Below are 42,360 nucleotides of genomic sequence, written 5' to 3' on the forward strand. Positions count from 1 at the left end.
TTCGTGTCGGGCAATGTTGCAGCCCGTATCCCGGCCATTACAGCCGGGCGTTCGCTTTCTCCGCGTTCCTTTACCCAGTCGGCCCTGAAGAATCCCGCAAAGCTAACCGTGACAAGGCATTGAGGGAAGAAACCAGTATCAGGAATTGCAGGGATGAGGCATATTGGCACACAGAATCCTGCAAATTCCGATGAGGTCTGAATGGGCCCAACGCCGATCACGCCGCAGACTGCTGAGTTGTTCAAGCAGCCCCTGGCTGAGCAAATCAACATGCGCCACCCCATGGTGCAATTGGCTGGGCTGATCGACTGGCAGGCCTTGGAGCAAGCGCTTTCGGAGAGCTTCACTTCGAAGCGCGGCCGCCCGGCGACACGGCCGCGGCTGATCGCCGGCTTGCTGTACCTGCAACACGCGTTCGACCTGTCTGATGAAGACGTGGTGTGGGGTTGGGTGGAGAATCCCTATTGGCAGCTCTTCACTGGCGAGACGTATTTGCAGACCGATCCGCCGATTGACCCGTCCAGTCTGTCACGCTGGCGTCGCCGGTTGGGTGAGGCAGGCGTTGAGGAATTGCTAGCGCATACCATCGATGCAGCCAGGCGCGCGGGTGCGGTCAGGGAGTCGAGCTTGCGACGCGTGATCGTCGACACCACCGTGAGGGAAAAAGCGGTGGCACATCCCACGGATTCTCGGTTGTTGGAACGCGGCCGAGTGCACCTTGTGAGGCAAGCGAAGCGGCTTGGTTTGAAGCTGCGGCAGAATTACAACCGCGAGGCACCGAGACTCGCCGCACAGATTGGGCGTTACGCCCATGCGAAGCAATACAAGCGAATGCGGCGCACCCTGCGGACCCTGCGTTCGCGCGTGGGACGGGTGTATCGGGACGTGGAGCGCCAGATTGGTGCCGTGCCCGAGCCGCAGCGCGATGCTCTGCACGAACTCCTGGCACGAGTGCGGCGACTGCTGACACAGCGTACCGATGACAAGAACAAGCTGTACGCCTTGCATGCGCCGGAGGTTGAGTGCATCAGCAAGGGCAAAGCCCGCAAGCCGTATGAGTTCGGCGTGAAGGTGTCGATCACGACCACGCTCAAGGAAGGGCTGGTGATCGGCTCTCGCTCCATGCCGGGCAATCCGTATGACGGCTACACGCTCCACGAGGCGCTCGAACAGGCCCAGATTCTCTCCAACGTTCGCCCGGAGATTGCCGTGGTGGATCGTGGCTATCGTGGCGTAGAGGTGGATGGCATCCGCATTCTGCGCTCAGGCCAAAAGCGAGGCGTCACCCGAGTCATCAAGGCAATGATTAAGGTTCTTCACCGATTTCCGGGGAAGGCCGCCCGGATCTTCAGGAAGAAGTAGTGGTCATCACGGAAGCCGTAGGCCATGCGTTTGATCACCTTGATCCGGTTGTTGATGCCTTCCACCAAATTGGTTCCTAGCGGCCAGCGGCTGTGGGCCAAGATGCCAGGCAGGTATGGCTTGAGCCGTTTGGCGAACAGGCATAGCGGGGCGATGCCGCTGGCCATGGCCCGCTCGTACCACTCTTGCCAGAAGCGTCGGGCGTAGCCGGGATGGCGATATGCCCAAAGCGTCTTGAGGTCGTCCTTGAGCACGTAGACGGTCATCAGCGCCTGGTTGGCAGCCAGTATTTCATCAAGCCGGACCTGATCGGCCTCCCGGGTGACGTTCTCTCGATTGCGCAGCAGCAACCAGCGAGAGGATTTCACCACCTTGCGGGCGGCCCGGTCGCCGCGCAGCCGATTGGCCTCATCCACCCTGACCCGGTCGATGACTTCACGGCCGTACTTTGCCACCACATGAAACAGGTCATAGACGACTTCCGCTTTCGGGCAGTGCATCCGCACTTCCAGGTCGTAGGCGGTATTCATGTCCATCACCGCGGCGCGCAGCCGGGCACAGCCTTCAGGGCCAAGCAGCTTGAAGAAGGGCCGGATCTCCTCTCGCGAGCGCCCGCGCCCAACCCACAGCACCCGCTTGCTCGACGGCTCGACGATGACCGTGGCATAGCGATGGCCCTTCTGGATCGCAAACTCGTCCATCGCGATCACCGTGACCCCACTCAGGTCAACCGGCCCCAGTTCCCGCTCCAGATGGCGCAAATCGATGCGCTTGACCGTGGTCCAGGCCAATCGGTAGAAGGAAGCGACATGGCGCAACGACATGACCTTGCACAGTAGCGCTACGCTGGCGGCTAGCCTCGTTGTAACCCGCGCATAGGGCGCGAGCCAGTCCAGGCGCTCCAGCTTCGGGCCACATTGCCGGCAAGCCAGACGAAGTCGCGGCACGACCAGCTCCACTGGAATGTCGAACACTGGCAGATCCCGCACGCGCCGCTCTACCCGGTCGTGGATACTGCTAACGCCTTGACCACAGCCATCGCAGCACCGCCTGCGGCGCGCCTTAGGTTCTAGCCGGATGATGCAAATACGCTGCCCATTACGGGTCTCTTCCCAGCTATCGCGCAGGCGATAGCCTTCCCAGCAGCCGAGCTGGGCCATACAATCGCGTGGGGCCAACCTCCACCTTCCTGATTCTTGTTGTGTCGCAACTCCAAGATAACAGTGGTGGGCGTGTTGGCCCTTTTTGTTTCTAAACGGTCACGCAGATCGGCGAAGAACCATGATTAAGCGGCGCAGTGCCATCGAGCCCGCCATTGGACACATGAAGGCCGATGGCAAGCTCGATCGCAATTGGCTGAAGGGCGCGCTGGGCGATGCCCTGCATGCAGTCCTGTGCGGCGCTGGCCACAACATCCGCTTGATCTTGCGGAAGCTGCGGCTTCTTTGTGCCTGGTTTCTGCGCTTCCTGAACCTCGATCAGCTCGCCATATCACGGCGCTGAAGTGTTCGGCGAGGCCTGCAGAACGAATTGTTCAGGGCCGACTACCCACCGTGCCAACAGCGTTCCTTGCGGTTCGCCTGCCGTCACCGGCAACATGATGGGCTTACCCTGTTCCGCATGAATCTCCGAGCGGGGCGGACCCTTCCTCTTCGCCGGCGGCTGGTTGTCCATGGTGGTCCAGTCTTCGAAGACCACTCCTCACCGCATACCGTTTTGGTTCAAGCCTGTCAGCACGTTTGGCTTGTCAAAGATCACGACGTTTATCAGAAGTTCACATATGTTGGTCGTACCCGCTCATCCCTTGCTCCTCTCCGCCTTCGTGCTGGCAGATTCCGCTTCGCCTCGCGGCTGGGCGTACCGGTTATCCGGCGGCTACGTTGTCCCCAGAGCTTCACACCGAGCTGTTACCGGCTCCGCATGTCTGGGTAGGGAACGGTTGATGGAACAATCGGTTTCGTCAGGCCATACGTTCTCCTGTGAAACAGAAATTCAGGCGACTTGCAGGTCGCACGAAGACGTTCTTCGCGATATCCAAGCCAATGGTCAGGGCGGGCATTGTTACTCTTCCAAGAGTTGACCCTTCAGTGTGGCCCCGGAGGGGGCGGGAGTCCATACCATCAGCCCTTTTGTGCAGGCCGCTCAGCCTGCTGGCCCATATGGAATTCGCTGGCGAGGTCCTCATCTGATCATCGAGCGTTGCTGCTCACATTCCCTATCGGGTTTTCCTCGCCCCGGTCCAACCTGTTAGCCATCATGCGATCAATGCTTGCGCTCCTTGAGAAGAAGTCAGTTCAGGCGGATTGTCGGGGAAAGACGGTGCCGCCGTTTTCCGTGATCACCTTGGTGGCTTCTTGTTCGAGCGAGTGTCCGAAAGCATAGTCCGGCGTGAGGAAGAACCAGGATTTTCCGCCTTGGGCCATGACGGCAGAGCTGACGGTATTTGCCAGGGCCGTGGTGTTGTAGTGGTATTGAACGGTATAGGGCGTGCAGGCGTCGTTGGTGAACTGCGTCGCTCCCGGGCCCACGAGCAGGAACACGAATTTCTTCTCGGCCACCAGGCTGTTGATGGCCAGCATGGCGGCGGAGTTGGCGCCGCCGACGATCATGTCGATGCCTTGGCGGAAGCGATGTCGGCCTTGTTCTGGTGATCGGCGGACAGCACTTCAATGGGTTTGCCGTTGACTTTGCCACCGAAGTCCGCCACCGCCATGCGGATGGCTTCCAGTCCACCTGGGCCATCGTTGTCGGCCAAGGGTCCGGAAAGATCGGTGATGGAGCCGATGCGAACAACATCTCCTGAGATTTGGGCGGTGGCGGCACATGCGGTAATCAGTGCCGTGGCACCGAGAGCAAGTCGAAAAGGCTGCAATGAAGAAGTCATGAGAATCTCCTGGTGGTCAATGGGATTCGAGTGAATCAAGCATCCGCGGGCAGCACCGTCCCGGTACAGGCACCAAAGCCGATGCGGTGGCCCGGGCCCTGAGCCCAGGCGGTCAGTTCCACCTCGTCGCCGTCTTCCAGATAGACGCGGGTGCCGCCTTGCTCGAGGTCGATGTGCTGTTGGCCGTTGCGCGTGGCTTCATACAGGCAGCCCTGCCCGCCGGGGCCGCTGGTGCTGACAGTCCCTGTGCCCAGCAGGTCTCCTGGCTGCAAGTTGCAGCCGGTACACGCATGGTGGGCGATCTGCTGGGCAAAGCTCCAGTACAGGTGCTTGAGATTGCTGCGGCAGACCACCGAGGCGGCATCGGCATCTTTCGGTTTGATGGATGCCTGCATGTGCACGTCAAAATTGCGCAGCCCCTGTTGATCCAGATAGGGAAGGGGTGGTGGCGATTGTTCAGGGCCCTCGATGCGGAATGGCTCCAGCGCGTCGAACGTTACGATCCAGGGCGAGATTGACGTGCGATGTCCCTTGGAGACGAAGACGCCAAGTGGCTGTGCTTCCCAGGCCTGGATGTCGCGCGTGCTCCAGTCGTTGAGCAGCACGACGCCGAAAGCATGTTTTTCGGTATTGTCGATCGCGATGGTGGTGCCGAGCGCGTTGCCAGCGCCGATAACAACGGCGGCCTCCAGCTCGAAGTCCAGCTTTTGGCTGGGCTGGTAGCGGGGCGCGCTCTCGCCCGGTGTCACCACTTGGCCCCAGGGGCGCTTGACGGGCGTTCCTCCCACCACAACCGAGCTGGCCCGGCCGTTGTAGGCCATGGGCAGATAGGTCCAGTTGGGCCAGAGCTTGCCGGCGCCGCTGCCGCCACCCAGGATGTCCACGCAGTTGAGCGAGTGCTCGCGCGAAAGCATGAAATCGCTGAACCCGCCCACGGCCACAGGCAGGTGCATGGTGGCCTCCGACATAGGAACAATGGCTTGCTGCCGCAGGGAGGTGTTGTCGCGCAAGACAGGATTGTTGTGTCGCAGCAGTTCGCTGACCTGCTGCCGAACCGCGGACGTTGTCGCCCGGCCCTGGCTGATGAAGGCATTCAAAGAGGACTGCTTGAACACGGCAGCATCTGCGGCGCAGATCAGGCCGGCCTCGGCCAGGATCTGCAGATCGACGATGCAGTCACCGATAGCCACGCCGGCGCGTGGTGCGCGGCTTTCCGTGCTGAAAATGCCGAAGGGGAGGTTCTGAATCGGGAAATGCGAGTCAGCGGCGACTGGCACGAACGAAGTCAATGCTGGGGCGTTGGGCGACGCCGGGCTATCGCCCGCGCGCGAGGGGAGGTGAGTGCTCATGGTGAAGCCAGGGGAGAGTTGGCGTGAAGGGGGTTGCGGTGCTCAGGCGGTTTTCACGTCGCCGGCACCACCGTAGGAGGTAAAGCCGCCGTCTACCGGAAGAATTGCGCCGGATACATACGAGGCAGCGTCGGACAGCAGGAACGCGGCGGCATTGGCGACCTCTTCGGGACGTCCCATGCGCGCCATGGGCGTGCGGCGTTCGATGCGATCCACATCGATCTTGTGGTCGTGCACGAGCTGGTCGATCATGGGCGTGGCGATATAGCCGGGCGCCAGCGCATTGACGCGCACGCCCTGGTGGCTCCACTCACAGGACAGATTTCGGGTCAGCATGGCCACACCGGCTTTCGCAGGACCGTAGGCATTGCGCCTCGGAATGCCATTGAGGCCATTGACCGATGCGATAGTCACGATGGAGCCGCTGCCGCGCTCCAGCATGGCGCCGCCTACCGTGCGGCACATGAGGAAAGAGCCGCGCAGGTTCACGTCGACGATGCGTTGCCAGATGTCGATGTCCATGTCGACTGCAGGCGTCACCTGGTCGCTGACACCAGCGCAGTGGAAGAGTCCGTCTAGCCCGCCCAGGCTCTGGCAGGCGCTGGCCACGGCTGTTTCGCAGGCCTGCTCGCTGGTGACATCGGCAACGGCAAAACCCTGGGCTCCCATGGCCCGGGCCTCGGCTGCAAGCGCATTTGCGTTCAGGTCGATCAAAAAGACCGACGCGCCCATTTCGATGAAGCGACGAGCGGACGCCAGGCCAATGCCGCTGGAGCCTCCAGTGACCAGAATGCGTTTACCAGCCAAGTCAATGCTGCGATTGTTGGTGATCTGAGTTTGAGGTGAGTGATTCATATATAGGGGCTGGGCTTACTTTTCTGCTTTGATATTCGCGTCGCGAATGACTTTTTCCAGACGGGTGCTTTCGGTGGCGACGAACTTGGCAAATCCAGCGCTGCCATTCAGTGACAACGGTGACAGGCCTTGTGCAGCCAGGCGCTTGGCGAGTTCCGAGTCTTCCAGGGCAGCCTTGGTGAAGCGGGAAAATGCTGCCACGATGTTTGGAGGGGTCCCGGGTGGCGCAAACAGCCCGGCCCAGGAGTCGGCAACCACGTCGAAGCCTTGCTCTTTGAGAGTGGGAATGTCCTTGGCACCGTCTGGGCGCTGCGTGGACAGCGTACCCAGCAGCACCACGTTGCTTCCCTGAGCCAGCGCGGCGTTCATCGGCACTACGGCGATATCCACCTGACCAGCCATTACGGCCTGCAAAGCGGGACCTCCACCTTGGTAGGGGACGCCCAGCATCTTGTCGATACCGGCACTAGCTTTGATCATTTCCATGGCAATTTGCCCATTGCTGCCTATGCCGTAGTGGGCATAAGTCATCTCGTGGGTGCGTGCAAATTGCAAAGCATCGCGAGCAGTTTTCTGCGCAAGGTTTTTGCGGCCGATCAGCATGACTGGTACGCGGGCGACGGCGTTGACGGGAATCATGGTCGCCACCGCCTTGGCGACCTGCGGATATAGGTGCTGATTGACAGCATGGGTGTCCGATGTTCCCAGCATCAGCGTGAGCCCGTCCGGCGAGGCGCCATGGACTGCGCGGGTTGCCAGGATTCCGTTGGCGCCGGGGCGGTTGTCCACGACGACCGCGAGTCCGGTTTGCTTGGTCACCGTATCCGCCAGCACGCGTGCTGCCGTGTCCGTGCCGCCACCGGGCGGGTAGGGCACGACGATCTTGATGGGGTGGCTTGGTTTCCAACCGTCTTGCGCCATCGCGGTGACAGGCAGACCGCAACTCAGTGCGCAGCCTGTGGCGGCGAGCAGCCATTGCAAACTCTTGCGCCGGGGTGCGGAAAAAGATGGCGTGACTTTCGGAATACCGCTTTGGGGAAGTGCAGAGTTCATTTGGCCAGCAGGTTTCTTCAGATAATTGATTGGTTGGACGACTAACCAAGTTTTGGCGAACTTTGCAGCAAGTATCAGTCAATGACTATTCACGTTAACGTGATAAGTATTAACCCTGATGTAATTGGTGGGCAGCTATTGGGTGCTGGCTTAAGTGCCGGCGATGGCTGCTGAGCCTAAAGGGCGGCGGCCTTGTTGATGATCGTGAAATCCTGCTGGAAAGACGCAGGCGGGGTGTCAACGGTCGCCAGGACGCCTGCCACCATGAAAGGCAGCAGATGGCTGCACGCATCGTCGCGATGGTCGGAGGAGCAGAGTCCACCAGACAACACCTCGATCCGGTTGTTTTCACTGAAAGTGTTGCACATGACACCGACCATGAAGTCGAAAGCCCATTGGATGCGTTTTTCCTCGCGACCGGGGAAGGTACGGCGTAACTCTTGCAGAAAAGCCTCCGCCAAGGGATTGAACAGCGTGCCTAGCAATCCCATCCAACGCTCGGTGGACATGATGCGAGCGGCCAGCTTGGCGTAGTTTTGCCATCCGGAGCCGCCGTGCATGCTCCAGTACAAGTAGGGCGAGAGATAGCAGCGCGCAATTTCCTCAACCGATAGTGGCTCATTGCCATGCAGGTGGCGGTAGTGGGCTAACAACTGCTGCCGGCTCTCGTTGACCACATTGGCCCTACGCGCAAGAACCTCGTGAAAGATGTGCTCCTTGGATTCGAAGTGGTAATGCGCCAGGGCCAGGCGGACCCCCGCCAGGTCGGTAATTTGCCGGATCGATGTTCCTTCGAAGCCTTGATCGGCAAAGAGTTGCTCTGCCGCGTCAAGGATTCGGACGGAGGTTTCGCGAGGGGGAAGAGTTTTCTCGGTTGAGGGCGTTTGCATTTATCCGCAGTGTGCTGAAGTTTGATAGGTTTGATTTGTGCTGAGAGCCTCTCAGGCTTCGCTGCAAGTATGCCATTCATGCAGCATGGGAGATCCGCTGTCTGCCTAGCTGGTAGCGGTGGGCGGTGCGCTATCGCGGTGGCGCCCTGGGGCACCCACTTGGCCGCGCGGCAAGCAACCTGCAGGTGCTATGGGCTCATGTCCTGAACCGTTTGCGGTAGCCTCCGGGGCTGGGGCCAAGCCGATTGCGGAAATGGCCGCGCAGTATGGCCGTGTCGCCAAACCCCACCTGCACCGCAATATCATCCACGTCGAGCAGGGTCTTGGCAGCAGCCAAGCGTTGCATCACCAGCCACTCGCCTGGCGGCATGCCCATCACATTGGTGACGTGCCGCTGAAAAGTGCGGGCGCTGGCGGAAACCTGCATGGCCATCCGGGCGATGGGCCAGTCTCCGCGCAGCTCGGCGCGCACGGCATCCAGGATGCGGAGCCAGCGAAGTGCTGGCGCGGCGGGAGACGGGCTCCTCGATGTACTGCGCCTGGCCGCCTTTGCGGTGAGGGGCATGACCAGGCGCCGGGCCACCTGATTGGCCACCCGCGAGCCGAGGTCTCGGCAGCGGGCCAAGCTGTTCAGGGTCGAACAAGGAAACCCAGCCCACGCCGAATCCTTCCGCGCGCGCAGCAAGCCAGAGGTTCTGGATGGCGCAGGCCACCGAAGCGAGATCCATGTCCGGCATGGTGCGCCGACCGAAGACATGCCGCTCACGTCCATCCATCAGCGCCGCCACCAGTACTTCCCCGTAGTCCAGGATGCCCTCCACCTTGAGTCGCATGAACTCGTCCTGGCGTTCGCCCCGGGCGACCGCAGTGCGCTGGCGTTCGGCACCAACCAGCGCGTGGACCTGCGTTCTCAAGCTACTGTCAGTGATGCGGAAGAAGCGCCAGGGTTGCATGAAGCCGACACTGGGGGCGAGATGCGCAGCGTGCAACAGGCGTTCCAGCAACGCAGGATCGAGCGGGTCCGGCCGAAAGTGGCGCATGTCGCGACGTTCCCGGATGACGCGATAGACGGCGGCAATTTCCCTGTCGGCGTAGCGAGATGGGTTCATGGTTTGAATAGCGGGGCGGTGGCGCTTGGGCGGGAGGGAAGGTCACAATGCAGGTAGCTTGCCACGATGGTGCCGTGACGATCGATGACTTTGCCCTGTGCGGTGTTGCGATGCGGGCTCATCCTAGGTCTTGCTGGTCCAACCGATGCGGTGCCGCTCTCGGGTGGCCTCATGCCGCGCATCCTCTTCGCTGTGCAGGTAGCCACTGGTGGTAGCGATCGAGGCATGGCCGAAGTTGTCGCGCACAAAACGCAGGTCGACTTGCTGGTCGGTCATGTGTGAGCCCGCGGTATGGCGCAGCCAGTGCGCCGAGGCGCTGGCCAGGACATCGGCCTGACCCTCCCACTCGGGCCCGCGCCCGCGCAGGCGCTCGGCCGCCATGGCGAACACTTCCTTCAGAATCAGATGCAGCGCGCCGCGCGACAGGGCCTTGTCGCGACCCGTCTCGCGGCCGATGACCGGCAGCACCAGCGGGCGCGTTTCCCCGGGCTGCGGGCTAGGCGGCAGTCCGTGGGCGCGGCGGTAGCGCGCCAGTTCGGCGATCAGCTCGTCCGAGGCCGGCACCAGCCGGGTCTTGTTGCCCTTGCCGGTCACCTCGAGCCACCAGCGCTCAGTGCCCTGGGCATCGCGCCGGCAGAAGAACGCCCCCATGGGAGTGCCTGTCACCTCGGCGGCCCGCAGCCCGCCCAGATACAACACCGTCAGCACCCAGCGGCAGCGCGCGGCGTGCAGGCGTTCTCGCGCGGTCTCGGTCGGCATGGCCGCGACGGTGTCCTTGACCGTCTCCCACAGGTCGTGGCTCAGGTAACGGGTGATGCGCGCTTGGGTGGGCGCGCGCCGGCGGCGGGCGAGGGCGAGCGGATTGCCGGCCAGGTAGCCCGCCTCGGTCAGCCAGGCGAACAGCGCGTTCAGGATAACCAGCGCCTGGCGCGCGCTGCGGGGCGACAGCGGCCCGGCAAACGGGCGCCAGTCGGGGTGGCCGCGCGCGAGTTTCTTCCTGCTGCCGGCCAGCACCCAGCGCGCGGCCGGTTGCGGGTCGGCGAGGAAACGCTCGTACGTGAGCAGATCCTCGTGCGTCAGCGAGGACAGTGGCTTGCCCAGCTGCAGCACGGCCCACAACAGCAGCCGCTCGGCTTCGCGCCGGTAGGTGGACAGCGTCGCTGCGCTGTCGGCATAGCGCGCCAGCCAGGCGGTGACGGCGGCCAGGTCGTCGGCCGCGGCGATGCGGGTGGCGTTGGCGGGGGCGCGGTTGCTGCCAGCCGCGCCGGACAGCGCCGGGGTCAGGCGCAAGTGCTCGAGCGGGGTGAGGGGTGGGGCGGGCGGGCCGTCCGAAGATTGGATCGGGAGCAGTTCCATGATGTATCGGCCGAATCGTCAGTGAAACTAATTTTGTTCCCGTCATGGACACGGAAAATAAGGGCAACCAGAGGGTTGAGTAACAAAATTAGTTTAAAAAGTTGAAAGACAAATTGTTCCTTCGGCCGACAGTTAAACTAATATTGTATCCTTGCCCACGTTCCGGCACATCCTTGCCTTGCAGGCTCCCGCGATAGCGCCCTATGGTTCATAGCGATTGGGCCATAGGCGATGGTGGCCATTTGTGCTGGAACCTCCATGGAAGTCCGCGACGCTGACGACAGCTGTCATTGCTCCCGCCGCACAATCGGCAGGAGAGCCATCGACACCTCGCTCTGGGCAAGCCCGGATGAAGGGGCGCTCGAAGGAGAACGGCGCGCGTTGTATTTTGCGAGAAAGCAGGCGGTCTCGCTGTACCTTTCTGGCGCGACGGCCGATACCATCAAGCGTCTCACCGCACTTGGCGCAAAACAGGCTTATCGACTGATCCGCGAACGTTGCCTCGAAACGCATCCGGACGGGCGACCCTACGGCTGGCGCGGGCTGGTTCCGTGGACCCGGATCAAGCACTACCGGCGCCATCGGAAGATCCATGTCAGTCAGTTCGGCGGCGGCGCCGTTGGTGCCCTGCAGGCGCTCCTTGATGCGCAGCTGGAGCTTCGCCAGGCATTCGAAGCGCGTATTCTCGCGGGCGCGTCAGGCAAGCGGCTGGTCGAAACCCGGCAGTCGAAAAGACGTCACTGCGGGTGGCTTCTCGACCAGCTCCGCGAGCTTGGATGTGAACAGCGAAACGAGTGGCCGTTCAACACGGCGACCCTGGGATACGTCTCGATTGGCCGGTATATCGACAGGGTGTTGTCGGCCAACCCACGAGCGCTGGCGGCGGCGAGCGGCGGTCCAGACCTGGTGTCAAAGCTGAAGACAGGGGACGGAACCGGACGGCCAGTTCAGAAGTTCATGCAGCGCGTCGAGATGGATGCGCACAAGCTGGACGGACGTTTCTGCGTGTCGCTTCCCCTGATGGGAGGCGGCTTTCGGGAGAAGATCGTTCATCGTCTCTGGGTTATCGTGATTCTTGAAGTGATGTCGCGCGCGGTGCTCGGCTACTACTTCAGCATGAGACGGGAAGTCTCGAAGGATGATGTCCTGCGCGCGCTGAAGCGGGCATTGGGAAAATGGTGGGCGCGCCCGGTAAGCTTCAGCGACAAGGCGTATCTGCCCGATGCCGGGCTTCTGTCGGTGCTGGGTGACAATTTCGTCGGACTGTGCTGGGATGAGACCAGCGTAGACGGTGCCCTTGCCGAGACCTGTCAGCACGTGCGCGACGCGTTGCGCGATACGGTTCGCGCGACGCTGCTTGAGCCGAAAACCTCGTTCTCGAAACGTCGAAGCAAGGACGACCGGCCCTTCATCGAGGCGTTTTTCCGCAATCTGGCGGGGAAGGGCTTTCAGCGTCTTTCCAACACCACCGGCGCCAAGCCTCAGGACCGTAAGGGCCGGAAGCCGGAAGACGTTGCGCTGGCAAGCCGATTCCAGTACGAATATGCGGAAGAGCTGCTGGACGTGCTCATCGCCAATTACAACGCAACACCGCACAGCGGGATTGGCAACCGCACGCCGCTTGCATACGCGAACTTCCTGTACCACCACGCCCAGCAGAGCTTCCGCCGAGTCGATCCCGCCGTTGTGGAAGCGCTATTCAGCATCCGCAAGCGCTGCATCGTCCGCGGCGGAGCAGCGAGTGGGCGCGCCCCGTACGTGGAGTTCTATTACGGCCGCTACACCAACGAGGTGCTGCACAATCGGCACGACCTGGTGGGATCCGAGATCTGGGTGGTCTGTCACAAGGAGGATGATTGCCGGGTAGCGCTCGCCTCCACGCTTGACGGCATCCCACTCGGTGTACTGCGGGCAGCGCCGCCCTGGAACATTTCACCACATAGTCTTGCCGTTCGCGCAGCAATCTCTCAGGCCTGCTCGCACGGACAACTGACTATCCCAGGGGGCGCAGACGCCATTGAAATCTTCATGCGCTTTGTAGAGAGTCAGGCACACAAACGCTTACCCGTCCATCCGGCCTACCTCGAAGCGCGACGCATTCTGGTTGCTGCAGCGGATCCGTCGATCGGCGCTGCCATGCTGGACGCTGCGATGGATCGTGCCAAACAGAAGGACAGCAGAGGTTCGCGCAACGGTGGCACCAGCAACAAGCCAGCGCGACCAAACGTGGCGATCAAAACTGAGCCCGCGACTCCGGGCTCCATGCTCCCGCCACGTCGAATGGCGCAATCGGGGTAGGTCATGCGATTCCCTCTGCCCGAGCGCATCGATCCGCGACACTGCATCGTGACGAAGCAGTACGCAGTATATACGCCGCCCATGCACGAGATGATTGAACAGCTCGGCGAATGGATCGACCAGCAGCGCCCCGGCGGCTATATCTATGGTGCATCACGGCTGGGCAAGTCTCGCTGCGTGCAATGGTACGTCGCTCAGGTGCTGCAGGAACGCCTTAACGCCGTGGTACCGCTGGTGGTGTGGAATCGCCGTCCGGACAGCCAGACAAGCGAAGCAGGATTCTGGCATCAGCTGTTACTCGCCTCGAACTTCGAATTCGCCAACCCGGCGAAACCACCGAAAAGAGCGGAAGGGATCCACCTGTGCAGGCAACGCTTCATCGCCATTGCGAACAACGCGCAGCGTAATTATGTCGTACTGGCCATCGACGAAGCGCAGGATCTGACGTTCCGGGAGTGGAAGTGGTTGCTCGGTCTTCAGAATGACCTTGATTACGAGGGCTACCTGCTGAGCGTGTTTTCCGTCGGCTCGCACCAGCTGAACTATCGTCACGAGTATATGGCGATCACCGGCAACGCTCACCTGGCAGCACGTTTTATGGCCGCGCATGCGCGATTTCATGGGCTGCGTTCGCCGGAAGAAATCGCATACGTGCTCAACGGCTACGATATCGACTCGGAATGGCCACCGGGCAGCGGCGTTTCATACCTGAAGTATTTCGCGCCGGTTCAATTCGCGGCCGGGCACCGCCTTGCAGACTGTGCCGCGCTGGTGTGGAAAGCGCTGGTGGAACTCTCGCCCGAATCTGCGCGCCGTCATCTCGAGTTCCCGATGCAGCATATCGCCAGGGCAACCGAGGCGATGCTTTTCCAGCTGGCGCATGGCGGAGACTGGGTTGACGTGACGTCTTACGAGAACTGGTTGCAGGAATTCGCAAAAGCGAACTTCCCGGACCACATGAGGATCATCTCGACGGGTAGTTGACATGGCGGCCTACCCATCGGTGAACTGGTGGCCGGGAAGCCTCCGTCCGTACGAGTCGCGGCTATCGTTCGTCGCCCGCTTCTGCGCACTGAATGGCATCAACGTCCGAAAATGCGCGAAGTTTTTGCGTGTGGAGCCCGATAGCAACACGCCGCTTCCGATCGACGAAATCAGACGCCTGGCGTCCGTGCTCGGTGAGACCGCGCCGCTTGTCGAAGACGTTTTCTCGCCTTCCATACGGTTCATCGATGTCGGCCGTTATGGCCCGCCTCCCGATAGTCGCGAGCGACGTGCCATCCGCTATTGCGAGACCTGTGTGCAGCACGGCTACCACAGCTACCTGCATCAGCTTGGGTGGCTTTCGCGGTGCCCATTTCACCTGAGCGCGCTGAAAACGACCTGGGCGCAGAAGCACACCGCCAGCCTCGTGTCGCAGCGCGTGGGCGCGTTGGAGTTCGTGATGCGGCAACGCTGCAGGACGTGGCCGCACGGCATTGATGCCGGCTTTCCGGCCCGAGAGCAGGGGCGTGTTGCGTCGCTCGCCGGCTGGGTCGCACGGGCGAGCGTCGCTGCCGCGCGCATGTCGCTCGGCGAGATCTGGTCGTCGGGCAACCATGGCATGCCGGGGGCTGTCTCCCTCGACCAAGCGTTCGGTCAGCTGCGCACGCTTGAGCCCCCGCCCGAGGACATCGAGCAGCTCCTTATCGAAGCCGGTGATCGGTGGACTCTGGAAAGCCACGCGTTTGCGCGGCAAGCGAAAATCCAGCTCGGCCGCCTCAGGTCGAGCCACCTCAGCTTTGCCGACGTACTTCACTTCTATATACGCATCAACGCCGCTTCGGCGAATCCGTCTTCGTTTGTCACGCGCCTGAATGCCATCCAGGACCGGCAGACTCGCCATGGCACCTGTCGCTGTCGGTGGAGGCTGACCAAGGAGGGACGGCTTTCGCGCTGGGTCAGCGTGCGTCCAGAGGAGGGGCCCCGCTGGGGCCTGATCTGCCCATACGAGATCGCGCTCAACGAACTTCAACTCGGCTGGGGCCGTTCGGACCTGGCGCTCTCCAATCGGCCGGCGGAGCAGGAACGGCGGCGCTTCTGCAGCGTTTCTCACGCGATGCGCGACTTGGGCCTCATCCGCTATACACGGGATGCAGCGGTAGCGCCGGCGGGTTACCTATATGCCGATCAGGACGTCTGGACCTGCTGCGAGTGGGTCTGGGAGTCGACGCTAACTGCAGTGCTCGATATGGCGGTCACGTGGGAAATCGAGCTGACGTTCGATGCGTTGACCACTTGGCTAGATGACATCGATCGGGGTGTCGATCCGCTTGAGCGCGACGATTCCAAATCTTGCGTCCGCCTGTGCGAAACCGACGACGGGCTGTTGCTGATCAGATGGACGCAGGCAGAAGGGTCCGCGTCGCAGACGACTCCGTTCTGAGCGCGACGTTGGGCACGAGCTCCGGCACGGAGACGGGCCGCCATGGGTAATCGGGCGCCGCACGAAAGGGGCGCCAAGGTAAGTCAAGACGATGGCAGCCCCGCGCTCAGCCAGATCGCCGCGAGGCTTTGCGCTGACCGAAAGCCTCGTTCTGACCAGCAGCCACTCGGTTTCGGTAAAGCCTCGTGCCGTATCCAGCGCCGGACGAAGGGCGGCGCCACGAACCTTGATGCCGGCAAAGGGGTTGGCCAACACGTACCGCTGCTGGTCCTGCACGCCGAATCGAGAATCGTTTGCAATTGACGGTCGAACGTAGCCGGCATCATCACGGCGGTCGAGAGCGACCGGCGATGTCTGCATCCAGGTGATGGGGGCGTGTGCGCGGTCATCATGGCTGACGCACATGGCGTCGGCCGGTGTGGTGCTTGGCTCGCTGTCGCTCGGTGGGCGCGGCAGCCACGACGATTTTGCTCCGGGGGGCCAGGAACAAAATTAGTTTAGAAATGGATACAAAGTTAGTTTAACCAACGGTCAGCGTGGGGAGGCGATTCGAACCCATATTATAGACATAAGCGCAGTTATGTCTAAAATAGTCCAAAAATACTTCGATATCCAACGTATTACGTAGTAATATTTATCATCACTTTTCTGGCTTTTTCTCCCCATGCCCGTTGCCGACCTGGATCTGACCGACGCCGCGCTGCAGGCCGCGATGGCCAACGACATTGCCGAGCTGCGCAGCCGCTTCCCCGAAACCCGCGCGCTCTACCGCGAGGTCTGCGGCCTGCTGTTCTTCCGCTACGGCGTCACCCCCACCGCCAACAAGCTCTACAGCCTGGTGCGCAAGGGCAGCATGGGCACGCCCGCCGAGGTGCTGCAGGCGTTCTGGCAGGAACTGCGCGGGCGCACGCGCGTCACCATCGACCATCCCGACCTGCCGGATGCGTTGAAGGACATCGCGGCCGGGGCGGTCCAGACCATCTGGCAGGCGGCCAACGAGGCCGCCACCGGCGAGCTGGCCACGCTGCGCGCCGAGGCCCGCCATGCGGCCAGCGTCGCCGAGGCCGAGCGCGACGCCGCCCGGACCGAGACCGCGGGCGCGCGGGAGGAGGCGGCCGCCCTCTCGGCGCAGCTGGCCGAGGCGCGCGAGGCGCACGACGCCGTGCAGGCGAACCTGGCCGCCGAGCGGCAGGCGCACGCCGCGACGCAGGCGCGGCTGGAAGCGGGGCGCGCGGAACTGGACGCCGCCGGGCGGCAACTGGCGGAACTGCGCACCCAATTCTCGACCGAGCTGGAACGCGCCCGCGAGCAGGTGACCCTCGCCCAGGAACGGGCCGAGGCCAGTGAGCGGCGGAGTCTGCGCGAACTGGGCGCGGAGCGTACCGCGCGCCAGCAGAGCGATCGCACGGCTGAAGCGTTGCGCGGCGAACTGGTGGCGGCGCGCAGCGAGGCCCGCGACGCGGCGGTGGCGCAGGCCGAGGTCCGCGCCCGGCTCGAAGCGCAGGCCTCCACGCTCGGCGATCGGCTCGCCAGCGCCGAGCAGGCGCAGCGCAAATCCGTCAACGACCTGGACGCGGTGCAGGCGGAGCTGGGCGCGACGCAGCGCCGGGCCGAACGGGCCGAGGCCGAAGCGGCGCTGGCGCGCCAGCTGCTGGCAGAATTGCGGATGGGGCCGCCCGAGCGAGATGGTGGTGGGCGGCGGCGCAAGGCCGGGAGCCCGGCGTCGACCGAGCAGGAGGCGCCAGGCCAAAAACTGGACGAACCGCAAGACGACAAGCAGGGCGCGCCGACGGCCACCTCCAACCCGGAAGACGGCAGAGACAGCAGTGACGACAGCAATGACAGCAAAAACTGAGCGGGCGGCGGCGATCCGCTGGATCCAGAATGAGATGGCCGACTATGGGCTGACCATGGAGGAGCTGGAAGCGGCGGGGTGCTTCGATCCGCCACCACCCCCGCCGCCCCCTCGGCCACCCGCACCCGCGCCAGCGCGAGCGCCCGTGGTCTGCTACCGCAACGCCGCTGGGCAGAGTTGGGACGGGCAGGGCGACATGCCCGACTGGCTGCGGCGGGCGGTCAATGCGGGGCAGTCGGTGGAGTTTTACCGGGTCGGGTAGCCCAGTTGGTTCTGCCAGCTCAACAGCAGACATCCGTCTGGAGCCGCCCCTCCTTGTGGCCGGATTCCCCTGCATGCTCCCTCTACGTGCCAGCGTTGTTTGCCGCCATTTATCTGTTGGCTAGCCCAACGTTGACGAATGCTCGGATCGGCCGAGGATCACTGGTGGCCGCAGAAGGTTAGAATGACTGCTGCCGCACACGTACCGGTCGACAGTAGAGGCGGCGACGAAAGAGAATCGGACATGACACGATCATAAATGGTCGTGATGTGCAAGACGACAGCTGGCCCAACACTACATTGCGATAGATCATTAAATGCTTAGCACCGTTACTATGACAGCATGTTTTCGGGAGGCAAAGTGAACATAGAGGCTTTGCCCAATCGAGAGATAGATGTGAAGAAGGCATTCGATGAGATCCAGCCTATTGTTGCGACTTTTCACAAATATCGAAATCGATATTGCGATCCAAGCTACTCCGAATCTGCGCTTCGCGATGACTTTATTCGTCCGCTCCTTTGGGCCTTGGGCTGGGATGTAGACCATCGACTGCAGCAAGACCCTCTGCAGCAGGAGGTTAAAGTCGAACAAAACGTACATCTTTTGAATATTGGCGAGGGTAAAAAGAAAGCCGATTACGCGTTTTTCACAGAGCCAAACTTCCGGCGCGGGGATGAACGGTTTTTTATGGAGGTCAAAAAGCCCTCGATTTCCCTAGCTCACCCAAAAAACTACTTCCAAGCCGTGCGATACGGTTGGAGTGTGCAGAACTCCGTCACTGTCTTAACAAACTTCGACGAGTTGCACATACTCGATTGTCGCTACCCCCCAAACATTGACACAATCCTCGAATGTCGCATTCCGGAATACGTCTTTCGATATACGGACTTGCAGGACGAAGAGGCATTTGCGCGCATATTCTACCTATTGTCACGGAGCGCTGTGGCCGCAGGCAGTCTGGAGCGCCTAGCAGGAGTTCTTCCGCCCCGCCGCGGAAAAGCTGTTCAACGGGGGCTATTCTCGGGTGCGTATCAGCGTGTCGATGAGACGTTCTTGGCTCAGCTGGAACTCTATCGCGCTAACTTGGCGACGTCACTCAAGAACAACAACCGTTGGCTAGATAGTGAGGCGTTGACTGAGATCACACAGCGTATTCTAGATAGACTGATCTTCTTGCGATTTCTCGAAGACAAAATGATCGAAACGCGATTTAAGGTGGGGGACTTTGGCAATAGTGGAACGGTATGGGGGGACTTTGTCGCTGCCTCACGTCGACTTGACAGCGTTTATAACGGTATCGTATTCAAGAGTCATGGCCTCATTGACACGGGCAAGCTCGTTGTCGATGAACGAATTTTTGGTGACATCTGCGAAGATCTATCGAGCGAGAACACGCCGTACGACTTCAACTCTATTCCAATCCACATCCTTGGTAGTATCTACGAATGCTTCTTGGGAAAGGTGATCGTAGCCAACGATACGACCGCCAAGCTCGAAGATAAGCCGGAAGTGCGTAAAGCTGGCGGTGTGTTTTACACGCCCGAATACGTCGTCCGCTATGTCGTCGATCATACGATAGGAAGCCTGGTGTCCGGAAAGACTCCGGCCCAAGTGAACGAGCTGCGCTTTGCCGACATTTCGTGCGGTAGCGGATCTTTCTTGTTGGGCATTTTCGATGCCCTAATTATGCATCAAACACGTTGGTACAACGACAATCCGACTAAAGCACCCCCGCAGGATGCGCTTGAGGAAGAGAACGGTAAGCTTCGCGTGTCGCTTAAGCGGAAGCGAGAGTTACTGGTTCAGTGCGTATATGGCGTGGACCTAGACCATCAAGCCGTCGAGGTAGCTCAGCTATCGCTCTACTTGAAGCTACTGGAAGATGAGAATACAAGTTCGGCACGTTATTTTCAGCGTGAATTACATGAGACGTTGCTTCCATCCTTAAATAGGAACATCGTGTCTGGGAATTCACTAGTGGCGCCGGATATTTTGAAGACTCGAACCTTTTCTGAGCAAGAGGAGCGAGCGCTTAACGCTATGAGCTTCCAAGATCGCTTCGCCTCGATCGTAAAAAAAGGCGGATTTCATGCGATCTTAGGTAACCCGCCTTGGGGTGCGACGATCAACCATCCGGAATATTTGAGTGAGCGCTACCAGCGTGTAATCACACGGATGCCGGACACTTACATCTACTTTATCGATCAAGCGATCCGGCTGCTGCGTCCAGGTGGTGTTATGGGCTATGTCGTTCCCGGTACGGTCTTGAATCAAGTGGATGCAACTGCAGTACGCCGGCTCATGTTTGATCACGGCATCCGGCAAGTGATTGCACTCGGCGAAAAAGTATTTGGCCCTAAAGTATTGAACACTACTGCCATACTCATCACCGGAAAATCTTCTAACACAGCTCCTGTAATTCTAGGTGACCTTTCGGCATGCGCCCCGGAAAAGCGTGCTCAACGCATTATTGAGCTCAGACCATCTTCTCGAAAAAAGTGGTCCGCATTAGTGGAAGCGGATGCCCACAGTACATTTTTCGCTTCCGCAGGCGGTGCAGAGTTGTTGCTTGCCCGGATGCGCAAGAAGCATCCTACGCTAGATGCTTGCTTGGTAGACGGCATCCAACGCGGTGTAACGCCAGACGTTGTTGCTGCTCACGTATTGACGAAGGAAGAACAAAAAGAGGCGCGAATCGAAAGCGGTCTACTATTTCCCAGTGTATCTGGTCCGCAGCTAAGGCGTTATAGCAATTGGGTCTCTGACCAATATATCATTTACACCACGCGGGATACTGTTATCGATAACTATCCGTCGACCAAATCACATTTATCAAAGTTTCGGTCGAAAATTAAATGCCCAGAAGTCCGCGATGGTAAGCATCCATGGTATAGCCTTCATCGTCCTCGGTCGCCGAAGATATTCCAGTCGCCGAAGTTCATTGGACTGACGACTAGCAAGTTGATTGAAGTAATCTACGATGAGGAAGATCATTTGGTCGTAACTGACGCTATGTATGTCTTCCAAACAAAGCCAGAGGTTGATCCTTGGGCTATCATGGCGGTGCTACACTCGTCGACCCTGCTTTATCTCTATAGGGTATCTAATCAGGGGGAGGCTCGCGTGATTCCACAGGTAAAGGCATCTAAACTTGGAACTCTGCCATTCCCAGATTTGAGAAAGAAAAAGACCTTGCAGGCGCGGGTCGCCGCAGATTGCAGAGCGCTTATTGAGATGAAGCAGAAAGCGGCTACTGCATCCTTGGAACGGCAGAAAGATTACTACGATCAACGCTGCGCTGAGCTTGATGCAAGCATTAATGCTCTCGTATATGAGCTTTACGAATTAAGTGACGAAGAAATTGCACTAGTGGAAAGCGTAGCGATGCCGGTGTAAATTGATTCAATTCGATTAAAGCGATTCGAATTACTCTCAACGAGAAGGGGCGATCCGCGGGGCGTTGTTGCATAAATCCGGGTGTCTAGCGGCGGCCTGACGTTTACGCGCAACGGTCGAGGCGGTGCCCCTGTTAACTCTGCGGGGAACTGCGTAGATTCTCGATTTTTTGCCCGAGAAGATGCGCAAGGACGAACACAAGACGCGTGAGCCCAAGGGGGCCTACCGCGTCAGGAACTGGGCAAAGTACAACGCGGGCTTGATCGCGAGAGGCGACGTGACGATGTGGATCGACGAAAGCGTACTGCAAGCGTCGCTCGAGGCGGGGGCGCCAAAGCGTGGTCGGCCGCGTGTCTACTCGGACGCGGCGATTCAGATGCTGCTCGGGCTCAAGCAGGTGTACCGCCTGCCGCTGCGTGCCCTTCAGGGCTTTGCCCACAGCGTTCGCAGGCTCGCCTTCGCCGACTTGCCAGTGCCGAATTACACAACACTGAGTCGCCGCGCGCAGGAATTGGAGGTGGTGCTGCCCGCGCAGCGCGCCGGCGAGTCGCTGCATCTGGTCATCGACAGCACGGGCCTGAAGGTATTCGGCGAGGGCGAGTGGAAGGTACGCAAGCACGGCTATTCGAAGCGGCGCACCTGGCGCAAGGTGCATCTGGCGATGGACGCGAAGACCGGCCAGATATGCGCTGCGCTGATGACGCATCAGGACGTTGGCGATGCCGACGTGTTGCCCGAACTGCTCGATCAGATCCCCACCGACACGCCGATCGACACCATCGGCGGCGACGGCGCGTACGACACGAAGCAATGCCATGCGGCGATTGCCGCGCGAGGCGCGCAACCGTCGATTCCACCGCGCGAGGGTGCGATGCCCTGGCCGGAGAGCACGTCCGGCGCGGCATGGCGCAACGAGGCGATTGACGCTATTGCACAACGTAGCCGGCGCGAATGGAAGACGTCCAGCGGCTACCACCGGCGCTCGCTCGTCGAGACCTTGATGTACCGCCTCAAGACGCTCACAGGCAATTGCCTGTGGGCACGCAAGGTTGGCTCCCAGGCGACCGAGGTGGCGATTCGCGTGGGCGTGCTCAATCGCATGACGGCGCTCGCCCGCCCTCAGTCCGTCCGTATCGCATGAATTCAAGATCACAGCGGGACCTGTCTTCAAACTCGATTTATGCAACAAGGCCGATCCGCGGGATAAGTTTTTCCCGCTGATCGGAAATGACTTCAGAATTTCGCTTGACTCTCGTCAAGAGCGGAAGCGGGGCAGGACGGCGATGCCGTGTCGTCGGGATTGGCTGGTGGCATGGCCCCGCTGCGTTCATTTTTGCGCCGACCGGCAAGGGCGCCGCGCACCGCGTCAATATTCCGCGCCGGTAAGGACGATTACCGCGCCATCGCGGCGGCGCAGCCAGCTAAGGGGTGATCGTCCTTTTGCTGTAAATTGACACGGTCGCGCCTCCAAATTTCTTGTGAATCAACGACTTGCGAAAGAGTCGACGTTATCGATATAAAGGGAAGTCGGAAAGCCTTGCCGCGAGCGGCTTTCCGGACGGTCGCCGTATCAATCTGCAGCAAAAGGACGATCCCCCCTTCCAGCGCACGGTGCTTTCGGGACTTCGCATCGCCCGCGTCTCCGATTTCATATCGCTGAAGAGGGAGATCGAGGCGTATGGCGAGACACTGGACGGTCCGTTCCGTCGGGCGCGTCGCATCTTGACTGACTTCGGTCGTGACACGCCTTCAAGTACTGTGTCGTTGTGGTCTGCTGATGCCGATGACAATACGTCGCTATCCAATGATGAATGGAGCGATAACATGGATCGGGCCTACGGTAAGCTGTCCGACTACTTGGACGATCTGAACCGGCTCTCTAACGCGTTTCTCGAAGGGTTGGAGAAAATTGAGATAGGCGAGTGGAACTGAGGCGCAAATGGTCACCCTAGGGGTAAAGGAGGCTGGCCGACAGCGATAGGCCCCATGCTGCCTGTCTTAAGGCTATTCACAGACAGGCAGCGGTCGTTCTCTGCTGCATTAGGCACCGTCCTCTCTCGCCCCCGTAGCTGCCGTTCCATTTCGGGCTTCCCGAACGACGGGGATGTGCTGTCGTTATCCGGGACTGGGGGCTCTATTTGCTGCAATTCGCTCGATGTGGCTTGCATGAGCGGAGGCTACACAGATCTCAGTGATGGTCGCCCGAGTCGGTCCTGCCGCCTCTCGACACATGCCTCGACGTGCATGGGTCGCGTGCGGGGCTAAGGCATAATGGCACGCTGCGATCAAGCAAACCAGAGATATCGAAGCACGATAGCCGGCGTAGATGTTCCCGGCCCGATGAGCGCGTCGCGCTTCTGGAGCGGGAGCTTGAACTACGATGGCTTCGACGTTAATTGAGGCGTTATCGGACCGCTAGCGCCGAAGCAACGGACAATGCAGGAATTACCTCAGAAACATGGCGGAAATGGGTGAAAGAAATGGCGCGAGCGGCAATCTGGTCGACGTCGACGTACGCAGTTTCAACGAACTGTTTTCTCCGGAAAGCTGGCCGCTTGCAGTGGATACTTATCAGCGCGGCTTTGTGTGGCGCAACGACAAGATCGCGCAACTGATAGACGACTTGGTCGCCTATCAGCGGAATCAGGATCCCAGGCCCCCTTACTTTATGGGCACGGTATTGCTCCATCGGAGTGCCGAGAAACAGAAGCGCTACGTGATCGACGGGCAGCAACGGTTGACCGCTTTATGCGTGCTCTACCACTGCCTTCACAATAAGTTGCCGCAATGCGCGTTGCGCTATTCGCCTGCGTCGGCGCGCTTGATCCGTGCGGCGGCGCTTCAATTCCGGCAAGCGACGACGAGGCTCGACGCGACGTTGTTCGAGCACGTGGTGTTTACCGTCGTACAGGTCGACCAGGTGGACCTGGCGTTCACGTTCTTTGATACCCAGAACAATCGCGGCGTGCCTCTGCATGCCACCGACTTGCTTAAGGCGTATCACTTGCGGGCGGTCACCGGCGAGACGACCGCTCAGCAGGAAAACCTGCAGACACAGTGTGCCCGCCGCTGGGAGCAACTGCAGAATAGCAAGCCGGTGTTGTCCCACGAACAGGCGTTGGTGCAGACGATGTTCACGCGCTTCCTGTGGCGGGCCCGGCGCTGGACGGGCAAGCGGGCACTCGAGGGCGATCACGACGCGCTGCTGCATGAATTCCAGTCGCAAAGCTTGCAGGCGAGCGCACACAACACAGTCCCGCTCTATCAGGCCCGCAGCAACCGGCGGGCCCTGTCGCTCATGCTTGCCGAGGATGGCCACGGTGCGTTGCAATTGACTGAGATTTCGCTGAGCCCGCATGCTGCGGACTTACCTTTTGCGATTCGGCAGCCGATCCATCGTGGCTTGGGTTTCTTCCTTTACGCAGACAAATATGCCGCAATGCTTAGGCAGTTGATGGGGGACGCGACCACCGACCGAGACGTGCTTCGCTTTCGCGACGTGTACCGCCGGCTGGTGCGAAGGAACTCGCTGTTCCTCGAGGAGATCTTCCTGCTCGCCGTGTTGTTCTATACGGACCAGTTCGGCAGCGAACGGCTGTGGGAATTTTCGCTCTGGCTCGAGCACGCATTGGGGGCGGTGCGGGTCGAGAAACAGCAGGTCAGGCTGGAGACCGCGCAGAAATTCTTCCGCGATGCGCCGGTGATGAACCTGCTGGACGTGATTGCCGGCGCCTTCACTCAGGACCAGGTCATCGATCACCTGAAAAGCCAGCGCTACGACAGTTATCGGAGTGAACAGATCGACATGGAAAAGAGCGGCGTCCAGGCTACATACAAGCAAGCGGTTCTCGATTACTACGGGCAGCCGTCCGATTGCAGCCTCGCCGCGAAGGGCGAGTGGGTCGCGCGGCGACTGTCTGCGGGGTAAGCATGGCGACGATGCAATTGAAATCCAAGCTGTACAGCTTGGCGAAGCTCACGAACGAGCGTCCTCATTGGCGCTTCAACGTGCCAATCTATCAGCGACTCTATGTCTGGGGCGAGGATCAGGTACAAACGCTTCTCAACGACCTTATCAACGCATTCGAGCGGGGCGAGTCGATCTTCTACCTCGGCGGCGTGCTAATCGTGGAACAGTCCGCTCCCGGCGCGGACCGGGCGACAGCCGCGCGCGCGTTCGACCTGATCGACGGCCAGCAGCGTTTCACGACGCTCTGGATGCTATGTCACGCTTGGCGGCGTGTGCTTGAGCCGTTCCTGACGGTGCCGTCCGGCCGAGCGAAGGAACCGAGGCTGCGGTTCGCCATTCGCCCGGAGGTCAATCGGATGCTTGACGCGTGGACCAACCATGACCCTGCGTTCGTCGATTCGGACGATGCCGGTCTCGAGCGCATGGGACAAGCCGTCGAGCGCATGAAGCAGGTGTTTTCCGCTCGGGCGCAAGCCGCGTCCGGAACTTCCCAGCCGATCGATTGGGACGGCCTCACTGGGTTCGTGTTCGACAAGGTGAAATTCGTGGTGACCGAGGTGCCGCGCGAGACCGACCTGAACAAGTTGTTCGAGGTGATCAACAACCGCGGCGTTCAGTTGCAGCACCACGAGATCCTCAAGGCGCGCATGTTGGATGCACTGGGCGAGCGCGAACGTGCGAGTTTCGCGGTGCTTTGGGACGCATGCGCCGACATGGACAACTATTGTGAACGCAACCTCGCGGCGCTGTCCGGCTTGCCAGCCTACGAAGTCCATGCACTGTACGCAGGCGGGCGGCTGGGCGACGGCAACGCCGTGCGAGATGCCATGGCCAGCCGTCTGCAGGCCTCCGGCGACCATCAGGCGCTGGACCTAGCGGCCATCCTTGGCGCCGAGTCGGACGACGCCGGCGATGCAGCCGAGGACGAAGCCGCCATCATCCCGGGGCGTGTGCGCTCGATCGTCGGGTTTCCCTTGTTGCTGCAGCATGTACTGCGCGTCTGGCTATGCCGGCACAAGCGGCCAGACTTGCCCCGTATCCTGGACCGTGAGCTGTTGACGCTGTTCGATGCGCATTACTTCAGCGCCGCAACGAGCGCGCAAGACGTTTGCGAATTTATCGACCTGCTTTGGCAAGTGCGGGTGCTGTTCGACTTCCACGTGATCAAGTGGGTGGACCGCGGTAACGAGGACATCCACCTAATCAGCAGCGTGACGACAAGCACCACGACGACCAAAAACGGGAGCCGAAGCTACATCAACCGATCGAGAGATGCCGAGTCCCACCGCGGCTTCGCGTTGCTGCAAAGCATGCTGTATCACTCGCAGGAGATCACGACGCACTATTGGCTGACCCCGTTGCTGTCGTTCATGGTGCGGCACCCCGACGCGAGTGTCGAGGCGTATTTCTGGTTCCTGCAGCACCTCGACAACCATTTGCTTTGCTCGGCCTTGGAAACATCCCTGGCCTGCCGCACGCGCTCGTTCATGGAAGACCCGTGGCAGCAACGGCGCCTCGTGTATCAGGACGTGCTGACTGAGCCGGGCGGCGTGAACTTTGCGCATTACTGGTTTTACAAACTTGAGTTCGTGTTGTGGCACCAGCAGGTACGACAGTCGGAAGAATGGCAGCGCTTCAGGCTTACCGCAAAGAATTCTGTCGAGCATATTTCACCGCAAACGCCCAGCAAGCGAGACGACAATCGGGCCGATCAGATGATGGATCGGTTCGGTAATCTGGCGCTCGTTTCGCGCAGCATCAATTCCGAATACGGGAACCTGCCATTCAATGAGAAGCGTCAACGCTTCCTGAATAACAACAAATCCAAGCTCGACTCGTTGAAGATGGCGCTGATTTACGAAAACGAAACATGGAGCGACGAACTAGCGCGGACACACGAGCAGGACATGCTGAAATGCTTCGACCATTATATCGCGTCGTGTAAGACCGGCTCATAGTGGCAAGCAAACGAGGCGCCATGCTGGCGGTTCGTCATGGCGGCGCGGCATGGCAGAGGGTTGTACCATAAGGCGAGGGCGCCGGCTGGCAAGCTCAGCCGCGAACAGGCATAGCCTTCGGTGCCGCCATCGGCAGTGGCTGCATCGAATGGGCCGGACGGCCACATTTGGGCTACTTCGGCGCAGTATTGGCCGTACTGACTGTTGTCATGACTGTGTGGCTCAAGAAGCCAGCAGAAGCTGACGAGTAGAAAATGGTTTGCGGTCCTTGTGGGTTGTTACAATCAGTAACATACGGGTTTGTTCCCTGGTGCCCTAGACCGTTTGTATAGCGGCGCCTCCCTACATTTCAGTTGATAGGATAATCAATGTCAGACGCGGGCCTCGCCACACCGGTATCGGGAGACATCAAACTTCGATTTCTCGAGCTGTGCCAGTTTCGTCGCCTCGGCAAGGTCCAATTGGACCTAGACAAGAAGACCACGATCTTGGTCGGCGCTAACAACAGCGGGAAAACCTCGGTCCTTGCAGCTCTCCGGCATTTCCTTGCGGATGGAGCCCCCTTCGGCGCTTTCGACATCAGCCTCTCTCAGTGGCCAAAACTGCGAGCGCTTGGCAAAGCATGGGAAGCACTAACGGAAGACCCATCAACGGTGGCTGGATCCGAAGAGCTGTGGAAAGAGCAGCTCCAAACGCTTCTAGCGGCAATGCCGACGTTGGACCTCTGGTTTGATGCAGAGGCTGGTATGTACCACTATGTCGCACCATTCCTTTCCAAGTTCAGCTGGAAGGAGGGCGCTGTCGGCGTTCGCTTGCGACTGGAACCGGCAGCCAGCGTTGATGAGCTGAAACAGCTGGCCTGGACGTATTGCACCGCGCGCTCACCCGTAAAGGATATGGGTGTGGACTCGCTGGCGTGGCCTATTGACCTTCTCGATTTTTGGCTACGTGAGCCATCGAAGCTCGGCCAAGTTCGCGCGTACAAGCTAGACGCAGATAACAACCCGGTGACGGGTTTCACGACCTACGCTACTCAGCCGCTGGCCGCAGACGCCAGTCCAATTGAGCGTAAGCACCTGTCGAAGTTGATACGCGTTGACTTCGTTGCAGCTCAGCGCGGGCTCGGCAGCGAAGAAGCTGATTCGCGGTCGGCCTCGGGCCCGCATCGGGTCGGCATGTTCTCTAACCAGCTTCTCAAGTTTGCCCGACAGCACTTGAACGTTGCCAGTACTGGGCACGGTCATCGTGCGGACCTTATCAAGGCGGTAGCCGAGGCGCAGAAGGACTTGGACAAGAAGATTCACGAAGCCATCGCCGATTCGGTTGAGGAGGTGAAGGAACTCGGATATCCGGGTCTACATGACCCACAGGAGATTCGCTTCCGCACACGCATCCAGACGGCTGACTTGCTCGACCATGGGACCGCTGTCCAGTACAGCATGCAAAAGGAGTCGCTTGAGGAGCTCCTCCCAGAATACTCTATCGGGCTTGGCTACCAGAATCTACAGTCGCTCAGCTACCAGTTGGTCTCCTTCAAAGCAGCCCGACTCAAGCCTGAGAAAGGGTCACCGGCACCCGTTCACCTGGTGATGATTGAGGAGCCAGAGGCGCACCTCCATGTTCAGGTGCAGCGCATCTTTCCCGACAAGGCGCACCAGCTCATCAGCCCTACTGAGAAAGATGCGTCGGCGCTTAAGAGCCAGCTACTCATCAGTACCCATTCGAGTCATCTTGCTCATGCGGAGAACTTTGACCGGCTTCGGTACGTTCGGCGCATCGCGAAGAGCGCGGCGAACTCCATGCCGACGACCGAAGTTGTCAACCTTGGACAGATTTTTGGTGATGACAAGAAGACCCGCCAGTTCGCGGAGCGCTACTTCCGCGTTCAGCACACAGACCTGCTGTTTGCCAACGCGGCCATTTTCGTTGAGGGCGTTGCGGAACGCATGCTGGTACCGCTTTTCATCGAGCGGGACTTCAAGGCACTGAACAGCCGCTACGTGTCCTTTCTTGACATCGGCGGGAGCCATGCCCACCGACTCAAGCCGCTGGTTGAGAAGCTTCGGATTCCCACGGTCATCATTACCGACATCGACCCTTCCGAAGAAAAGGAAGCAAAGCCCAAGAAGAATGGTGAGCCGACTAAGAAGCTGGTCGCCGTTGCGAACACTGGTCAAGCTGGACTTCACTGCGGTAACCCAACTCTCCGCGGCTGGCATCCGAAGCTGCAGAAGCTCGACGATTTCCAGAATCCGACTGACGCTCAGTTGGTCTGGAACGAGACCGCTGACTGCCTTGTGCGGTTCGCCTGGCAGTTGCCCGTTGCCGAAGCGGACGGCAAGTGGCCTAGCACGTTCGAAGATTCACTCGTTCTCACAAACATGGCCTGGTTCAAGAGCCTGATGGATGAGAAGGTTGATCAGTATGGCGTAGAGATTGAGACACCGACTGGTGCACTTCGCTCTGTTTCCAAAAGAGTTGCTGAAGCCGGGAGCGTTCCAGAACTGCTAGCCGCTCTCCACACGCTCATGCACAACTCGTTCAACAAGGGGGACTTTGCTGCGAGCATCTTCGAGATGGTCTCGACGGAAGAGCCGGTCACATGCCCAAAGTACATCGCGGACGCTCTAGGCTGGCTGCAAACGCAGCTTGAACCGAACCAGGAGCTGATGGGATGAGCACAGTTCCCATGGTTGCTGATAACGACCGCGACGCTGGAGTTGTCGAAGAAATCTGCGGCTATCTCACTGAGGAGCCTCCCCGCAGCTACTTCCTTTTCGCCGGCGCGGGCTCGGGGAAGACACGTACGCTTGTTGAAGTGCTACGTCGGCTGACGGGTGTCCTGGAGCACGAGAAGGGTCGCCAGCTTGCGCGGCGCCTGCGGATGTACGGGCGGTCCATACGAGTGGTCACGTACACCAAGAACGCGGTCTCGGTCATCAACGGACGCCTCGGGGATAACGACTTGGTCGGGGTATCGACCATCCACGCGTTTTGCTGGGAACTCATCAGTGGATTCAATGATGACATCCGAACGGCGCTCATAGCTGTCAAGGAAGCTAAACTCGAAAAAGAAACTGCGGAGGCCCTAGCAAAGCCAAGAGGTATCACGCCGGCTAAACAGAGGGACCTTGATGAAATCAAAGCAGACATTGAGGCGTTCAGAACGACGGATGTGTTCATCTACCACCCGGACCGCAATACATACGGCTCCGGAGCGCTTGCTCACAACCACGTGCTCGACGCAACGGCCTGGCTCCTGCAGAACAGGCCTACGCTCCAGACCATCCTCAAAGACCGTCACCCCGTCGTACTCATCGACGAGTCCCAGGACACGATGAAGGGCATGCTGGATGCCTTGATGGGCCTTGCGGAGCCGAGGGGGAGCGGCCTCACCCTCGGATTGCTTGGCGACCATCGGCAACGCATTTATACCGATGGGCACTCGGACCTTCCAAGTTTGGTTCCGCCGAGCTGGGCAACGCCAGAGCTGCGAATGAACCATCGCAGCCAGCGCCGAATCGTCACCCTCATCAACAGAATCTGGGAGGCGGAGCTTGAGGGCCGGACCCAACCTGCAAATGGTGTGGAACAGCATCCAAGAACAGAGAAGACAGGCGGGGTGGTTCGGCTCTATGTGGGTGACACATCGCTTACGCCGGAGGAAAAGGTGCGCGGCGAAGGTTGGTGCGCAGATCAGATGCGGCAGGCAAGCGGGGCAGCCGCCTGGAGCGAAGGTCATTTTCAGCTGCTCGCCTTGGAACACAAGCTCGTCGCTACTCGCGGCTCGTTTCTCGATGCGTTCGATGCCATGGTCCTGCTAGACCCGAATGCTGCCGCACCTACTGGAAGTGGCGAAAACAAGGGGCCTGCTGCCGCACAAGTTTTATTGAATGAGCTTGCCCATCTTGAAGCATGCGTTGGCTCCGATGGTGCTGTGGACGAGTTCAAGGCCACAGACGTTTTTCGGCGCTACGGCCGCCTCGACAACATGCCCGAGGGCACGGCGGCGCGAGCAAGCCGCGTCGACGAAATGCGTAAAGCCATTGCAGCTTTCGCCACCGCCTGTGCGAATCCGAAGTCCACCGTGGAAGAGGTGCTTGCCGCGGTCTTGAGCGCAAATCTGTTTGAGGTTGACCATCGTTTTTTGGCCGCGTATGCCGACAAGTCGCCTCCACCTCCAGCGCCCGGCCGAGGCGAAGAGGAGTCAAAACAGGACCGGATGCGTCGTGGCTGGTGCGCGCTATTTGCTGCCCCCTGGAATCAGCTCCAAAAGTACCGCTCCTACCTTGCGGGGAATTCGGTGCTTGCCACCCACCAGGTCGTCAAGGGCTCAGAATTCCGCCATGTCATGGTGGTGATGGACGACAAGTTGGCCGGCGGCAACCAAATTTCCTATGACAAGATTTTTGGGGGCACGAAGCTCAGCAAGACGGACCTGGAGAACGCGGATAAAGGCAAGGAGACGACTATTGACCGCACCTTGCGCCTCCTGTACGTTACCTGCAGCCGCGCCCAAGAGTCGTTGGCGCTTGTGCTCTGGTCTTCCGACCCGGCTGCTGCCCTGGCGCGAATCAAAGACAGCGGCTGGTTTGCCGACGGCGAATTTGAAGCGATTCAGTAGCCCGCTCGGCGCCACGGTGGAGTTCGCGATCGCCCTTGCCGTGGGCACCGCAGGGACTACGTTGCTAACAGGCATTGTCTGGCGGGTCGCGATTCCTTTGTTCGTATGGGGTCCGTCGTACACGGCCGTGTTCCACGAACGGAGTCGTGCCACAGCGGATTCCCCGTTCGATATGAACCAGCTCCGAGCCATGTCTGTCTCGCGTTCGCGTGCACGCTGCAGCCCGCTATCTGGCTCGTGGAATCGTTCGTGATGAAATGTCCACTGGATATGAGGGCCAGCGACGGCATCGAACATTCTTCAATGGTATCCCTTTGATTTCGATGCAATTTACCGGGATAGTTGCCCCAAGCATTCATGCGGGTTTCCGGGCGGCGCTCACAAGAAATTCCCGTAAAATCAATAACTTGCTGACTGGGTCATTCCCTGCATCCGCTGATGTATCGATCGCGACACGGGCATGCCGGCAGGGGAGGGATGGTAAGCCTCCAAGAAGCCTAATCGCGGCCGACGGACGGACCGACGCCGAGCGGGGATGTAGGTCGTGATCCGCAGGTCTTTGAGACGAGCTGTCCACGCGCCGCCACTCCAAAGCGCGTGAGTGCCTGGACTGCAGTGCATTGCCCGCTTTGCACGGATGCCGCAATCCGCACCAGCTCGTCCCAGGCGCACTCAATGAGGCTTAGTCGAACATCTGCATCCGTGACAGCAGCCAGTTCGCTAGGCACATCATGATGCCTGGGAACATGCAGACGTCTGTCGCGCAGGTGGGACAGTCGCGGACAGAGATCGAAGCCCAACAGCCGTGACAGACTCATTGCGAAATCTGTAAAGCCGTGCGTATCCACTGCAAGTTGCGCTACGTCTTCCGAACCGCCTTGTCGGATCACGCCCTCGATCGCTGCACCGGCTTGGCGCTGAATGCCACCCAGTCTAGGTACGGAGAGCGTCGCTGCTGGCGCGCACCACAGGAGAGTAGTTGTCGAAGGGGTTTTCGTCTTCATAGCATAAGCTCCATCTACTTGTCAAATACCGGGACACACTGTTGGCATTCACTTACTCATAAGTCAGTAATATAGCGGACAGATGGGTGCCTGAAGAACGAGCGCACGAGCTTCGGGTCGCGTCGAATTTGTGCAAGCTGCTCGTGAATTCGCGGACCCAGCTTTTCGCCTTTTTGCAAAGGGGATCGCGCGACGCCGTTGCGCTTGACGTGACTCCACACCAACTCATCCGGATTGAGGTCCGGGGCGTAACCAGGCAGGAAATGCAAGGTCAGTTTGCCCTGCGTACTGGCGACGTAGTCCTTGACGATGGCTTTCTTATGCGCTGGCAATCCGTCGACGATCAGATGCACCGCCTTCTTTCGATTGAACATCAGCTTCTTGAGCAGCGTGACGAACAACTCACCGCTGAGCCCGCCTTCGTACGTTGCGAACCAGAAGGCACCTTTCGAGTTGACGGCGGACGCCGCGCTCATGCTTTGCCGTTGGCCGGGACGCTCGACAATGGGCGTTTCGCCGCGCGGCGCCCAGGTCTTTCCATGCACCGAGTCAGCGCGAAAGCCCGATTCGTCCCAGAAGAAGATATCCGCCTTCTGCTCACGAGCCTGCTTGGCAATGGCCGGATACGTGTCGTGCCGCCAGCGATCGATTGCCTCTGGATCGCGCTGGTAAGCGCGCTGCAGCGGCTTTTGCGGCGTCAGGTTCAGGCGTGCCAGCATCGCGCCGATCGAGGCCAGACTCAGCGTCACGCCGAACTTTTGCTGCACCAGTTCGCGAACCAGGTTGCGCGTCCACAGCCCAAAATCGAACCCGTACTGCATCGGATTCTTTCCGTTGATCCATCGCAACACCCGCTGCTCCTGCGCAGGCGTGAGCGTGCGCGGGCGACCTGTGCCTTTGGTCGAGCGCAGCGCCCGTACACCGCGGCCGCTCGCCTGGGCGCGAATCTTGTATGCCCACGACCGATTCATCCCGAACGATGCCGCGACATCATCCGGATGCTCCCCCTCGGCCATGCGTTGCACCGCCAGGATGCGCATTTCTTCAAGCGTGTTGTGAGCCAGGCTGCGGCCGTCGTGCTTCATGAGCGCTCCCCTCAATGACCATCGCTCAAGGATAGACTATTTGTCCGCCAAATTCCTGACTTATGAGTAAATATTGACCGGTCAAAGGGAAAGCAAGGAACATCCTGAGCTTTTTGGCGGCAGGAACATCCCTCCTATCTCCTTCGCTTGGGCACCCCCGGACAGAGGGGGTACTGACAGCCCTTTCGTTAACCATAATGAAGAGTGCAGTGGGCACGTTAGATGTCACACGAAACAAAAAGGGGGGGTCATGAGAGGCCAAATCTCGCTATTGGTGCGTCCGCTTGCCAGCCTAACCGGAATTGCATCCACATTCCCGAAGCAGGCCCTCATCGATTATTTCGCTGCCCTGGGCTGGCAACTTAGCTTCACTCCGGGCGCACGCCTGCCGGACGCAGATGACCCAGCCGACCATCCGGACGAGATTGGAGATTTCTGCCGTTCACTGGCACCAAATCCGCCAGGTACTTCTGCCCCAGGAGTCGTGATAGTTGGTGACATGTCCGTAGAAGGCCCTTGGATTAACGGGGCGCTTCTGGACTTAGACCGGCGTGGCGTTTGTGCAATTTTCTCGCAATCCGCTGCATTCGAAAGAAACGACCCGGAAGAACAATTCGAAATCTATGCTCATGAGATTGGGCATATGCTCAACCTCTCACATGATGATGCCGACGATACTTTTCCCACTGTAATGAATCAATGGGATGAGCGTTCTGAAGTCAATGATCGCAAGGAAGTTTGGAATAAAGCAATCTCAGCTGGAAGTTCCTTTCAGAAAACGAATCTTCCTATCTTCTTCGGAAATGGAAAGAGAAGGCCTATCGGACTTCCCATGTCAGCAACCTGCTGCGATTGGTTAGCGCAAACGCCTCCCCTCGATATCATCCCCTGGAATACGCGCTTCAAGGATTTTACCAGCGCCGGCGGTAATGATATTTCTCGTGGACTCGTCGAATGCCGGCTGGTATTACAGATCGCAAAGGGCTCTGTGGCGCAGCCGGTCGATTTTCAGATTCAAATTACACCGAAACTAGATGCCCAAAGCATAACGCTGCCGCAAAATCTCGACTTGCGAAGCGGCTTGGTAGAATTTCATGTCATATCTCCAGATGGGCAGCGCAGAAAATACAAGAAGAGAGCGCTGACTTGCGGGACCGAGCGAATAGATATGGCACCGCGATCAGCTATCCGCCGAAATTACTCACTCGCCGCGGACAGTGCAGGGGTGCTGTTCCCAACGCCAGGCATCTATGGCCTCCAAGCCGTCGTTCCAACACTCGGAGCACAGAGCGATGTCGTCGACTTTGTGGTCGAATCGCCAGTTGGCCACTTTGGTGACAGAGCGTTCCAGGAATTTATCACGCGCGATTTCCCGCGCAACGCTGCCGCAGGCTGGCGAGCCGTAGAGGAACTTCTTGCCTCTCGTGAAGTTCCGGCCTCGACAAAGGCATTTTTAAAGAGCAAGGCGGCGGCACGAAAACTTCGCCCCTTTCCCTCTCTGGACGAACTTCAACGAGATGCCGCTCCGCGGATACAGGAGCGAGACGTATTGCTCAGGGTCGTAAGACTAAGGCAAAAAAAGAGTGGCGAAAACGGCGATTTGGAAAAAGCGGTTGACGCTGCCGAAGATGTTTTCAGAGCCACCGACGACTCTAACCCCAGCCTCATGTTTCTCGAACACGTGCGTCGAAGCACCAAATCGCGCCGCAACTCGAAAGGAAGCCAATGAATATGGCCTCGAAAAAAATTGCAGCACTTTCGGCGTTCGTTATCGGACTTACAGGTTGCACAACGACCTACGTCGGTCACAAGCTGCCGCCGAGTGGGCAACTTCCCGCGGGGACGTCGACAGGCATTCCCTTTGTGATGACGAAGCCAGAGTACTCCGTCGACATCGCCGCCGACGCTAGCGATCCAACCCAGGCCGTCTACACACTGAAGGCTACGGACGTTCCTGATGCAACGCAACGCTACACCATCGCTCTTGACCCTGCGCTATTGGTCGATGGGACATTCGATTACACCTTTGGCGAGCAAGGGAATCTCTCCGGAGCAACGGCAACCAGCACATCCAGGGTTGTCGCAACCCTTGAATCGGCAGTGACGTTTGCCATCAAAACAGCTGCGGCAGCGGCTGCGCTGGATATGGGAACCGCTCTTGGTCAGTATCGCGCTATGCTCAGGACATCCAAAGCTGCAGTCTGCACGAAGAACAAGACAAATTTGCAGATCGATAATCTAATAGGTCAATTATCGGCTGATGCATTGAGTGAACAAACATCAGGTGATCCCAAAGCTAAGGAGAAGGCGGCCTCTCTCGCGGCCTCACGCTTTCACTATCTCAACCAGGACCAGAAAGCGTGCCTGGCTGCCGTTGCGACCGAAGCGGATGCAGAAGCTAAAAGGCTCTCTGCCACTCCAAAATCGAACTACGACAAAGCACTTAACAAAGCAAAGCCTGCAGCTACAGATGCAATGTCGAAGCATTGGTTGGCGATGTTAGAAGAGGCAGTCAAGAATCGTGACGTGGCGGCGATTGACAAACTTGCTAAAGCAAATGTTCCGGCTCCCGTCAAGGACGTTTCCAGCCCCGCAAAGACGCTCGCGAACGCCGAGCTCGACGCAAAGCGTCTGAGCCTTATGGCGAACCAATTCGCATCCATGGCGCCCGAAGTCTGGAGAGCGCGACATCTTCAGTATCTAGAAAGCCAGCTGGGCCAGAAGAAGCTAGAGAAGCTCGTACTCGATAGAAATGGTCGGAGCACAAAGCAACTCGACGACACTATCTCTCGTTTGAACGGGGAATGGGCTACAACGCTCAGCGAGCCAAGACTCGTGCAACGAGTCGCAGAACTGGATACGTTCCTTGCTCGAGTCCGCGTTGTTCCGTCCGGGGGAGGACAGCAAGCCCGATACGCTGCTGCAGAGTATGTTCAGCTGCGCGAAGAGCGTGACAAGCTCCAGGACCGAATCGATAAGATCCGAAGTGAACTTCTAGCCAAGAACAAGCTTGTCGATGCTGGGCCGGAGAAGACCAAGATCACTGCCCGTACAGATGTACCCGTACAGCTTGTTAAGTCGACATTTATTGATGCTGTCAAAGCAAATCCTGGTGCCTACAGCGATCTTCCTGAGTATGTTCTCGTGGTAGACGGGCCAATGGAAGGCCGCACAGTATGTTCAACTCCGCCGTGCAATCCGTAAGCAGGAGGCAACGATGAAGCGCACACTAGGTTTTGTGTTGATCGTGTGTTCGGTTCTGACTGGCTTGCCAGGCTGCGCCACCAAGGTTCACGTCAGCGCTCTGAATCAAGATTTGAAACCTAACGAAACCGTAGACGGCCTGCCATTCCGAGCCCGCGAGCGATATCAAGTTCGCCTGTACCAATTCAACGGGTTGACCTATGAAGAGGTAGATGCAAAGCCGAGAACTGCGAGTCTCGCGAACCTGGATGCCCTCTACGTCATGCGGGTAAGTGGTGGAGCTCTCTCCGATGGTACGGTCGCCGTAAAGTTGCGAACTGACAATACGTTGGAAAGCGTGAAAGTAGAATCCACGAGTAAAGGTCAGGACGCATTGAAAGCAGTCGGACAAGGCGCGAGCGACCTTGCCGATGCTAAGACGGCCCGCCAGAAGGCAGCAGCTGATAAGGCAAAAGCAGCAGAAGGGGAAATAAGTGGCAGCGAGGATGATCGGTTCGCGGCGCTTGAGGCCAAGCAGGCAGCAGACTTGGCTGTAGTTGAGTTGGCCGAGTTGTCGTCGACAGCGACACAAGTGGAGCGAGTCACTGCAGAGCAAAAGATCGTACGACTTCGGCTCCTAGCGAATCAAAAGGCGCGACGAGCAGGCCTTCAGGCCCCGTACCCTGATGCCGGAGGTTGACCAGCATGCGCAATTCGACGGCTCATCGAACGACGCAGGTATGGGACGGTCGCGCGGCGATGCTGGACGCCATCTATTATGACCGAAGCTAGGCACCTGCACGCCGAACGCGACACACCTGAACGGACCTAAGAATTCCCTCAAACGTCGGTTGCGATCTGCGCAAATAATGCCCAGATCCGTGCGTAGCCTATTCGAGCTGAGCGGAGATAGGTACATTGCGGAGGGGATCTATCCGAGCATGTTGAACGCAGGACTTAAGCTTTCCGGTGAGTTGCCGTCAACGATAAATTGTACGATGCGGTGCGTGAACAAAGGTGCTCGTCCTGCGTTTGGCCGACCCTTATCCCGTCGACTGCAAACTATCTGCGATCAAACATGCGAAATATTGTCAAGGCATCATCGGATGAACTACACCAAGCCGTGTTGAAAGAGATCGAGGCATTGTTGACGCAACTCGGCAGCGATGCAACCGATCCGCGCCTCGCGCAGACGATGGCGCTGGTAAGGGACCTCATCAAGCCGGTCCAGGCCAATCTCGTGCAGCGCATCGAGGAACTCGAGCGTGCTGCACGCTGGGATACCTTCACGATTGCCTTCTACGGGGAAACGAATGCGGGCAAGTCGACGATCATCGAGACGCTGCGCATTCTCCTGAACGAGCGAACCAAGACGGATGCGCGGACCCAGTTTCGGCAAAAACAATTGGAGCTCGGGTTGTCTGAAACAGCGTTCTCCGCATTGCAGAAGTCTCTTGACGAAAGCGGCGCCAAATTGTCTGCCGAGCGTGCACGAACCACCGAGCGCCACGCAGAACTGGCCGCGACCGAAGCCGCGCTCGCCGAGCAGTTGAGCAGGCTACGCGACCAGATTGCCTTCAAGAAGCAGGCGGCTCCCCTCTGGCGCAAGATCTTGTATTTACTCAGCAAGTTGCCAGAAGAGGCCGAGCTTGCGCGCGAAGAACAACGAAGAGAGGCGCTTCAGGCGGCGAACGCTGCTGAAAAGAAGGAACTCGATGCCCAATGTGCCGAGGCGGAGCGCGTGCACCAGGCCTTGGATGAGAGATTGAAGAAGACCCAGGCGGCGCTCGACGGCCTGACACCGTGGGCAGACGGCACCATCATTGGAACCGGGCGTTCCGACTTTACGATCGATACGCAGGGCTATCAATTCGAGGCCAACGGTCAGCGTTTCGAGTTGCTCGATGTGCCCGGCATCGAGGGTAAGGAAGCACGCGTGATGCAAAGCATCCTTAGCGCCGTGCATGGCGCACATGCGGTATTCTATGTCACGGGCAAGCCAGGCGCGCCCCAGACCGGGGGCGAGGAGGGAGCGGGCACGCTTGAAAAGATCCGCGCACACCTGGGCGACCAGGCCGAAGTCTGCGCGATCTACAACAAGCGCATCACCAATCCAATGCAGCTCGAGACCGGCAAGCTCATCAACGCCAGCGAGCGCAGCAGCCTGGGCGTTCTCGACGAGACCATGCACGATCATCTGGGCGAACGCTATCAGGGCTGTCATTCATTGAGTGCATTGCCGGCGTTTCTTGCCGTGGCCGACTGCCTTGTACCGTTCTCGGACGCCGCGCGAAGCCGTGCCAAGTTTCTCGCGAAGTTGGGGGAGAAGAAGCTGCTGTCGAAATCTGGCTTCCAGGACTTTATCGATTGGCTGACGAGTGACATGGTGGCCGATTGCGATGCGCGCATCCGCATCGCGAACGTTGGCAAAGTCCGCAGTGCTGTACAGGAGGCAACGGGTACGATCACGCTGGCGCAGCGCGATCGCTTCGCGCCTCTGGCGGCACAGCTTAAGCGCGACTGGGCGCACGTGGATAAGCAACTTGAGCTGGCTGTGACCGGCCTGATTCCCGCCTTGCATAACCGTGCCAGCTCCGCAATCCATGTGTTCGAGACCGCCGTTCGTCGCCAAGTCTACGCGCGCATCGACGGTGGTATCGGCAACGATGATCTGAAGAGCGCGCTCGGCGCGGTCATCCGCCGCGAACAGGAAACGCTTGAGTCCGAACTGCCTGTGGCGATGAAGGTGCAGCTAGAACAGTTCCAGCAAGACGTGGCCGATCTGCTGGAACGCTTCCAGGCGCGCGTGGAGGAACTGCAGGAAGCGTTCCGTGGCATTGACTCGCATTCCCTGCAGGGCGGCCTTGAATTGAACATTTCCTTCGATAGTGGTGTGAAGTACATGCCGCTGGTGGCGGCGCTTGCGGGCGGACTGATGATGCTATGGAATCCGGCCGGCTGGGTGAGCCTTGCTATCGGCGGCGTGACCCTCGTGGTAAGCGTTGCCAAGGCCCTATGGGGGTTGATCGACAGCGACTACAAGAAGTCGCAGCAACGCAAAGCGGCTAACGAAAACATCGAGCGCGTGGTGGGCCGGATGCGCGACGCGATGAAGCAGAGTTGCGATGAAGTGGCGGAGAATGTCGCCGAGCGTATCGGAGAGATTCGCGAGAATGTTCAAGGGTCGGTCGAGCAGGCAGCGCAGGTGAATGCGACGCTGATCAAGGTGTGCGCGAATCTTGCGAAGTTGTCCAAGAAAATGTCCGAAAGAGAGGCGGTGTAATGGAACAGACACTCGATTCATTCAAGGAAGAACAGGCAGGAACGCTAAAGGTGCTGCAGGAGCTTCAGGCATTCCTGGAGCAGGGCGAGGTATTCGGTATTGGCGTAGATCCGAATGTGAAGTCCAAGCTATCCAATGCGATTCGCAGCATCGAAGGCGAGAAGCTGCGCGTCGTACTGATCGGAGGCTACTCGGAAGGCAAGACTGCGATCGCGGCGGCCTGGCTCGAACGGCTGGACAAGTCCACGATGAAAATCAGCCACGAGGAATCGTCAAACGCGGTGACCGTCTACGAGGCGGGCCCGGACTGCCTGCTCATCGATACCCCCGGTCTGTTCGGCTTCAAGGAGCAATTCGACGAACAGACGAACACGATCGAGAAATACAAGGAGCTCACGCGCAAGTACGTGAGCGAGGCCCATCTGGTGGTCTACGTGATGGATCCGGTCAACCCGATCAAGGAAAGCCACGGCCAGGAGCTGACGTGGCTCTTCCGCACGCTGAATCTGTTGCCGCGGACGGTCTTTGTGCTGAGCCGGTTCGACGCGGTCGCGGATGTGGCCGACGAACACGACTATGTGAGTCATCTGGCCATCAAAAAGGAGAACGTGATAGGACGACTGCGGGATCTGATCGCGTTGAACGATACCGAGACCACGGACCTTGCGATTGTTGCGGTAGCGGCCAATCCCTTTGATATGGGCACCGAGCATTGGCTGGAGAACCTTGACAGCTTCCGCGAGCTGTCGCGTATCGGGCTGTTGCAGCGTGCAACGTCCGAAAAAGTATCGGCGGCCGGTGGCATTGGGGCGGTGGTCAATGAGACCAAGCGGAGCATCGTCCGCGATGTACTCGGCAAGCAGTTGCCGATCGCCGTGCACAACGACGAGAAGATCTCGCAGGAAGTCGTCCGCCTTGAAACGATGAGCCAGCAGCTCAGGAAGCAGCTCGTCACCGCCGATGGCCGTATCAACGAGGTCCGCATCGGCTTGCGCCGGTTCGTGACGGACTTCTTCACAGATCTCATCCTGCAGGTCCGCGGACAGACGACCCATACGTTTGCGGAGTTCTTCGAGCGGAACATTGGCGCGGACGGCATCGTCCTCAACGCGAACCTGCAAAACGAATTCGACCAGCAGACACACTCGGTGAAGATCGAGGTCGGCAAGATGGTAGTGGGATTCGACGCCGAGGTGAGCCACTTCAATGCAACAGTGCGCGCGTATGGCAAGCAGGGTATCGATTATGTCGTCAAGGGCGGCCTGATCAACAATGCATCGGTACTGGCAGCACGCGATGGGTTGGTGGGTGCCGCGAAGATCGTCGGGCTCGATCTTGGCAAGATGCTGAAGTTCAAGCCGTGGGGCGCGGTCAACCTGGCGAAGGGCCTCAATGGCCTGCTGTCGGTGTTCGGTCTCGCGCTGGAGATCTGGGATTCGTGGGAGGAGGCCAAGCGCCAGCAGGCCTTCCGCGAAATGATCGCAAAGACCGTGGACAACTTCGAGAAGCAGCGTGCGGAACTGATTGCCCTGATCGATGGTCCCGATTTTGACGCGCAGTTCTTCCCCGAACTTGTAGAGCTGCGTAACAATGTCGGTGAGGTCGAACAAAGCGTGGCGAACGGACAGATGAAGCGCGAGCAGTTCCATCGCTGGCGCGAGCGCGGGGAAGCGATCGACGCCGAGTTCAGGATGCTGGACGCGGCCTGAGGTTGGCCGGCTACCGCCGATGGCATGGAGGTGCCTTCGGCGGTGTTCGAAGCTGCTTGGCGCGCTACTCAGTAGCCTCCGGGAACAGGACCATCATCATCATCCGCGTGGTCCACGGCAAGGCTTGACCATCGATTACATGGGTAGCGAGCCGGTTTCCGTTGAATATTCGCAGGTCTTGCGAACCAAAGGCTTCCCGCGAAGACACCGAGCCATTTGCTGTGGGCATTTGGCCAGGAAAGAGAGTAGGCGAGTTGCTTCCTGCATGTGACCAGCGAGCGCGGCAAGCGGTTGTAGAGTCGGCCGGTTGGCCGCGGAATCGCTGCATCGAAGATGCATCGGTCCCAGGCGGACAGGGCTCGACAGGGCTTAACAGGCTGCTGAAGTACTAGCCGCGTAAAAAGCGAAGCTTCCCTCTACAAGCCTGAGGGGCTCGCTATTTTTCACAAT

Annotated in this window: 25 protein-coding genes and 5 pseudogenes; 19 read left to right on the forward strand and 11 right to left on the reverse strand. The window is 59.4% G+C overall.

The annotated features are described in order from the left end of the window. Positions 1-201 precede the first annotated feature (201 nt). A pseudogene (locus AC1Q7H_RS35635) lies at positions 202-1,311 on the forward strand (IS5 family transposase); the annotation flags it as partial. A gap of 5 nt (positions 1,312-1,316) precedes the next feature. Here AC1Q7H_RS35635 and AC1Q7H_RS35640 read toward each other — a convergent pair. Further along, positions 1,317-2,540, reverse strand: coding sequence for an ISL3 family transposase (locus AC1Q7H_RS35640; RefSeq protein WP_492382290.1), 1,224 nt, complete (start codon positions 2,538-2,540; stop codon positions 1,317-1,319). A 97-nt stretch (positions 2,541-2,637) separates the two neighbouring features. On the opposite strand from AC1Q7H_RS35640, the pseudogene AC1Q7H_RS35645 reads away from it, so the two are divergent. Continuing rightward, positions 2,638-2,865 (forward strand): annotated as a pseudogene (locus tag AC1Q7H_RS35645) (IS5/IS1182 family transposase); the annotation flags it as partial. A gap of 812 nt (positions 2,866-3,677) precedes the next feature. Here AC1Q7H_RS35645 and AC1Q7H_RS35650 read toward each other — a convergent pair. From AC1Q7H_RS35650 to AC1Q7H_RS35685, 8 genes and pseudogenes are all read right to left on the reverse strand, one after another. Next, a pseudogene (locus AC1Q7H_RS35650) lies at positions 3,678-4,246 on the reverse strand (ABC transporter substrate-binding protein); the annotation flags it as partial. A gap of 35 nt (positions 4,247-4,281) precedes the next feature. After that, complete coding sequence (fahA, locus tag AC1Q7H_RS35655) at positions 4,282-5,595, reverse strand: fumarylacetoacetase (RefSeq protein ID WP_492316770.1); 1,314 nt, start codon at positions 5,593-5,595, stop codon at positions 4,282-4,284. 42 nt (positions 5,596-5,637) lie between these two features. Further along, on the reverse strand, positions 5,638-6,450 hold the full coding sequence (locus tag AC1Q7H_RS35660; RefSeq protein WP_492316769.1) for an SDR family NAD(P)-dependent oxidoreductase: 813 nt from the start codon (positions 6,448-6,450) through the stop codon (positions 5,638-5,640). Between the two features lie 15 nt (positions 6,451-6,465). Continuing rightward, entirely contained in the window at positions 6,466-7,503 is a 1,038-nt protein-coding gene (locus tag AC1Q7H_RS35665) for a Bug family tripartite tricarboxylate transporter substrate binding protein (RefSeq protein WP_492316768.1), read from the reverse strand. A 176-nt stretch (positions 7,504-7,679) separates the two neighbouring features. Further along, the gene (locus AC1Q7H_RS35670) at positions 7,680-8,393 is read right to left on the reverse strand and encodes a TetR/AcrR family transcriptional regulator (RefSeq protein WP_492316767.1); all 714 of its coding nucleotides are present in this window, start codon (positions 8,391-8,393) and stop codon (positions 7,680-7,682) included. Positions 8,394-8,589: 196 nt separating this feature from the next. After that, on the reverse strand, positions 8,590-8,958 hold the full coding sequence (locus AC1Q7H_RS35675; RefSeq protein WP_492316766.1) for a helix-turn-helix domain-containing protein: 369 nt from the start codon (positions 8,956-8,958) through the stop codon (positions 8,590-8,592). Between the two features lie 43 nt (positions 8,959-9,001). Next, positions 9,002-9,502, reverse strand: a pseudogene (bluB, locus tag AC1Q7H_RS35680) (5,6-dimethylbenzimidazole synthase); the annotation flags it as partial. Positions 9,503-9,625: 123 nt separating this feature from the next. Then, positions 9,626-10,858, reverse strand: a complete 1,233-nt coding sequence (locus AC1Q7H_RS35685; protein ID WP_492316765.1) for a tyrosine-type recombinase/integrase — start codon at positions 10,856-10,858, stop codon at positions 9,626-9,628. A 258-nt stretch (positions 10,859-11,116) separates the two neighbouring features. Between AC1Q7H_RS35685 and AC1Q7H_RS35690 the strand changes: the two genes are divergently transcribed. From AC1Q7H_RS35690 to AC1Q7H_RS35745, 12 genes are all read left to right on the forward strand, one after another. Continuing rightward, positions 11,117-13,156 (forward strand): hypothetical protein, encoded by a 2,040-nt coding sequence (locus AC1Q7H_RS35690; protein ID WP_492316764.1) that lies wholly within the window; start codon positions 11,117-11,119, stop codon positions 13,154-13,156. Between the two features lie 3 nt (positions 13,157-13,159). After that, positions 13,160-14,140 (forward strand): ATP-binding protein, encoded by a 981-nt coding sequence (locus AC1Q7H_RS35695; protein ID WP_039015432.1) that lies wholly within the window; start codon positions 13,160-13,162, stop codon positions 14,138-14,140. Position 14,141: 1 nt separating this feature from the next. Further along, a complete protein-coding gene (locus AC1Q7H_RS35700; protein ID WP_039015433.1) occupies positions 14,142-15,581 on the forward strand; it encodes a hypothetical protein in 1,440 nt (479 codons plus the stop codon). Between the two features lie 664 nt (positions 15,582-16,245). Further along, positions 16,246-17,436 (forward strand): DNA-binding protein, encoded by a 1,191-nt coding sequence (locus AC1Q7H_RS35705; protein ID WP_492370401.1) that lies wholly within the window; start codon positions 16,246-16,248, stop codon positions 17,434-17,436. Next, on the forward strand, positions 17,420-17,698 hold the full coding sequence (locus tag AC1Q7H_RS35710; protein WP_492316731.1) for an H-NS histone family protein: 279 nt from the start codon (positions 17,420-17,422) through the stop codon (positions 17,696-17,698). The genes AC1Q7H_RS35705 and AC1Q7H_RS35710 overlap by 17 nt, the downstream gene beginning before the upstream one ends. A gap of 396 nt (positions 17,699-18,094) precedes the next feature. Beyond that, positions 18,095-21,094: an Eco57I restriction-modification methylase domain-containing protein gene (locus AC1Q7H_RS35715; protein WP_492316732.1), complete on the forward strand. Its 3,000-nt coding sequence runs from the start codon at positions 18,095-18,097 to the stop codon at positions 21,092-21,094. Between the two features lie 181 nt (positions 21,095-21,275). Beyond that, the gene (locus tag AC1Q7H_RS35720) at positions 21,276-22,235 is read left to right on the forward strand and encodes an IS5 family transposase (RefSeq protein ID WP_492316733.1); all 960 of its coding nucleotides are present in this window, start codon (positions 21,276-21,278) and stop codon (positions 22,233-22,235) included. A 350-nt stretch (positions 22,236-22,585) separates the two neighbouring features. After that, complete coding sequence (locus AC1Q7H_RS35725; RefSeq protein ID WP_492316734.1) at positions 22,586-23,026, forward strand: hypothetical protein; 441 nt, start codon at positions 22,586-22,588, stop codon at positions 23,024-23,026. 526 nt (positions 23,027-23,552) lie between these two features. Beyond that, complete coding sequence (locus AC1Q7H_RS35730) at positions 23,553-25,022, forward strand: DUF262 domain-containing protein (protein WP_492316735.1); 1,470 nt, start codon at positions 23,553-23,555, stop codon at positions 25,020-25,022. Between the two features lie 2 nt (positions 25,023-25,024). After that, on the forward strand, positions 25,025-27,022 hold the full coding sequence (locus AC1Q7H_RS35735; RefSeq protein ID WP_492316736.1) for a DUF262 domain-containing protein: 1,998 nt from the start codon (positions 25,025-25,027) through the stop codon (positions 27,020-27,022). A gap of 368 nt (positions 27,023-27,390) precedes the next feature. Further along, positions 27,391-29,700 carry an AAA family ATPase gene (locus AC1Q7H_RS35740; protein WP_492316737.1) on the forward strand — a complete coding sequence of 770 codons (2,310 nt, stop codon included), beginning with the start codon at positions 27,391-27,393 and terminating at the stop codon, positions 29,698-29,700. Beyond that, complete coding sequence (locus tag AC1Q7H_RS35745; RefSeq protein ID WP_492316738.1) at positions 29,697-31,646, forward strand: UvrD-helicase domain-containing protein; 1,950 nt, start codon at positions 29,697-29,699, stop codon at positions 31,644-31,646. Before AC1Q7H_RS35740 ends, AC1Q7H_RS35745 begins: the two co-directional genes overlap by 4 nt. Positions 31,647-32,209: 563 nt before the next feature. Here AC1Q7H_RS35745 and AC1Q7H_RS35750 read toward each other — a convergent pair. Beyond that, positions 32,210-32,566, reverse strand: a pseudogene (locus tag AC1Q7H_RS35750) (Tn3 family transposase); the annotation flags it as partial. Between the two features lie 140 nt (positions 32,567-32,706). After that, positions 32,707-33,735, reverse strand: a complete 1,029-nt coding sequence (locus AC1Q7H_RS35755) for an IS630 family transposase (RefSeq protein ID WP_492316739.1) — start codon at positions 33,733-33,735, stop codon at positions 32,707-32,709. Positions 33,736-33,985: 250 nt separating this feature from the next. Between AC1Q7H_RS35755 and AC1Q7H_RS35760 the strand changes: the two genes are divergently transcribed. From AC1Q7H_RS35760 to AC1Q7H_RS35780, 5 genes are all read left to right on the forward strand, one after another. After that, entirely contained in the window at positions 33,986-35,464 is a 1,479-nt protein-coding gene (locus AC1Q7H_RS35760) for a hypothetical protein (RefSeq protein ID WP_492316740.1), read from the forward strand. Then, positions 35,461-36,939 (forward strand): hypothetical protein, encoded by a 1,479-nt coding sequence (locus AC1Q7H_RS35765; protein WP_492316741.1) that lies wholly within the window; start codon positions 35,461-35,463, stop codon positions 36,937-36,939. The genes AC1Q7H_RS35760 and AC1Q7H_RS35765 overlap by 4 nt, the downstream gene beginning before the upstream one ends. A gap of 13 nt (positions 36,940-36,952) precedes the next feature. Beyond that, positions 36,953-37,618, forward strand: a complete 666-nt coding sequence (locus tag AC1Q7H_RS35770) for a hypothetical protein (RefSeq protein WP_492316742.1) — start codon at positions 36,953-36,955, stop codon at positions 37,616-37,618. A gap of 378 nt (positions 37,619-37,996) precedes the next feature. Further along, complete coding sequence (locus AC1Q7H_RS35775; RefSeq protein ID WP_492316743.1) at positions 37,997-40,201, forward strand: hypothetical protein; 2,205 nt, start codon at positions 37,997-37,999, stop codon at positions 40,199-40,201. Then, complete coding sequence (locus AC1Q7H_RS35780) at positions 40,201-41,910, forward strand: LeoA/HP0731 family dynamin-like GTPase (RefSeq protein WP_492316744.1); 1,710 nt, start codon at positions 40,201-40,203, stop codon at positions 41,908-41,910. Before AC1Q7H_RS35775 ends, AC1Q7H_RS35780 begins: the two co-directional genes overlap by 1 nt. Positions 41,911-42,360: the final 450 nt, after the last annotated feature.

It is taken from the genome of Cupriavidus sp. GW823-FHT06D04, assembly GCF_058795055.1.

Coding starts and splice junctions, on each gene's coding strand:
- AC1Q7H_RS35760 (WP_492316740.1), top strand. CDS start 33,986: ATGAGAGGCCAAATCTCGCTATTGGTGCGTCCGCTTGCCAGCCTAACC.
- AC1Q7H_RS35770 (WP_492316742.1), top strand. CDS start 36,953: ATGAAGCGCACACTAGGTTTTGTGTTGATCGTGTGTTCGGTTCTGACT.
- AC1Q7H_RS35670 (WP_492316767.1), bottom strand. CDS start 8,393: ATGCAAACGCCCTCAACCGAGAAAACTCTTCCCCCTCGCGAAACCTCC.
- AC1Q7H_RS35780 (WP_492316744.1), top strand. CDS start 40,201: ATGGAACAGACACTCGATTCATTCAAGGAAGAACAGGCAGGAACGCTA.
- AC1Q7H_RS35775 (WP_492316743.1), top strand. CDS start 37,997: ATGCGAAATATTGTCAAGGCATCATCGGATGAACTACACCAAGCCGTG.
- AC1Q7H_RS35710 (WP_492316731.1), top strand. CDS start 17,420: ATGACAGCAAAAACTGAGCGGGCGGCGGCGATCCGCTGGATCCAGAAT.
- fahA (WP_492316770.1), bottom strand. CDS start 5,595: ATGAGCACTCACCTCCCCTCGCGCGCGGGCGATAGCCCGGCGTCGCCC.
- AC1Q7H_RS35735 (WP_492316736.1), top strand. CDS start 25,025: ATGGCGACGATGCAATTGAAATCCAAGCTGTACAGCTTGGCGAAGCTC.
- AC1Q7H_RS35685 (WP_492316765.1), bottom strand. CDS start 10,858: ATGGAACTGCTCCCGATCCAATCTTCGGACGGCCCGCCCGCCCCACCC.
- AC1Q7H_RS35765 (WP_492316741.1), top strand. CDS start 35,461: ATGAATATGGCCTCGAAAAAAATTGCAGCACTTTCGGCGTTCGTTATC.
- AC1Q7H_RS35740 (WP_492316737.1), top strand. CDS start 27,391: ATGTCAGACGCGGGCCTCGCCACACCGGTATCGGGAGACATCAAACTT.
- AC1Q7H_RS35695 (WP_039015432.1), top strand. CDS start 13,160: ATGCGATTCCCTCTGCCCGAGCGCATCGATCCGCGACACTGCATCGTG.
- AC1Q7H_RS35755 (WP_492316739.1), bottom strand. CDS start 33,735: ATGAAGCACGACGGCCGCAGCCTGGCTCACAACACGCTTGAAGAAATG.
- AC1Q7H_RS35675 (WP_492316766.1), bottom strand. CDS start 8,958: ATGCCCCTCACCGCAAAGGCGGCCAGGCGCAGTACATCGAGGAGCCCG.
- AC1Q7H_RS35745 (WP_492316738.1), top strand. CDS start 29,697: ATGAGCACAGTTCCCATGGTTGCTGATAACGACCGCGACGCTGGAGTT.
- AC1Q7H_RS35700 (WP_039015433.1), top strand. CDS start 14,142: ATGGCGGCCTACCCATCGGTGAACTGGTGGCCGGGAAGCCTCCGTCCG.
- AC1Q7H_RS35705 (WP_492370401.1), top strand. CDS start 16,246: ATGCCCGTTGCCGACCTGGATCTGACCGACGCCGCGCTGCAGGCCGCG.
- AC1Q7H_RS35660 (WP_492316769.1), bottom strand. CDS start 6,450: ATGAATCACTCACCTCAAACTCAGATCACCAACAATCGCAGCATTGAC.
- AC1Q7H_RS35730 (WP_492316735.1), top strand. CDS start 23,553: ATGGCGGAAATGGGTGAAAGAAATGGCGCGAGCGGCAATCTGGTCGAC.
- AC1Q7H_RS35665 (WP_492316768.1), bottom strand. CDS start 7,503: ATGAACTCTGCACTTCCCCAAAGCGGTATTCCGAAAGTCACGCCATCT.
- AC1Q7H_RS35690 (WP_492316764.1), top strand. CDS start 11,117: ATGGAAGTCCGCGACGCTGACGACAGCTGTCATTGCTCCCGCCGCACA.
- AC1Q7H_RS35720 (WP_492316733.1), top strand. CDS start 21,276: ATGCGCAAGGACGAACACAAGACGCGTGAGCCCAAGGGGGCCTACCGC.